We start from the raw sequence: 57,671 nt of genomic DNA on the forward strand, positions 1-57,671 counted from the left end.
GCTGGTTGCAATCTCTGCATTTCAGACTGTGACATTGCAGGAAAGTGCCATGGAACCCACGTATTCTGTAAGTGAAAAGTTTTTTGTAAACAGGGCTTTATATAAGGTCAGTTCACCAAAACGTGGAGATGTGATCGTTTTTAAAACAAGCGCCAGTGACTCGGCAGCCCTGCATATCCGACGTGTGATCGGCCTTCCCGGGGAGACTGTTCAGGTTAAAGACGGGAAGATCTATATCAACGGCAAGGTTTATGAAGAAAACGGAGCTTATCAGGATATGACAGATGGAGGACTTGCAAATAGTGCTATAACTCTGGAAAGCGGGGAATATTTTGTCCTTGGTGATAATCGCAATAACAGTGAGGACAGCCGCTTCAGCGATATCGGAAATATCAGTAAGAAGTACATTGTCGGGAAAGTTTGGTTTACAGTCTCTCCGAAAAATAAAATAGGTTTTATAAAATAGATCAAAGTAAACAGATTAAAGTATAGATAAATGAGGTGAATTATGAACGTACAGTGGTATCCAGGCCATATGACGAAGGCGAAGCGTCAGATGCAGGAAGATATCAAGCTGATCGATCTGATCATTGAGCTTGTAGATGCAAGAGTTCCTCTTTCCAGCCGAAATCCGGATATTGATGAGCTGGGAAAAAACAAGGCGCGTATGATCCTTCTCAACAAAGCAGATCTTGCCGATGAGAGACAGAACCGTGCCTGGATGGAATATTTCAAAGAAAAAGGAATCTATGCGGTAAGTATTGATTCCCGCAATAAGGGATCTATGAAGGCCGTTTCTGCGGCAATCACAGAGGCATGTAAGGAAAAGACAGAGAGAGACCGGAGACGAGGAATCAAAAACCGTCCGGTACGTGCGATGGTTGCAGGAATCCCTAATGTTGGAAAATCAACATTTATCAATACCTTTGCAGGAAAAGCCTGTGCCAAGACCGGTAATAAACCAGGAGTTACAAAAGGAAAACAGTGGATACGTCTGAATAAAAGTGTGGAGCTTCTGGATACCCCTGGAATTCTCTGGCCGAAATTTGAAGATCAGGAAGTTGGAATGCGTCTTGCCTATATCGGTTCGATCAAGGACGATATTCTGAACATCGAAGAACTTGCCCTGGGTCTGATCGGATATCTGCAGGAGTTTTATCCGGCAGCGATCAGAGAGAGATACAATGTAGAAGAAGAGCTGAAATCGCTGGATATCCTTACTGCAGTTGCGAAAGCAAGAGGATGTCTGAAAAAGGGCGAAGAGCTTGATTATGAGAAAGCATCCCGCCTTTTGCTGGAAGAATTTCGTTCCGGAAAACTGGGAAAAGTGACTCTGGAGTTTCCAAAAGGACCGGAGGAAGCGTAATGGAAACAATGAAAGATATCAAGGCGCGTTTTGCGTCAGCGAAGGAGGGCGAATATAACGCCCTTTTTCGTCATTATGAAAATGATGAGAGAAGCGGTGTACAGAAACTGATCCAGCAGTATCACAAAAAGCTTCAGGCTCTGGAGGATGAGCGTGTACGTACAGAGAGCATGAAGAAATATGAACATGAATATGAGCATCTTGGATATCTTTGCGGGATCGATGAGGTAGGAAGAGGCCCTCTTGCCGGACCGGTAGTCGCCTGTGCGGTGATCCTTCCGAAAGACTGCGATATTTTATGGCTGAATGATTCTAAGAAGCTTACAGCTAAGAAGAGAGAAGAATTGTACGATGTGATCCTGGAGGGGGCAGTTTCTGTTGGAATCGGAATGGCCAGCCCGGAGAGGATTGATGAGATCAATATCCTGCAGGCAACTTATGAGGCAATGCGTCAGGCAGTGAGCAGGCTTTCTGTACAGCCGCAGCTGCTTTTGAACGATGCGGTTACCATACCGGAAATCCAGATTCCGCAGGTACCCATCATCAAAGGTGATGCAAAAAGTGTATCCATTGCGGCAGCAAGTATTGTTGCCAAAGTGACCAGAGACCGGATGATGGAAGAATATGATAAGGTTCTTCCGGAATATGGATTTGCCTCCAATAAAGGATATGGTTCTGCAGCGCATATTGAAGCATTGAAGAAATATGGACCAAGTCCGATACATAGAAAAACGTTTATCACACATTTTGTATAAAAATACTTAAGATACCGACATCAAAAACAGAAAGGTTTTGTTTATCTGAAGGAAAATAGAAGACAGAAGGGCAGCTATTATGAAGGAATTGCTGCAGCGTTCCTGGAAGAAAAGGGGCTACAGATCAAGGAAAGAAATTTTCGCTGCCGAAGTGGTGAGATCGATCTTGTTGCACAGGATGGAAGATATCTGGTGTTTATTGAAGTGAAATACAGAAAGAACGGAAAGAGTGGAAGTCCTTTTTCAGCGGTAGGGAGAGAAAAACAGAGGATCATCAGCAAAGTGGCAATGTTTTATCTGATTGCACATGGATACCGGGAGTTGCCTCCCTGCCGTTTTGACGTAGTAGGAATTGATGGAGAGAACATCCACTGGATAAAAAATGCTTTTGATTTTTGCAGTTGAAAGGACTGGTCACATAAGATGAAAATAAAATGGTATAAAGATAAACAGCTAATGAATGTAAATCAGAAGAACAAGGTTACCTGGCTTACATATCCTGCTTTTGAGAAACTTCCCGGGATCGTACATGGCTTCAGTACCCGCCTGGGAGGAGTAAGCCAGGGGATTTATGAATCTATGAACTTAAGCTTCACAAGAGGGGATGAAGAGTCTGCGGTGCGGGAAAATTACCGCAGACTTTCTGCTGCTATGGGATTTTCCATGGAAGATATCGTAACCTCTGATCAGACACACACCACCAATGTACGTGTGGTCACGGAAGAAGACAGAGGAAATGGGATCACAAAACCAAGACCTTATACAGATGTGGATGGAATGATCACCAATGTGTCGGGACTGGTGCTGGCAACGTTTTATGCGGACTGTGTACCACTTTTCTTTATAGATCCGGTACATAGAGCTGTGGGATTATCTCATTCCGGCTGGAGAGGTACTGTAGGAAAGATCGGAAAAGTGACGGTGGAGAAGATGACTGAGGAATTTCAGACAGATCCTTCAGAGCTTTATGCAGCCATTGGTCCTTCTATCTGTCAGGATTGCTATGAAGTTAGTGAAGATGTGATCGATCAGTTTAGAGAGGCGTTTGAAGAAAAATACTGGGATGTGCTTTTTTACAGAAAACCAGATGGGAAATACCAGCTGAATCTGTGGGAGGCGAACCGAAGGATCTTTCTGGATGCAGGCATAAAAGAAGAGCGGATCTCAATGCCGGGCATCTGCACCTGCTGTAATCCGCTCTTTCTTTACTCACACAGGGCTTCTCACGGGAAACGTGGAAACCTGGGAGCATTTATTACTGTTCGTTGACTTTTTTCATGAGATCCATGATCTTTTCGTTGCTGGAACGAACCTTCTCGACAGATACATCATGATTGATGATATCGATGATACTTGCAAGATATTTGCTCATGTTTGCTTCGATATAGTATGGACGATCAAGAAGCTCAGGAATACGATAGTTAAGGTTGGTTGTGATGACTCTGTCCAGCCAGCCTTTTTCGTAATATTCATCAAATTTGGCTACGCCATCTGTAAACAGACCGTAGGTTGTGCAGACGAATACACGTCCGGCTTTACGCTCTTTGAGCTGACGGGCAACATCCAGCATACTTTCTCCAGAAGAGATCATATCGTCGATGATGACAACGTCTTTGCCCTCTACGGAATCTCCGAGGAATTCGTGAGCAACGATCGGGTTCTTTCCGTTGACAACGGTGGAGTAATCACGGCGTTTGTAGAACATACCCATATCGACTCCAAGGATATTGGAGAAGTATACAGCACGGGACATGGCACCTTCATCCGGGCTGATGATCATGAGATGATCATTATCAAGCTTGAAATCAGGGACATTTTTGACCAGTGCTTTCAGGAACTGGTATGTGGGGAAAAAGTTATCAAAGCCCTTCAGCGGAATAGAGTTCTGTACACGTGGGTCATGAGCATCAAAAGTAATGATGTTGGAAACACCCATGGCACTTAACTCGCGAAGTGCAAGTGCACAGTCAAGAGATTCTCTCTTGGTGCGTCTGTGCTGACGTCCCTCGTAAAGAAATGGCATGATAACGTTGATGCGGTGTGCTTTACCGGTGGCTGCGGAGATGATTCTCTTCAGATCCTGGTAATGGTCATCCGGAGACATGTGGTTCTCATGACCGCATACGCTGTAAGTAAGGCTGTAATTGGTCACATCTACCATGATATAAAGGTCTGTTCCGCGGACAGATTCCTTGATGTAACCCTTACCCTCACCGGTTCCGAAACGTGGGCATTCGCAATCTACAAGGAAAGATTTTTCTGCATATCCCTGTGGGATGATGGTAGATTTCTTGGCGGCTACAAGTTCTTTACGGAATTTAACCAGCTTTTTGTCAACCTCCTCGGCCAGTTCGCGACATCCGGCAAGTGCGGCGATTCGGATCGGGGCAACAGGCATAGACTTTTCCAGCAATTCTATGTTTGGCATAATATTCCTCCTAAGTGTATGTCATTAAAAATTCTCAGTCTATTTATAACATCAGACCCACGTGTCAGTCAAGGTGTTTTCTCAAAGTGTTGATTTTTAAGAGCAAAGTTGTTATTATATACGGGATAGAAAAGGGAGATAATGATGAAATTAAGAAAGCATATGATTTCCAGGGTGCTGCCCGACAGTATTGCCGAGGAGCTGGGGCTGGAGCCGGGAGACAGACTTGTGTCTGTAAACGGACAGCCTGTGGAAGATGTCTTCGATTACCGGTATCTCATGAATGAAGAGCTCGTGGTGCTTCTGGTAGAGAAGCCTGATGGTGAAGAGTGGGAGCTGGAGGTAGAGAAGGAATATGAGGAAGACCTTGGAATAGAATTTGAGAACGGAGGACTGATGGATGACTATCGCTCCTGTTCAAATAAGTGTATGTTCTGTTTTATTGACCAGATGCCTCCAGGTATGCGTGAGACGCTGTATTTTAAGGATGATGATTCCAGGCTTTCCTTTCTTCAGGGAAATTATGTTACGCTTACCAATATGAGCGAGAAGGATATTGAGCGTGTGATCCGCTATCATCTGGAACCGATCAACATTTCGTTCCAGGCAATGAATCCGGAACTCCGGTGTAAAATGCTGCATAACCGTTTTGCAGGAAAGGCTCTGGATAAGGTGGATATGCTGTACAATGCAGGAATCACCATGAATGGACAGATCGTACTGTGTAAGGGTGTCAATGACGGAGACGAGCTGGAATACAGCCTCGAAAAGCTTTCCGCTTATGCGCCGGTCCTTCAGAGCGTTTCTGTTGTACCGGTAGGACTTACCAAATACAGAGAAGGTCTCTATCCTCTGGAACCTTTTAATAAGGAAGATGCTGAAAAAGTCCTGGGGCAGATCGAACGCTGGCAGAAGATCATGATGGAGAAATATGGGATCCATTTTATCCATGCTTCAGACGAATGGTATATTCTGGCAGACAGGGAGCTTCCCTGTGAGGATGAATATGATGGATATCTGCAGCTTGAGAATGGCGTGGGAATGCTCAGACTTCTGGAAACGGAAGTAAAAGAAACGCTGGAGGGGCTTTCCGGTGACGACCGTAAGGTGACAGGCAGGATCGCCACAGGAAAACTGGCAGCGCCTTTTATCGCACGCTATATTAAAGAGATCCAGAAGAAATATCCCAATGTGCAGATTCCGGTCACAACCATCGAGAATCGTTTTTTCGGTGAAAAGATCACAGTGTCCGGCCTGATCACCGGGCAGGATCTGAAAGAGCAGCTTTCCGGTCTTGACCTTGGAGAGAAGATTCTGATCCCGTGCAGCATGCTGAAAGGTGATGAGGAGATTTTTCTGGATGACATGACACTGGAAGAGCTTTCGGAAGCGCTGAACACAGAAATTGTAATCGTAGACACAGGAGGACGTGATCTGGTGAAAGCTGTGATCAACCCTCCGGAACATAAACAAACAAGAAGGAGACAGATTTATGAGCAAACCAGTAGTAGCGATAGTGGGAAGGCCTAATGTAGGCAAATCCACTCTGTTTAACGCTCTGGCAGGTGACAATATTTCCATAGTAAAGGATACACCAGGAGTAACCCGTGACAGGATTTATGCAGATGTCACATGGCTTGACAGGACATTTACCCTGATCGATACAGGCGGAATCGAGCCGGACAGCAGCGATATCATCCTCTCAAGAATGAGAGAGCAGGCACAGATCGCCATTGATACGGCAGACGTGATCATTTTTATCACAGATGTCCGCCAGGGTCTTGTGGATTCCGATGCCAAGGTGGCAGATATGCTCCGCCGCAGCGGCAAGCCGGTACGTCTTGTAGTTAACAAGGTAGACAGCCACCAGAAATATATGATGGACGTATATGAGTTTTACAATCTTGGAATCGGAGAACCGATCCCGATTTCCGCAGCTAACAGACAAGGTCTTGGAGACATGCTGGATGAGGTGATCAAAGAGTTCCCGGATAAGAGTGAAGAGGAAGATCAGGATGATATTCCGAAGATCGCCATTGTAGGAAAGCCGAACGTGGGAAAATCTTCTCTGATCAACAAGCTTCTTGGAGAGGAGCGTGTGATCGTATCCAATATTGCAGGAACCACACGTGATGCTATTGACACAAAGGTTACCTGGAACAAAAAAGATTATATTTTTATCGATACTGCAGGACTTCGACGCAAGGGTAAGGTAAAAGAAGAGATTGAGCGCTACAGTGTTATCCGTACTGTGACAGCTGTAGAGCGTGCAGATGTGGTTGTAGTTGTGATCGATGCTTCCGAGGGTGTTACCGAGCAGGATGCTAAGATCGCGGGAATCGCTCATGACAGAGGAAAGGGTATCATCGTAGCGGTAAATAAATGGGATGCCATTGAGAAAAATGACAAGACCATCTACAAGCATACGGAAAAGATCCGTCAGATCCTTTCCTTTATGCCATATGCACAGATCATCTTTATCTCTGCAAAAACAGGTCAGAGACTTCCAAAGCTTTTCGAAAATATCGATACAGTTATCGAAAATCAGACACTTCGTATCCAGACAGGTGTTCTTAATGAGATCCTTTCTGAGGCAGTCGCTCTTCAGCAGCCGCCGTCTGACAGAGGAAGAAGACTGAAGATCTTCTATATGACACAGGTTGCGGTAAAACCGCCGACATTTGTTATCTTTGTCAATGACAAGGAACTGATGCATTTTTCCTATGTAAGATATCTGGAGAACAAGATCAGGGATGCATTTGGATTTTCCGGAACTTCCCTGAAATTTATCATCCGCGAGCGCGGGGAAAAGGAATAAAAGTATGGAACGTATTATTTGTCTTGTTATCGGTTATGTATGCGGGCTTTTTCAGACAGGCTATATTATTGGAAAAGTCCACAAGACAGATATCAGAGATCATGGCAGCGGGAATGCGGGTACTACGAATGCCTTCCGGACTTTTGGAAAGAAAGCGGGAGCGATCACCCTGCTGGGAGACTGCCTGAAGTGTGTACTGGCTATTGTGATCGTGAGAATGGTTTATGGAAATTCCATGAATGGTATCCTTCCGCTTCTTACCCTTTATGCAGCATTGGGATGTATCCTCGGCCACAATTTTCCGATTTCTATGGAATTTCGCGGTGGAAAGGGAATTGCTGCTTCTGTGGGTATGATCATTGCTTTTGACTGGCGGATATTTATTGTATGTGCAGTTGTCTTTTTTGCACTGTTCTTTACAACTCATTATGTATCGCTTTGCTCTCTCAGTGCATATGCGGTGGCTTTTATCCTGGTCCTGGTTTTTGGACATATGGGAAAATATGGGATGGATCAGGCGCATACTGTTGAGCTTTATATCGTGATGGCAGTTCTTACAGCAATGGCGTTCTACAGACACAGGGCAAACATTGTAAGACTGTTTCATGGAACAGAGAATAAGGTGTTTTTAAGCAGTAAGAATAAAAAATAAGAGGTAAGATTTATGGCAAAAATCAGCGTACTGGGTTCGGGGAGCTGGGGATTAGCCCTGGCACTCCTGTTGCATAATAATGGCCATGAAGTCCTTCTTTGGTCAGCAAGACCGGAGAATGCCCGGAAACTCCGGGAAAAAAGAGAAAATCCTGACAGGCTTCCGGGGGTGCGGCTTCCGGATGAAATCGATGTCCTGACAGATCTGGAGCGTGCGCTTAAGGATGTGGATGTAACAGTTCTGGCAGTAGCTTCCCCGTATATCCGGAGTACTGCACACAAGATGGCATCGTTTGTATGCAGGGACCAGAAGATCGTCAATGTTGCAAAAGGTATTGAGGAAAAGACACTGAAAACACTTAGCGAGGTGATTGAAGAAGAAATCCCGCAGGGTAATGTAGCTGTACTTTCCGGTCCAAGCCATGCGGAAGAAGTAGGACGCGGACTTCCTACAACCTGTGTGATCAGCGCACATACACAGGAAACTGCGGAATACCTTCAGAGCATTTTTATGAGCCCTGTGTTCCGCGTGTATACAACACCGGATATCCTTGGGGTGGAACTTGGCGGAGCACTGAAAAATGTGATCGCACTGGCAGCAGGTACTGCCGACGGCCTTGGATATGGAGATAATACCAAGGCGGCACTGATCACCAGGGGAATCACGGAAATAGGAAGACTTGGTAAAAAAATGGGGGCGCAGATGGAAACCTTTTACGGCCTGTCCGGGATCGGCGACCTGATCGTGACTTGTGCAAGTAAGCATAGCCGTAATCGAAAGGCCGGATATCTGATCGGCCAGGGATATACGATGGAAGAAGCTATGAAAGAAGTGCAGATGGTTGTGGAAGGTGTTTATTCTGCAAGAGCTGCAAGAGAGCTTGCGGAGAAATATGAGGTGGAGATGCCTATCATAACGGAAGTGAACCGCGTACTGTTTGAAGGAAAATCAGCAGCGGAAGCAGTAATGGACCTGATGCTGCGTGATAAAAAAGTGGAAACGCCCATGCTCCCGTGGGAAAATGCGTGAGCGGATCAGTTAAATATTTCCAGGTTTCCGATATGTGAAATGCTAAGCTGGGAATAATAGGATCGCCGTATCAACTGAAAAGAAAAAATAAAAAGATATCTGCCAGAAGATCACTTATACTCTGACAGATATCTTTTTTTGCATTATTATGGAAATTAAAACTGAATATCACGGAGATCTTCTGGAACATGAGAAGTATGCAGATCTTCGTTCAGTGTATCGATGATCGCCATATCTTCATCCTCGATATTGAAGTCAAAGATGTTTCCATTGCTGCGGATTCGTTCCGGGTTGATGGATTTCGGAATGACAGAAATTCCCTTCTGTATTGCCCAGCGAAGCCCGATCTGTGCAGGAGTCCTGGCATATTTGGTCCCCAGAACACACATTACATCATTATCAAAATATGCACCTCTTGCCAGAGGAGCATAAGCCTGTACCTGAATACCGAAAGCCTTGCAGTATTCGATCAGTTCAGCAGGGTAACACAAAGGATGGCACTCGATCTGGTTTACAGCAGGAATAACCCCGGATATCTTACGAAGCTCTTCCAGATGCCGGATATCAAAATTACTGACGCCGATACTTAAAGCACGTCCAGATTCCAGAATGGATTCCAGCTCTTTCCAGGTGCTCAAATAGCAGCCGGGAACCGGCCAGTGTATCAGATAGAGATCTACATAACTGACTTTCAGACGGTCGAGACTACGGGAAAAAGCTCCCTGGACATCGCCGAGACGCTGCGCATTGTTCCAGATCTTGCTGGTGATGAAAAGATCCTTTCTGGGAACTCCGCATTTGGCAATGGCACGTCCAACGCTTTCTTCATTTTTATAAACAGAAGCGGTATCGATCATGCGGTAGCCGGCGGAAATAGCAGAAGTGACTGCTGCTTCGGCCTGTACGTCATCGGGCAACTTGTATACGCCAAGCCCCAGAAGAGGCATTTCTCTGTCGTTGTTCAGAAAAACAGTTTCTTTCAAAATAATTCCTCCTTGTATGTTCTGCTTTCCATGCTTTTGCTATTATAGCACAAAAATATGAAAGAATCACATCAATTATATTACAAAAGTGATAAAGCTTAGAGTTGGACAGACGCGCAGACTGGGTAATAAGTTGTGGTTTGAAGAGACTAACTTCGTTAAAAATGAAACAATCGAGTTAATTTACTGTCAAAGTTTTTGGAAAAATAGGAAAAACAGCATATAATTTTGGCTATATTTTATAATTATTTTCTTGATAATAACAGTGAAAAGATGTATAATAAATTTAATTGATAAATTCTTGTCATGAGAGTGTCCGCCCGGCGGATACAGGAAAGGGGTATTTATGCATTTAATCAAAGATGAGAATGGCAATCTTGTTCAGCATGGACATGCAGACAGCCATGAACATACACATGAGCACACCCATGAGGACGGTGTGACTCACAGCCATACACACAGCCATGCGGAAGGAGATAACCATTGTCATACACACGGTGATGGACACTGCGGTTCCTGCGAGAGCGGTGACTGCAAGAATGAGACTGTAGCACTTCTTACCTACATGCTGCAGCATAACGAGCATCATGCCGCAGAACTTGATCAGATGGCTGACAATCTTAAGAAGCTTAACATGGATGCAGCTGCGAAGACGATCAAAGAGGCAGTTGCAGATTTTCAGAAAGGCAATATGAGACTTGGACTTGCCCTTACACTTGTTAAGGAAGAGTTGAAATAAAAACCGACAGAATAGTTTTGACAGCATAGTGGTTAAATGATGCCACTTATTTGGAGGAATGATTATGTGTCTTGCAACAGTATATAAGGAAGAAGATAATTCTGTGATCTTTAAGAATGTAAGCCGGATCGATGTGGACGGAAATAAATTGATCCTTCGAGATATCATGGGAGATGAGCGCGTGGTAGAAGGCAGTATCCTTATGGTGGATCTTGCAAACAGCATCGTGAAACTGCAGTGTGACTGATACAAATACGTGGAGGACGATCAATGAAATTATCTGAAGCAATGAGAGAAAAAATGCTGCTTTCCTTTGAACTTTTTCCGCCAAAGACAGAAAAAGGTATGGCAAACCTGCCGGGAACCATTGAACATCTCATGAAGTATAGACCGGAGTATATTTCCTGTACATACGGTGCCGGCGGCGGAAATGTCGGTGCCAACAGGGAAGTATGCCAGATGATCAGGAATGCAGGAACTGTTCCTGTAACACACTTCACAGTGATCAAGAACACAAAAGAAGGAATCAGACAGCAGTTGGAACAGTATCTGGCAGATGGCGTTGACCATATGCTGGCACTTCGCGGAGATATTCCACTTGGTGAGACAACAACCTGCGGAGACTTCAATTATGCGACAGACCTTGTTAAATTTGTCCGTGATGAATTTGGCGATAAGTTCGAGATCGCAGTAGCCGGTTCACCGGAAGGCCATATCGCATGCAGAAGCTTGGATGCTGATATTGCTGTTTTGAGACAGAAACAGGACAATGGTGCTGATTATATCATGACCCAGCTTTGCTGGGATATGGAACAGTTTAAATATTGGTTGGACGCTATCCGCGAGGCTGGAGTGACAATGCCTGTAGATGTTGGTGTAATGCCGATCCTGGATCAGGCAGCTACCATTAATATGGCTCTTTCACGTAACGGCTGTGTAATGGACAGTGAGCTTTGCAGGCTGATCTCCAGAAACTGGCTGTTCCCGAATCCGTTTAACGCTAAAGATGCTGATGGTAAACCATTTGACATGTTTTATGAGGACAAGGTTAAACGATTCAAAGAAGAAGGAATCGAATACACAATCAGACAGATTGATGAGTATCGCGCTCTTGGTGTTGACGGTATCCATCTTTATGCATTAAACAAATGGAAAGACGTATCCGAGATCATTGACAGATCCGGACTTCGTACACTTATCTAATCATCAACGAAATAAATAAGAATTCCGGCACGATGCGGAGGTGCCAGAACAGTATCAGGCACCTCCCTTATGCGCCGGCATAACAGATATAAAATCAGGAGGTGCCCGTTTTATGGCACATGTTATTGCAGTCGCCGGAAAAGGCGGCGTTGGAAAAACTACATTATGCGGAATGCTGATCCAGTATCTCTGCGAAAAGAAAAAAGGACCTGTACTGGCGGTAGATGCAGATGCCAATTCAAATCTGAACGAGGTTCTTGGCGTAGAAGTAGATACAACTCTTGGCGATGTACGTGAGGAGATCGCACATGCTGAGATGACAGAGAAAAGCCCGATCCCCAAAGGAATGTCCAAGGCAGATTATGCAGAGGTACGTTTCGAGGATGCTCTTGCTGAGGAAGATGATTACGATCTTCTTGTAATGGGAAGAACCCAGGGAAAAGGATGCTATTGCTTTGTAAACGGTCTGCTTCAGGCACAGCTTGCCAAATACCAGAAGAATTATCCATATATTGTTGTGGACAATGAAGCAGGAATGGAACATATCAGCAGAGGAATCCTTCCAAGTATGGAGACAGCAATCCTTGTAAGTGACTGTTCCAGAAGAGGAGTACAGGCAGTTGGAAGAATAGCAGAGCTTATTAAGGAATGTGATATGAAGCCTTCCAGAGTGGGTCTTATTATCAATCGCGCACCAAAAGCAGAACTGAATTCCGGAATTCTTGAGGAGATCCGGAATCAGGGACTCGATCTGATCGGTGTGGTACCACAGGATGAAGCAGTTTATGAATATGACTGCGATGGTAAACCAACCGTTACTCTTCCTGAGGATAATCCGATGAGAAAAGCAGCTTTTGAAATTTTTGATAAATTAGGTTTATAATTAATATAAACCTTTTTTTAAAAAAGAGAATAACCCATGGGTGGGGATGGGTTCCTGCTCTGGGCTTATTATAAAAATAAAAATAGATGTGCTATTAAAGGAGGTCTATAATGAGTGAATTCAAATTAACTACAGTGGAGGAATTTGAAGCCGCTACAGCCCGTCTTCTCGAGACAGGTGCAAAGGTAGGAGCAGATGCATGGCAGATCCGTGCAAAGAACCAGACTCCGCACTGTAAATTCGGTGAGCAGGGTATTTGCTGCCGTATCTGTGCAATGGGACCGTGTCGTATTACACCGAAGGCTCCAAGAGGAATCTGCGGATGTGATGCCCATGGTATCGTAGGAAGAAACTTCCTTAAATTTACAGCCGGTGGTGCAGCTACTCACTCCGATCATGGTCGTGAGATCTGCCATACACTGTACTGCGCAAAAGAGGGCGGAAATTATCAGGTAAAAGATCCTGAGAAACTGCTTCGCATCGCTAAAGAGTGGGGCGTGGAAACAGAAGGCAAGGATATCTATGATCTGGCTCATGAGATGGCTGAGATCGGTCTTATGGAATATGGTAAACCGTTCGGATATCAGAGATTCCTTGACAGAATGCCTGCAGGACAGAAAGAAAAACTGATCGAGAACGAAATCGCACCACGTGCTATCGACCGTGAGGTTGCAAGTTCCCTGCATATGACTCATATGGGATGTTCTTCTCTTCCGGAAGCACTTGTAAAACAGTCTATTCGCTGCGGTATGGCTGATGGATGGGGCGGTTCCATGATGGGAACAGAGTTCTCTGATGTATTATTCGGAACTCCGAAGCCGCTTGATACAGAGGCTAACCTTGGAGTAATGGTTGAAGAGAACGTAAACATTGTTGTACATGGACATGATCCGAGTCTTTCTGAGATGATCTGTGAGTATGCAGACAGCAAAGAAATGATCGATTATGCAAAATCTGTAGGAGCAAAAGGAATCACCGTTTCCGGTGTATGCTGTACTTCTAACGAGGTAGCTATGCGTCGTGGTGTTCCGATGGCTGGTAACTTCCTGCAGCAGGAGAACGTAGTACTGACAGGTGCCTGCGAGGCGATCGTAGTTGATGTTCAGTGTATCTTCCCTGCATTAGGACCTCTGAGCAAATGCTTCCATACTAAATTTGTTACAACTTCTCCGATCGCTCAGATGCCGGATTCTGAATTTATCAGATTCAACGCTGAGACAGCAGGAGAAAATGCAAAAGCAATCGTTAAGATGGCTATCGATAACTTCAAGAACAGAAAACCTGAGCTTGTACATATCCCACAGCTGAAACAGAAAGCTACTGTTGGTTATTCAGTAGAAGCGATCGTTAAAGTTCTTGATGGTGTTACAAACTCTCAGGTTGATGTAACAGGAACAACCAAACCATTACTTGAGTGCATCACTTCCGGTGTTATCCGTGGTGCTGTTGCTATGGTTGGATGTAACAATCCTAAGATCCGTCCTGACTATGCACATATCGAACTGATGAAGAAGTGTATCGCAAACGATATCATTATCATCGCTTCCGGATGTTCCGCACAGGCAGCTGCTAAAGCTGGTCTGATGGACAAATCCGCAAGAGATCTCTGCGGTGCAGGTCTGAAACGTGTCTGTGAGCTGGCTGATATCCCACCAGTACTTCATATGGGATCCTGCGTAGATATCTCCCGTATGATGATCCTGGCTGCTGAACTTGCAAAAGATGCAGGGCTTCAGATCAATCAGCTTCCTGTAGTAGGATGTGCTCCTGAGTGGATGTCTGAAAAAGCTGTATCCATCGGTAACTACGTAGTTGGTACTGGTATTGATACATTCCTTGGCGTTGATCCATATGTTTCCGGTTCTTCAGAAATGTGCGAACTTCTTACAGAGGGAACAAGAAAATGGACAGGTGCTGCTTACACAGTAGAGACAGACATCGAGAAATTAGTTGATCTTATGATTGAGAGAATTGAAGAGAAGAGAACAGCATTAGGAATCTAATCCGTTGCGATCTTTAAAATGTTATAAAAGGTGGAAGACGTAAAATGAAAATAGCAGTAACCGGTAAAGGCGGAGTAGGAAAGACAACTTTCGCAGCAACACTTGCAAGACTATACGCAGATGAGGGAAAAAAAGTCCTTGCGGCGGATGTGGATCCGGATGCGAACCTGGGTCTTGCCCTTGGATTTGACGAGGAAACCTTGGACTCTATTGTTCCAATCTCAAAAATGCGTAAGCTCATAGAAGAACGCACCGGAGCCAACAGCCAGAATCAGTTTTATAAACTGAACCCAAAGGTAGACGATATTCCGGATACTTATGGAAAAACCTGTAATGGCGTAAAGCTGCTTGTCCTTGGAACTGTGGAAACAGGTGGAGGCGGATGCGTCTGTCCTGAACATGTGATGCTTAAAAGAGTGATCAATAACCTTGTGATCCACAGAGATGATGTGGTGATCATGGATATGGAGGCCGGCCTGGAACATCTGGGCCGGGGCACCACGGAGAGCATGGATGAATTTATTGTAGTGATCGAACCAGGGGCAAGAAGTGTACAGACATATAAGAATGTTAAACGTCTTGCAAAGGATCTGGGAGTTTCTCAGGTTAAGGTCGTGGCCAATAAGGTAAGAAATCCGGAGGATGAGGAATTTATTCGGAGTAAGATCCCGGCAGAGGATCTGCTTGGAATGATCCACTACAATACAGAAGTTATAGATGCTGATCGTCAGGGAAAATCTCCCTACGATTTCAGTGAAACTGTAACAGCTGAAATCAGAAAAATCAAAGACAAAATTGATCAGAATTCAATTCTGTAAAAATAGGAGGTATTACAGTGACTTTATTTGATAGAGTATTCGGCGGAAACGATGCTGTATATGGTTTAACAGAGGGTGCTATTGACGGCGCGATCGCTCAGTATGGCGAAGACAAAGCTGTCAGCTTCCCGAATACCGCTTACAGCCTTCCTTGCTACTATGCTGTAACAGGAACAAAAGTTACAACATTAAAAGAATTAAAAGAAGCTCTTGGCGTTGTAAAAACACTTATGACAAGAGAGAAAAGACTGAACGATGCATTCATGTCCGGTGTTGCTACAGCACTCTGCGCAGAGTTCATCGAGGTTCTGAAATATATCGACGGAGCAACTCCTTACGAAGAGCCATGCTATGGACATCTTGGTGATGCTGTTATCCGTGAGCTCGGTGTACCGCTCGTAACAGGCGATATCCCAGGCGTTGCTGTTATCCTTGGTGCTGCTCCTACTACAGAAGAGGGTGTTGCTCTTGTAAAGAGCTATCAGGCACAGGGTATCCTGGTAACACTTGTTGGCGGAATCATTGATCAGGTCGCAGAAGCCGGAATGAAGACAGGTGCCAACGTTCGTGTTATTCCTCTTGGAAAAGATGTTACATCTGTTGTTCATGTAGTTTCCGTTGCAATCCGTGCAGCGCTGATCTTCGGTAACGTAACACCTGGAGATGCAGGAACACTTATGAAATACACAATGGATCGTGTACCGGCATTTGTTAACGCATTCAAACCTCTGGATGATGTGATCGTAGCATGCGGTGCAGGCGCTATCGCACTTGGATTCCCGGTTGTTACAAATGAGACAGAGAATATCTTCCGTGTACCGAAGAGCCTTATCGTTCAGGAGGACGTAAGCAAATTTAACGCTACTTCTCTTGAGGCGCGTGATATTAAGATCAAGATCACAAATATCGATATTCCGGTTGCTTTTGCATCTGCATTCGAGGGTGAGATCATCCGTCGTAAAGATATGCAGGTTGAGTTCGATGGCTCCCGTGTAGACTGTGCAGAGCTTGTACAGACCTGCGATGCTTCTGAGATCGAGGATCACAAGATCACAGTAATCGGACCTGAAGTAGATGAGATGGAATTCGGCAGCAAGAACAGCATTGCATATGTTGTTAAAGTTGCAGGTAAGAATATGCAGTCTGACTTTGAGCCGGTTATCGAGCGTAAATTCCACAACTACATCAACTGTATCGAGGGTGTATACCATACAGGACAGCGTGATATGCAGCGTATCCGTATCAGCATTGACGCATTTAATGCAGGATTCAGAATCAAACATATCGGTGAAGTTCTTTATGCATCTGTTAAGAATGAGTTCGATGCAGTTGTTGATAAATGTGAGGTTGTTATCTATACAGATCCTGCTGAGTGTACAAGAATCCGTCATGAGGTTGCAATTCCGATCTTTGACAAACGTGATGAGCGTCTTGATACTCTGACAGATGAGTCTGTTGACGTATATTACAGCTGTATCCTTTGCCAGGCATTCGCACCAAGCCACGTATGTGTAGTAACACCTGAGAGACTTGGTCTTTGCGGTGCGGTTTCATGGCTGGATGCAAAAGCTACACATCAGCTTGACCCGGCTGGTCCTTGCCAGATCATCACAAAAGAGCGTCCGATCGATGAGAATCTTGGTTCTTATGAGGACGTTGATGAGGCAGTTCAGAAATTCTCCCAGGGTGCTCTGGAGCACGTTACACTGTACTCCATCATGCAGGATCCGATGACTTCCTGCGGATGCTTCGAGTGTATCTGTGGTATCGAGCCATTCTCCAACGGTGTTGTTATTGCTAACCGTGAGTATGCAGGCATGACACCACTTGGAATGACATTCCCTGAGATGGCATCCATGACAGGTGGTGGAGTTCAGACACCTGGATTCATGGGACATGGTAAACATTTCATTTCCTCCAAGAAGTTCATGAAGGCTGAGGGCGGTATCGAGCGTATCGTATGGATGCCGAAAGAGCTGAAAGAATTCGTAGCTGACAGACTTAATAAGACTGCAAAAGAGCTTTACGGAATCGATAACTTTACAGACATGATCGGTGATGAGACGATCGCAGAAGATCCGGAGACACTGGTTGCATTCCTTACAGAAAAAGGACATCCGGCTCTCGGACTTGATCCGATGATGTAATTTATCCGGGAGAAAGGATGTGCGGACATCCTTTCTCCTGTAAACTGTTAAAAAGTTTGTTGATTTTTTAACAGAAATATAGTGCTGCATCTTGCCAATAACTGGTGCTATGTAGTATAATATAAGAAGCTCTGTAGTTTTTAATTATTATTTTTAAGGAGGCTAACGAAAAATGCCGTTTAATCAGAAACCACAAAAGTTCAATGCAAAGATTAATGCTGTCACAATCGGAAGCGGAGATAAGACTGTGACAATTGGTGGGGATTGTACATTCCCATTTTATTCCTTTGACGCAGAGTCAGAGAACTGCCCGAAGATCGGTGTAGAGATCTCTGATATGGGTCTTGAGGGCGTATCTGAAGGTATCAAAGCTTACTATGAAGGCGCTACTACAATGGCTGACATTGCTAAGAAAGCTGCAGCTATGGAGGGTGCTGACTTTGTTGCACTTATTCTTGAGGGCGGCGACCCGAACGGTGTTAACAAATCTATCGATGAGCTGATCGCAGTTGTTAAAGAAGTTGCAGATGCAGTTGACTGTCCACTGGTTGTAGAGGGCTGCAAGAATGTTGAGAAGGATGCAGAGCTCCTTCCGAAGGTTGCAGAGGCTCTTCAGGGCAGAAATGCACTGATCCTTTCCGAGAAAGAGGAGAACTACAAAGCAATCGGTGCAGCAGCAGGTCTTGCTTACAATCAGATCGTAGGCGCTGAGTCTGCCGTTGATATCAACCTTGCTAAACAGCTTAACGTTGTTACTACACAGCTTGGTGTAGATGCAAAGAAGATCGTTATGAATATCGGTAGTGCAGCAGTTGGTTATGGATATGAGTACGTAGTATCTACTATGGACCGTATCAAAGGTGCCGCTTTAGGCCAGAATGATAACATGCTGCAGATGCCTATTATTACACCTGTATCCGCTGAGACATGGAATGTTAAAGAGGCAATGGCTTCTGAAGCAGACATGCCGGCATGGGGACCACAGGACGAGCGTGGAATCGACATGGAAGTTGAGACAGCAGCAGCTGATCTTGCAGCTGGTTCTGATGCAGTTATCTTAAGACATCCGGAATCTGTTAAGACAATTTCCAAGCTGATCAAAGCACTTGCGTAATAAATAGGAGGATAAAGAGCTATGGCACTGAATGGTATTCAGATCTTTAAATTAACACCAAAGAAAAACTGTAAGGAATGTGGATGCCCTACATGTATGGCTTTCTCTATGAAAGTTGCACAGGGCGCTATGAAAATTGAGCAGTGTCCTCATATGTCCGAGGATGCATTAGCATCTCTTTCTGAGGCAACTGCACCGCCAATGAAAACTATCAAGATCGGAACAGGCGATGGAGAGTTTACACTTGGTGGAGAGACTGTTCTTTTCAGACATGAGAAGACATTTGTAAGCAAAACAAGATATGCCGTATCACTTTGCACATGCATGAGTGATGAAGAAGTAGAAGCAAAACTTGCAGAGATCCCACACGTTGACTATGATCGTATCGGTGAGAGAATGCATGTAGAGCTTGTGTATGTAAACTGCGATGAGAATGCAGATGCTGCAAAATTTACAGCACTTGTAGAGAAGGCTAAAGGTCTTGGAAGAACACTGATCCTTGGCTGTACAGATCCTGAGATCGCAAAAGCTGCCCTTGAAGTATGTAAGGACGGCAAACCGGTTCTTAACGGAGCAAACGCTTCCAACTACGAGGCAATGAGCAAGGTTGCTACAGATGCAGGCGTAGTTCTCGGTGTATCCGGTAAGGACATCAATGAATTATATGATACTACAGCAGCTATTGAGAAACTTGGCAACAAGAATCTCGTACTTGATACAACAGGAGCTGACATCAAAGAGACCTTTGCAAATACTGTACAGGTTCGTCGTGCAGCTCTTAAGAATCAGGATAGAACATTTGGTTATCCTTCTATCGTTAACCTTGTTAAACTTGCGAAGGGTGACAAACATTTACAGGCAGCACTTGCTTCCATGTTTACTATGAAATATGGTTCTATCATCGTTATGGAGCAGATGACATATGCAGAGGCACTTCCGCTGTTCGGTCTTCGTCAGAACGTATTTACAGACCCGCAGAAGCCAATGAAGGTAGAACCGGGCATTTATCCTCTGAACGGAGCAGACGAGAATTCTCTCGTTGTAACAACAGTAGACTTTGCTCTTACATATTTCGTAGTATCTGGCGAGCTGGAGCGTTCCGGTGTTCCGCTTAACCTGGTGATCAATGATGCAGGCGGACTTTCCGTACTTACATCCTGGGCAGCAGGTAAATTCTCCGGAAACAGCATCTCCGAGTATATCAAAGAGAATGTTGAGCCGAAGGTTAAATGCAGAAGACTGGTTATTCCTGGTAAAGTAGCAGTTCTTAAGGGCGATCTTGAGGCTAAGCTTCCTGGATGGGAGATCATCGTAGGACCAAGAGAAGCAGTACAGCTTGTGAAATTCTTAAAAGACCTTGATGCATAAACTTAAGGTTTAAGAAATCAGCTGTCCGGCAATATCGCCGGCAGTTATAAACGGCTGTGCAGGTTTGCTGCACAGCCATATCCTACTAATATGTAAAGGAGAACACGAGTATGGCAAAATTTGTAACAATTGGGGAGAGACTTTCAACAACAGCACCGGCAGTAAATAAAGCATTTACTGAGAGAGATCCTGAGCCGATCATCAAAAGAGCAAAACAGCAGCTTGATGCGGGCGCTACATATCTTGATGTAAACATCGGACCGGCTGAGAACGATGGAGAGGACCTTATGAAATGGGCAGTACAGCTCCTTCAGTCTGAGTTTGACAATGTTCCGCTTGCTCTGGATACTACAAATCAGAAAGCTATTGAGGCTGGTATTTCCGTATACAACAGAAGCAAAGGTAAACCGATCGTAAACTCTGCAGATGCTGGAGACAGAATTTCCAATATCGACCTTGCAGCAGCTAACGATGCGATCTGTATCGCACTTTGCTCTTCCGGTATGGTTGCATCAGACAATGACGAGCGTATGATGCACTGCCAGAACATGCTTGAGAGAGGCCTTGGCCTTGGTATGGAAGCAGAGGATCTCTGGTTTGATCCGCTTTTCCTGGTTGTAAAAGGAATGCAGGACAAACAGATGGAAGTTCTTGAGGCAATCAAGATGTTCTCCGAGATGGGTCTGAACTCCACTGGCGGTCTTTCCAACAACAGTAACGGTATGCCAAAACATATCCGTCCGATCATGGACTCTGCTCTTGTAGCTATGGCTATGATGAATGGTCTTACATCTGCAATCGTTAACCCTAACGACCTTCGTCTTATGGAGACAATCAAATCCTGTGACGTATTCAAGGGTAACACACTTTACGCAGATTCTTACCTTGAGATCTAATTTGGCGTGTGAACAAAACAGGAGCGCTGTTTCAGAGGCTGGGGGCTTCGGCCTTCAGCCTCTTTTTTACTAATATAGTTTAGTCTAACTCCCAACGCCACAGGTGGAAGACGAATAACTTTTACGAGGCGAGAAAGGTGGTTGCCGAATGTTTAAGGTGACTTTTGCTTTTGAAAATGGCAGTACGGTAGAAGCATTTGCCAATGCGGGGGATAATTTACTGGAGGTTGCTCGTAGTGCCAATGTGGCTATCGATGCACCATGTTCCGGAAACGGAGCCTGTGGAAAATGTCGGGTACAGTTAAAAAGCGGAGAACTGGACTCAAAGAAAACTCTTCATATTTCGGATGAAGAATATGGCGCAGGCTGGCGTCTGGCCTGTATGAGCAAGATCAGTGCAGATGTGGAGGTTCTTGTTCCGGATATTGCATCCGCGTATAAGAGCCGAATGAAAGTGGCTGATTTGAGCTCAAAAGAAGAAATCGCTATTTTTGAAAATGCCAAGCATGAAGTTGAGATGGCTGGCATAGAACTTACAAACAGTCTTGATGTTGTGGAACTTCAGATGGATATTCCATCACTGGATGATACCATGCCGGATAATGAAAGACTGACCCGTGCACTTCAGAAGTTTATGAACCTGAAGCGTGTCAGAATTCCGTATGCGGTGCTTAAGAAGCTTCCGGATGTACTTCGTGAGAGTAAATTTTCTGTGAAGTGCGTGGTTCGTACAGCACCAAATGACATGTATGTTTATGATATTTTTGACAGTAAGAAAGATGTTGTGATCGGTGGTCTTGCTGTAGATATCGGTACCACAACCGTTTCTGCAGTCCTGATCAATATGGAAACAGGAGAGATCCTGGCCAAGAGTTCTTCCGGAAACGGACAGATCCGTTTTGGTGCGGATGTTATCAACCGTATCATCGAATCTCAGAAACCTGGCGGAAAGAAGAAACTTCAGGATGCAGTGATCAAAGAGACCATTAACCCGATGATCCATGAGATGTGCAGAAGCATTCATTTCCCGGAGGAACAGATCTACCGGATGTGTGTTGCTTCCAATACGACCATGAATCATCTGTTTGCAGGGATCAATGCGGATCCGCTTCGTATGGAACCGTATATTCCTACGTTTTTCAAAACAAATTCCTTGTTTGCATCGGATGTGGGAATTGAGATCAATCCGGATGCACATATTATCATGGCTCCGAATATCGGAAGCTATGTAGGTGGAGATATCACTGCCGGTACACTGGTAAGTATGATCTGGAACAGACCGGAATTTTCTCTGTTTATCGACCTTGGTACTAACGGAGAGCTTGTATTCGGTAATTCCGATTTTATGATGAGCTGTGCATGTTCCGCAGGTCCTGCCTTTGAGGGTGGAGATATCAGCTGCGGTATGCGTGCTACAGACGGTGCTATTGAGGCATGTACCATTGATAAAGAAACTATGGAGCCGACATATAAGGTTGTAGGCGAACCTGGAACCAAACCGGTAGGACTTTGCGGTTCCGGTATCATTGATGTGATCAGTGAACTTTTTATGACAGGAATCATCAATCCGAAGGGAAAATTTGTCCGTGAGGGCAAAAGAATCCGTCACGATCACTATGGCATGGGAAGCTATGTGATCGCGTTTGAAGAGGAAGCCGGTTCTGCCAAGGATGTTGAGATCACAGAAGTAGATATTGATAACTTTATCCGTGCCAAAGGCGCTATTTTCTCTGCAATCCGTACTATGCTGAATTCTCTTGATTTCGATGTTTCCATGATCGATGACGTATATGTTGCCGGTGGAATCGGAAGCGGGATCAATATGGCTAATGCAGTACATATCGGAATGTTCCCGGATATCCCTCTTGAGAAGTTCCATTATATTGGTAACTCTTCTCTGACGGGTGCTTATCTGATGCTTCATTCCACATCAGCAGAGAAGAAAACCTATGAACTGGCTTCAAATATGACTTACCTGGAGCTTTCTACAGTTCCTACCTATATGGATGAGTTTGTAGGTGCATGCTTTATTCCGCATACGGACACAAATCTGTTTCCGTCTGTTATGGAAGAACAGCAGAAGAGATAAAGCAGACTAAAACAGCAGAGGTAAAACATGGCTTTTAGTATAAATGACTTGAATTATGAAAAAGACAGCAAGGAAAGAATGCCCTGGGAGCATTATACAGAGGAGTTCGCTAAGGCAGACCCGGCAGAAATTGCCGGACGTCTTTCACTTCCTTATGACGAAGAGAAGAAAGAACTGACTCTGAAATTCCTGGGAAGCGTTTATCATATTTCCTGGCCGGATTTTCAGGTAACTCATGAAGAAGATGATGCGGGATATTATCCTCTTGAGGAAATGCATTATGCAAAGATCCTTGCTATCCGTTTTCTGCTGAACGGGAATGTATCTCAGGGAAGCGGAAGGTTTAAAACATACAGGGAAATGCCCTGGGGAGAGGTTTATCTCCGTCAGTTTGATGGCAGGTGCATCAAACGCCTGGCATTCACATATGGAAACAGACTTAAGGATTTCAAGGAGATCATGGAACACATCCATGCGGTTCCCGTGGATCATGGAGATATTGCATATCAGGTGGAGATCTTTCCGGGATATGTAGTTCAGATGATCCTCTGGGAGGGGGATGATGAATTTCCGCCGTCCTCACAGATCTTGTTTTCTGATAATTTTCCGGTTTCCTTTGCAGCCGAGGACATGGCTGTTATGGGAGACGTTATCATTGGGTCTTTAAAGGCATTTCTGAAATGTCTTTAAAAATGAAAAATAGTTAAGAACAGGATGGGACCTGTTTTTATAGAGATGCAGTTTTAAGGGATTAAAAACTGTAAAAATACCTAAAGGGAGGTAACATTATGGGATTTAAAAGTGACATCGAGATTGCACAGGAGTGTGAAATGCTTCCAATCACACAGATTGCAGAGAAGGCAGGTATTGACGACAAATATCTGGAGCAGTACGGTAAGTACAAAGCAAAAATTGATTACAATCTGTTAAAAGAGAGTGACAAGAAAGATGGTAAGCTGATCCTCGTAACAGCTATCAACCCGACACCTGCAGGAGAGGGAAAAACAACAACAACCGTTGGTCTTGCAGATGCAATGCAGAAAATGGGCAAAAAAGTAATGGTAGCTCTTCGTGAGCCATCCCTCGGACCGGTATTCGGTGTAAAAGGTGGTGCAGCAGGCGGCGGTTATGCACAGGTAGTTCCGATGGAGGATATCAACCTTCACTTTACCGGTGACTTCCATGCGATCGGTGCGGCAAACAACCTTCTTGCAGCAATGATCGACAACCATATCTTCCAGGGTAATGACCTGAACATTGACCCGAGAAAGATCACATGGAGACGTTGCGTGGACATGAACGACCGTCAGCTTCGTAATGTAGTAGATGGTCTTGGCGGAAGAACAAACGGTATGCCTCGTGAAGACGGATACGACATCACAGTTGCATCTGAGATCATGGCAGTTCTTTGCCTCGCAAGTGACATCAAAGACCTGAAAGAGAGACTTTCCAGAATCATCATCGGATATACCTATGGTAAAGTTTCCGAGCAGAAACCGGTAACAGCTGGTGATCTTCATGCAGAGGGTGCTATGACAGCACTTCTGAAAGATGCCCTGAAACCAAACCTTGTACAGACACTGGAGCATGTTCCTGCAATCGTACACGGCGGACCATTCGCAAACATCGCTCATGGATGTAACTCCGTAACAGCTACAAAGATGGCTATGAAACTTGCAGATTATGCTATCACAGAGGCTGGATTCGGTGCTGACCTTGGTGCAGAGAAATTCCTTGACATCAAGTGTCGTATGGCAGGCCTTCATCCAAGCGCAGTTGTTATCGTAGCTACTGTTCGTGCGCTGAAATACAACGGTGGTGTTCCGAAGGCAGATCTGAACAACGAGAACCTTGAGGCTCTTGAGAAAGGTCTTCCAAACCTTCTGAAACATGTAAGCAATATCAAGAATGTATACAAACTTCCATGTGTAGTTGCTATCAATGCATTCCCGACCGATACCAAGGCAGAGCTTGACCTGGTTGAGGCAAAATGTAAAGAGCTTGGCGTTAACGTTGCACTTTCCGAGGTATGGGCAAAAGGCGGCGAAGGCGGCATGAAGCTTGCTGAGGAAGTAATCCGTCTTGTTGAGGAGCCGAATGACTTCACATATGCTTATGAGCTTGAGGGATCCATCGAGGATAAACTGAATAACATCGTACAGAAAGTTTACGGTGGTAAGAAAGTTGTTCTTACAGCAAATGCTCAGAAACAGGCAAAACAGCTAGAAGCACTTGGATTTGGCAACTGCCCGATCTGTGTTGCTAAGACACAGTACAGTCTGACTGATGATCAGACAAAACTTGGTGCACCGACAGACTTTGAGGTAACAGTACGTAACCTGAAGATTTCCGCAGGTGCAGGATTCATCGTTGCTCTGACAGGTGAGATCATGACTATGCCAGGTCTCCCGAAAGTACCGGCTGCAACCAAGATCGATGTAGATGAGACAGGTAAGATCACAGGTCTCTTCTAATCGGAACATAAGATCAAAAACAACCGGAGGGGGCTTTTTATAAAGCCCCCAATGGGCTCTAAAGAGTGCTAAAATAAGAATATAAGGAGGAGAGTCCTATGGGATTTTCTACAAGTACATGTACTGAATTTGTTGAGGTATTAAGCTCCAAGGCACCGGTTCCTGGCGGCGGCGGCGCTTCTGCTCTTGTAGGTGCGGTTGGTACAGCTCTTGGAAACATGGTTGGAAGCCTTACTGTCGGTAAGAAAAAATATGCAGATGTAGAAGATGAAATGTGGGAGCTGAAAAAGAAATGTGATCAGCTTCAGAAAGATTTCCTTCATCTGATCGAGAGAGATGCGGAAGTTTTTGAGCCTCTTTCCAAGGCTTACGGAATGCCGAGAGAGACAGAAGAAGAGAAGGCTGAGAAGGCTCGAGTAATGGAAGCTGCCCTCAAGGAAGCATGCTCTGTTCCTATGGAGATCATGGAGAAATGCTGCGAGGCTATTGAACTTATCGTTGAGTTCGGAGCAAAAGGTTCCAAGCTTGCAATCAGTGATGCTGGTGTAGGTGCTGCATTCTGCAAAGCAGCTCTTAAGGGAGCAAGCCTGAATGTGTACATTAACACAAAATCTATGGCTGACCGTGCGTATGCAGAGGAATTAAACAAAAAAGCAGACGCTATGCTTGAGAAATATACAAAGATTGCAGACGAGACATTTGACAGTGTTCTCGGAAGACTGAAATAGGAGGAACCAGACAAATGGCAAAGCAGTTATTAGGTAAAGAAGTAACAGCAGCTCTTAACGAGAAGATCAAAGCTAACGTTGCAGAGCTTCAGGCAAAAGGTGTAGATCCTACACTTTGCATTATCCGTGTTGGTGAGAATCCAAGCGATATTTCCTATGAGAGAGGTGCTACAAAGCGCTGTGAGACTCTTGGTGTTGCATGTGAGAAAATCCTTCTTCCGGAGGATGTTTCCCAGGATGAGCTTCTTGCAACCATCGATAAAGTAAACAAAGATGACAAGATCCATGGAGTTCTTCTGTTCCGTCCGCTGCCAAAACATCTGGATCAGGCAGTGATCGAGAATGCACTTGCAGCAGAGAAGGATGTTGACTGTATGACAGATCTTTCCATGTCTGGTGTATTTACAGGCAAGAAGATCGGATTCCCGCCATGTACACCGCAGGCATGCATGGAGATCCTTGATCACTATGGAATCGACTGCACAGGCAAAAAAGCGGTTGTTATCGGAAGAAGTCTTGTAGTTGGTAAACCGGCTGCCATGATGCTTGTTAAGAAAAATGCGACAGTAACGATCTGCCATACAAGAACCGTTGATATGCCATCTGTTGCAAAAGAGGCGGATATCGTCATCGTTGCAGCTGGTCGTGCTGGTGTTGTTGGCGCTGATTATGTCAGAGAGGGACAGACTATTATCGATGTTGGTATCAATGTCAATGCAGAGGGCAAGCTTTGTGGTGATGTTGATTATGCGGCAGTTGAGCCAATCGTTGATGCGATCACACCGGTTCCTGGCGGAGTAGGAAGTGTTACAACTTCTGTTCTTGTAGGTCATGTGGTTGAAGCTGCAATGAGAAAAGCGCAGTAATAACAGTAATAAAGGATTGATCATTTATATATGTACAGATTCCGAAATAGTTTTTGTTTACGGATGATGGTACTTGCAGGCGTTCTGGTGTTCGGAACGCCTGCAAGTGTTTTGGCAGAGGAAGCGGATCATTCTATGGAGGGTCAGATTTCGAAGCCTCAGTCATCTGGAGAGAGTGATACAGAGGGTTTTGTGGATGATTCCACAGATAATACTTATGGATATTATACGATCATGGGGTGTACCACAGTGGATGCGGAGGATATGGTAGTGCAGTATGAGGCGCAGAATGTGGAGTATCCTTCCGGCATCCTGACGGAGGGTGGTGCACCGGATATTGATACGTTTTGCACGATTGTGATAGAGGAAGCGGATGCGGAGGGCGTCCGTGGAGAGGTTGTTTTTGAGCAGGCGATGCTTGAGACCGGATGGCTTCAGTTTGGTGGGGATGCCAGTGCAGGGCAGTTTAATTTTTCGGGGCTGGGGACTACCGGTGGTGGTGTTGCCGGTAATTCTTTTCCTGATGTAAGGACGGGAATTCGGGCGCAGGTGCAGCATTTGAAGGCTTATGCTTCTTCGGAGGAGCTGAACCAGGCTTGCGTGGATAATCGGTTCCAGTATGTTTCCCGTGAGAGTGCGCCTTATGTGGAGTGGCTTGGGATCCAGGAGAATCCTTATGGGGGCGGATGGGCCGCCGGGAGGAATTATGGATATAAGCTTAGGAGTCTTCTGGCGGAGTTGAAGGGGGAGGAGTATACCTGGCCGGAGAGTACGGAGACGGTGGAGAAGTAGTGGTGGTGGCGAACGGGACGGCCCGGAAGGGAGTGCGGTTCTGTCCGCGGCCGGGCTTCGTCGGCGGCTGGATCTAAGGCGCCGGGATTCTGCTAAAACCATTTTCCAAAAGCCAGAACTCGCGGCTTTTTGCCGCTCAGACAGCTGGCTTTTGAAAAATAACGCAGAAGTCCCGCCGCCTAAGATCCAGCACACCTCCTGCAGAGTCGTCCGCAGACAGAACCGCACTCCCTTCCGGGCCTGTGCGTTGGCGGTGTTAGGTTGTCTGGCTATGGGGAAGGATGTGGATGAGGGATGGAGGCGGGCTTTGCCCTGTCCTGGTTGATAAAAAATGGAGATGTAACCTGGATTTTTAATCATCTAGGTTGCATCTCCGTTTTTTATTTAATAATGCTTAAAAAGTATTTCGATATATTGGGGGTATTTAGTTCAACTCCAGGTTTTCCAGTTCCTGTGAGGGGAGTTTTGGTTCTGAGCTGTCTACGTATTTTTTGAGGGCCTTGGAGGTTTTTGCGAAGCCGGCGTTGGTTCCGGCGCCTCCGATGCAGCCTCCGGGGCAGGCCATTCCTTCGATCATGCAGTTTTTGATCTTGCCGGCTTTTGCCAGAGTGAGGACTTTTTTGCATTCGGCAAGGCTTTCTGCGTGTTCGATGTGGACTGGTACATCGGGATAGTATTCCTTCAGACAGTTTTCGATGGCTCCGGCTACGCCGCCTGCAATGGCGTAGCCTCGTCCTGCTGCGGTTGCGGCCTGGGTTTCTTCCGGGAGCTCTTCGCAGGTGGATGGGGTGATGCTTTTGGCGTCGAACAGGCCCCAGAGTTCCTCGAAGGTGATCACGAAGTCTACATCACTTCTTACGGAATGTCGCATGGCTTCCAGTTTTTTGGAGGCGCATGGTCCGATGAAGACTACTTTCGCATGGGGGTGCTCTTTTTTTACGATCCGGGCAGTTGCCACCATCGGGGTCAGCTCCTGGGAGATGTTGTCGATCATAGCCGGGAAGTATTTCTTTGCCATGACGGACCAGGACGGGCAGCAGGAAGTGAGGAGGAACGGGAGGTTGCCGGTGGCTACTTCTTTGGCGTAGTGGTGTGCCTCAGAGATGCAGCCGATGTCTGCGCCCAGTGCTACCTCGTAAATGTTTGAGAAGCCCAGCTGTTTAAGGGCGGAGCGGAATTTGCCCGGGGTGACGTCTTCGCCGAACTGGTTGATGTAGGCGGGGGCGATTTCTGCAATGATCTCAGTTCCTTCTCGAAGGGCGTGGGACAGCTGGAAGATCTGGGATTTGTCGGAGATAGCTCCGAATGGACAGCTGACCATGCACATGCCGCAGGATACGCATTTATCCTGGTTGATGGAGGCGCGTCCCTGTTCATCGCTCTCGATGGCTTTTACACCGCAGGCACGTTCGCAGGGGCGTTCTTTATGGGCGATGGCATCGTAAGGACAGACAGCTTTGCATCTTCCGCAATGGATACATTTGTCCTGGTCGATGAAGGATTTTCCGTTTACCATGGAAATGGCGCCTTTGGGGCAGGTGAGTAAACAGGGATGTGCGACACAGCCGCGGCACATGTTGCTGACTTCGTATTTGTTGGATTCGCATGCGGAACATGCGGAAGGGATCACCTGCATAAGAGGTGGTTCATAATATTTCTCGTCAATGTTGCTGGCCTTCACGCCATCGGTAAGGTGGACGGAACGATTTTCCGGGCGGAGGGAAAGTCCCATGGCCAGACGGACACGTTCGCTTGCAACAGCTCTTTCACGATAGATGCTTTCGCGGTATTTCGCGCGTTCCTCTACAATATTGTAGGGAATGGATTCGATATCATGGATCATTGATTCGTCCGTGGATTCAAATCCGATCTTAGCAATTTCGGTAAAAATCTTTCGCCGGATCTGTTTTACTGGTGTGTCAAGATTTCGCATAGATGTTCTCCTTTACAAAATAAATTAATTAAATGTTTTCCACGCACTTTTTATCTATCTTAAAGTAATTGAGAAATAAAATCAATAACCGGCTTTAATGTTTTGGGGCAGAAACAAAGAGCAGATTTGTATCTTTATTATCAAGGCTGTTAAAAATTGAACATATTTTATGGAAAATAGATACAAAATCAGTAAGCCACTGTAAACATTTCAATATATTCTGAAAAAAGCAAAAAAACCGCTTGTGAAAAATGACCATATAAGTTATAATTAAAGGCATGAAATAGTGCAAAATAATGATTTGCATAAATGCGCGGCACTGACAGAGTGTTAAAGCATTAACCTGTAGTGGAACAGGTTGATCAAGTGGAAAATCTATGAGAAACAAGGAGGGAACCGAATGTTAGACCAGACGTATTACAGAAAAACGGACGAGATCATCGAGCACTACGGCCGGAAAGCTGCATCACTGATTCCGATCATGCAGGATATTCAGGCTGAGTACCGTTATCTTCCGGGAGAGCTTCTTACTTATGTTGCGGAACAGATTGGTGTAAAAGAAGCGAAGGCGTACAGTGTAGCTACTTTCTATGAAAACTTTTCCTTTGAGCCGAAGGGCAAGTACATCATCAAGGTATGTGACGGTACTGCCTGTCATGTACGTAAGTCCATGCCTGTAAAGGAAGCAATGCTGAAGGAACTTGGACTGAGTCATAAGAAGCATACTACAGATGATATGATGTTTACCGTTGAGACAGTTTCCTGTCTTGGTGCCTGCGGACTTGCACCGACACTGACTGTAAATGATGAAGTTCACCCGAAGATGACTCCTGAGAAGGCTGTTGAGCTTTTAAATGAATTGAGAGGTGAGAGCGTATGAGTATAACCAGTATGGAAGATCTGAAAAACAAACAGGCTGAGGTTAAGAAGAATCTTGATGGCTATACCTGCCGTGTTCTCGTCTGTTCCGGTACCGGATGTATTGCTTCCGGTGCTCAGAAGATTTATGAAGAAATGTCAAGACTCTGTGAGGGAATCGAGGGTGTTGCGGTTGAGATGCAGAAGGATGTTCCTCATGTAGGAATCGTTAAGACCGGATGCCAGGGCTTATGTGAACTTGGTCCTCTTATGAGAATTGAGCCCTATGATTATCAGTATGTACATGTTCAGGTAGACGACTGTCGCGAGATCGTAGAGAAGACCGTGATCTGCGGACTGCCTGTTGAGCGTCTGTTTTATCGTCATAATGATGAGGCCTGTCCACATCCCAGTGACATTCCGTTCCTGAACCAGCAGACAAGGATCGTTCTTGAGAACTGTGGCAAGATCGATGCAGAGTCCATTGATGAATATATTTCCGTAGGCGGATTTTCCGCTATGGCGAAGGCTTTCTTTGAGATGACCCCACAGGGTGTTATCGACGAGATCTCGAAGTCTGGTCTCCGCGGCCGTGGCGGTGCAGGCTTCCCTGCAGGCAAGAAATGGTCACAGGTTGCACGCCAGCCGGAAAAAGTCCGTTATGTAGTATGTAACGGTGATGAGGGTGACCCGGGAGCATTTATGGATGGTTCCGTAATGGAAGGTGATCCTTACAAGATGATCGAGGGTATGGTGATCGCTGCCTATGCAGTAGGTGCAGAAGATGGTTATATTTATGTGCGTGCCGAGTATCCTCTTTCTGTACAGAGACTTCGAATGGCTATTGAGCAGGCAGAGTCCTATGGCCTTCTTGGTGATAATATCCTTGGTTCCGGTATTAATTTCCACTTACATATCAATCGCGGTGCCGGAGCGTTCGTATGTGGTGAAGGTTCTGCCCTGACTGCTTCTATCGAAGGCAACAGAGGTATGCCTCGAGTAAAACCTCCGAGAACGGTTGAGCAGGGCCTGTGGGGTAAACCTACGGTTCTGAATAACGTAGAGACTTATGCCAACGTACCGAAGATTATCCTTCAGGGAGCAGACTGGTTCCACACCATCGGTACAGAGGGAAGCCCTGGAACCAAGACTTTCTCACTTACCGGTTCCATTGAGAACACCGGTCTTATCGAGGTTCCAATGGGAACAAGCCTCCGTCATATCATTTATGACATCGGTGGTGGTCTTAAGAGTGGTGCTGCATTTAAGGGTGTACAGATCGGTGGTCCTTCCGGTGGATGTCTGATCGACGATCAGATCGATCATCCGCTTGATTTTGATTCTGTTAAGAAGCTGGATGCCATCATGGGTTCCGGTGGACTGGTTGTTATGGATGAGAATACCTGTATGGTAGAGGTTGCGCGTTTCTTCATGAGCTTTACACAGCGTGAGAGCTGTGGTAAATGTGTTCCCTGCCGTGAGGGTACCAAACGTATGCTTGAGATCCTGGAGAGAATCGTCGCAGGTAAGGGTGAGCTTTCCGATCTGGATGAGCTGGAAGAGCTTGCAAACATGGTTCAGAGCATGGCCCTGTGCGGACTCGGTAAGAGTGCACCGCTTCCGGTCATCAGTACTCTGAAGCGTTTCCGTGACGAATATGTAGAGCATATCGTAGATAAAAAATGTCGTGCGAAGGTCTGCACGGCGCTCCGTCAATTCCATATCAATCCTGAGTTCTGTATCGGCTGCGGCAAGTGTGCAAAGAACTGTCCGACTGGTGCGATTTCAGGAAAGATCAAGCATCCACATGTAATCAACAATGACGTATGTATCAAATGCGGATCCTGTAAGGATAACTGTAACTTTGATGCGATTTATGTGGAAGCATAGAAGGGAGGATATCTTATGGGTACAATGACAATTGACGGAAGAAAAGTAGAATTTACTGACGAAAAAAATGTCCTGACAGTCATCAGGAATGCCGGTATCAATATCCCCACACTGTGCTATCATTCAGAGGTTTCCACCTTTGGTGCCTGTCGTCTCTGTACAGTTGAGGATGACAGAGGCAAAACATTTGCCTCCTGTTCCGAGCAGCCGAGAGACGGAATGGTTATCTATACCAACTCCGGTCGTATTAAGAAATATCGTAAACTGATCGTGGAGCTGCTTCTTGCAGCACATTGCCGTGACTGTACAACCTGTGTAAAGAGCGGCGAATGTATCCTGCAGGAGCTGGCACATCGCCTTGGCGTGCGGGATATCCGTTTTGAAAATACAAGAGAACAGCACGAGATCGATGACAGTTCACCGTCCATCATCCGTGATCCGAACAAATGTATCCTCTGCGGCAACTGTGTACGTGCCTGCGAGGAACTTCAGGGAATCGGAGCTCTTGGATTCGCATTCCGTGGAACAGAGGCCATGGTTATGCCTGCATTCAATAAAAAGATTGCTGAGACACAGTGTGTAAACTGTGGTCAGTGCCGTGTTTACTGTCCGACAGGAGCCATCTCCATTCGTACACATATGGATGAGGTTTGGGATGCACTTGCGGACAAGGATACCCGTGTGGTTGCCCAGATCGCGCCGGCAGTCCGTGTAGCAGTTGGTGATCACTACGGCCTCACAAAGGGCAGGAGCGTTATGGGCAAGATCGTCAACGCACTCCACAGAATGGGCTTTGATGAAGTATACGATACCACATTCAGTGCCGATCTTACTATTATGGAAGAGACCAAGGAGTTCTTAAACAGAGTAGAGAAGGGTGAGAACCTTCCGCTTCTGACCTCCTGCTGTCCTGCATGGGTGAAGTTCATCACAGATCAGTATAAGGAATATGTTCCGAACATTTCTACCTGCCGTTCCCCACAGGGAATGATGTCTGCGGTTATCAAGGAATACTTCCGTGATCCGGAGCATGCAGCAGGCAAGAAGACCGTTATGGTTTCCATTATGCCATGTACAGCCAAGAAGGCAGAGGCAATCCGCCCCAACAGCTTTACCGATGGCGAGCAGGATACCGATATCGTTATCACAACCACAGAGCTTCTCCGCATGATCGATAACTTTGGTCTTGATTTTGCAACACTGGATCCGGAAGCATGCGATATGCCGTTTGGATTTGGTTCCGGCGGTGGCGTTATCTTCGGTGTTACCGGTGGTGTTACCGAGGCAGTTCTTCGAAGACTGAGCCCGGATCACAGCAAGGAAGCCATGCATGAGATTGCAGAGTGCGGTGTTCGTGGTGAAGAGGGAATCAAGGAATTTACCGTACCGTACAAGGGAATGGATATCAATGTATGCGTAGCCAGTGGCCTTGCAAATGCAAGAACCGTTATGGAACGTGTAAAGAACGGCGAGGCAAACTATCATCTGATCGAGGTTATGGCATGCCGCCGTGGATGTATCATGGGTGGAGGTCAGCCGACCAGATCCGGTGACAGAACCAAGGCAGCCAGAGCAAGAGGTTTGTACAATGCAGACAATACCATGATCATCAAGAAATCCGATGAGAACCCACTGGTTCTGGAGCTTTATGAGGGACTCCTCAAAGGCAAAGAGCATCATCTGCTTCACAATGAGTTCTATATCAAAGACTGATATGAGGAATACAAAGAGCTGCTGTTCCCGGTGAACAGCAGCATATAAGAAGCCTTCCGGGCATATACTGTGGTATGCGGGAACTGTCTTTTTTAAGACGTTTCCCGGAACTTACAGGCCAGTATATGCAGGGAGGCTTTTTTATATGGAAAACTTTCAGGTTTACCGTGATATCCAGGCGCGGACGGGCGGGGATATCTACATAGGGGTTGTGGGACCGGTCCGTACAGGAAAATCCACATTCATCCGGAGATTTATGGAGCTGATAGCACTGCCATCGATCAGCGAGGGAAAAAGAGCAGAACTTCAGGATGAACTGCCATTAAGCGGTGCCGGAAAAATGATCACCACCGTAGAACCCAAATTTATTCCAAAAGAAGCAGTGGAAGTATCCATAGGGGAAAACCAGAAAATCCGGGTAAAACTCATTGACTGTGTAGGCTTTCTGGTAAAGGATGCATCCGGAAATGTGGAAGAAGGCAGGGAGCGGATGGTCAAAACTCCCTGGCAGGAAAAAGCAATCCCGTTCCATGATGCAGCCCGCATTGGAACGGAAAAAGTGATCAGCCAGCATTCCACCATTGGGATTGTAGTCACAACAGACGGAAGTTTTGGGGAGATTCCCAGAGAAAATTTTATTCCGGCAGAGGAACAGACCATAAAAGAACTGAAAGTCCAGGGAAAACCCTTTCTGATCCTGGTAAACTCCCAGACTCCCTACAGTGAGGAAACCGGAAAAACTGTAAAACATCTGGAAGAGAAATTTGGAGTATCCGTTCTGGCAGTCAACTGTGAACAGCTTCGAAAAGAGGATGTGACCAGAATCCTGGAGAAGATCCTTTATGAATTCCCGGTCAGTGAGATAGAGCTTTTTGTTCCCAGATGGGTGGAGATGCTTTCTCCGGAACATGAGGTAAAGGCGGCTCTGTTAAATGAGATTCGGGAAAAGATGACCAGACTTACTCATGTGCGTGATGTAAGCAGAGAATCAGTATATCTGGAAAGTCCATATGTGGAAGATACATTGCTTGAGCAGGTCAGTCTTTCCGATGGAAAAGTCCGTATCCGGATCGCAGTAAAAGACATTTATTATTATCAGATGCTCAGTGAAATGAGCGGGATATCTATGGAAAGCGAATATGAACTGATCCAGACCATAAAAGAGCTTGCCGGTATGAAGGAACAATTTGTAAAAGTCCAGGCTGCCCTGGAAGCGGTAAAAGGAACAGGGTATGGGGTTGTGGTGCCTGAGCTTTCCGAGATCACTATTGAGGAACCTGAGGTGATCCGTCAGGGAAATAAATTCGGAGTAAAGATCCGGTCAAAAAGTCCGTCCATTCATATGATCCGGGCGGGAATCGAAACGGAGATCGCTCCGATTGTTGGTACAGAACAGCAGGCGGAGGACCTGATAAAGTATATCAGAGAAAGCCCGGAGCGAGGGGAAAGTATCTGGGAGACCAATATTTTCGGAAAATCCATCCAGCAGCTGGTGGAAGACGGAATCCGGAACAAGCTTGCCATGATCAGCGAAGAAAGTCAGGTGAAGCTTCAGGATACTATGAAGAAGATCGTAAATGACAGCAAAGGCGGACTGGTGTGTATCATCATATGAATGGAGAATAGAATTGCAAAGCAAAAAGGACGTTCTTCAGCAGACGTCCTTTTTTTGATGTTGTTTTTTCCATTCTGCGATAAACTGAAGCTGTTCCTGGTCAGATAGTTCCTGGGAAGCGGCGTCATTTCCTGCAGCGGCACAGCAGAAAAGAACAAAGATCTGGAGTCCGAAGAATACAAGAAAAAAGAGAAGCATAGAAAAACCTCCTTTATTTTTCAGATATGTTAAGTATTGGAGGAGATAATGTATTTTATACATTATATTGCAAGAAAATATAATTATCACCGGGTATGGAGATTTTTAAAACAGGAGGAAAAGAAACCATGAAAAAGAGAAGATTCGCACAGCTTGTTCTCATGATCACAATGCTGTTTTGCCTGACATTTGGCACAGTGTGTGCGCAGGCAGCAACAACAGCAACCACAACAACCGCAAAAGCAGCTGTTAAAAATGGCTGGAAAAAAGAGGGCGGACAATACTACTATTATGTGAAGGGAAAAAAAGTAAAGAATACATGGAAAACCGTGACTGTCGCTAATAAGACTACCGGCAAAAAAATGACATACAGATACTATTTTTCCAACACCGGAAAGGCTTATAAAGGTGGAACATTCTTCGGGGAGAACTATCTCCTTGTAAAAAAGATCGGCGGGAAATACTATGGATTTAACCGGTATGCACAGATGGTAAAAGGCGTTTATTATTCCGCATATGGACAGTCCAGAGCCGGATTTTATGCTTTTAATACAAAAACTGGTGTATACGATGCTAGAACATCTTCAAGAATAAGGAAAGCATTTGTAAGAGAAAAGAGTTCTGCAGCACTGCGGAAAGTCCTTGGCAGACCTCTTCGTACCAGAAAGACAGATGGCTGTTATGGTGACGGACAGGAATATCTGTTGGAATACACAAGATTCTGGGTCAATACATACAAAGACAAAAAAGGGAAGGAAATTGTACTGGACGTGATCAGCAAATAAGGTTCCTGCCGGTGCCAGAGCAGTTCAGTGCGAGATCCAGGGAAATCTGGAAAAGATCACAGGCTGTATTGAAGAAAAATATCTGGATACAGACAGCAGGATTTATATAAGATTGAACCATGATAAGATTTATGAAGCATTTCCGATGGATGTTTCCACAGAAGATGGAAAAACGGACAGCAGCGGTTTTTGCTTATATCTGGACTGTTCACTTCTTGCAGCAGACGGAAATCAGATCGAAATTCTTACAGGCAACAAAGATTCAGCCCGTATAATAGGCGGACTGACGCTATAAAGGAGGACATAAGAAATGAGAAAAATAACAGTACAGGTGCTTTTAGGGGCAGCATTGATCGCAGCGATGTGTCTGGGGGCACCGACAGCTGCTTTTGTAGGCGAGATAACGACAAAGGAGGAAACCGCAGAGCTTCAGGATGCAAAAGAGGATGACAGCAAAAAGAAAGACTCCAAGGATGCGGCAGGTCAGGATCTAGTGATCACCATAATGGACAATCAGATCCAGAAAACAGTTAATTTTCGTACAGGAAGAGGAAACTAAATAAAATATACAGCAAAGATCCCGGGGATTCAGATGTAAGATCCCGGGGTCTTTTTATATAAAACGAGTAGCGGGAAAGATGTCCGCAGAATAAGCTAAAGAAAGGTCAGCTGTCCGACGGGAGAGCTTTGGAAAGGTATAAAAGGATGTATACAGGAAAAGGGATAGGCGTGGCGGTTCTGGACACCGGTATTTTTCCTCATATAGATTTTGGCAGCCGTATTTCCGTGTTTCGTGATTTTACAGGAGTCAGACGCAGCCCATATGATGATAACGGACATGGGACTCATGTCAGCGGGATCCTTGCAGGGGACGGAACTGCATCAGGTGGAAAATATAAAGGGGCTGCACCTGGCTGCAGTATCGCTGCTCTGAAGGTTCTGGATCGTTTCGGGAACGGAAGCAGGGAGGATGTGATGCGGGCATTTCGGTGGATCATGGAGTTTGGAAGCATTTATCATATCCGTATCGTTAATATTTCAGTGGGAACAACATCCCGGGATCATAAGGAACAGACAGATCTTCTTGAAGGAGTGGAAAAACTTTGGGATTTGGGATTTGTGGTGGTAGCTGCAGCAGGAAATCAGGGACCGGGGGCCGGCACGGTAACAGCACCGGGAAGCAGCCGGAAGATCATTACCGTAGGCTCCAGTGATATGCTGAATGGCAGAAAGGCAGTTTCCGGAAGAGGCCCTACTTTTGACTGTGTGTGCAAACCGGATCTGGTAGCGCCGGGAAGCCAGGTCATTGCCTGTGCACCGGGACTGCCGTACTCATATGGGCTCAAAAGCGGAACCTCCATGTCGACGCCTCTGGTGTCAGGAGGGATCGCCTGCCTTCTGGAAAAAGATCCCCGGCTTTCTAATGTGGAGGTAAAGATGTTGTTAAGAGAAAATGCAGAAGATATGGGACTTCCCAGAAATCAGCAGGGATGGGGAAAATTTAACTGTGAAAAACTGTTGGCAGGCTGAATTATTATACAATTCTTATAAACATAGTGTGGTAAAGCACAAAAGCGTTGACGGAACCGGAAAATATGAGTACAATGTACAGTAAAAGTGCTGAAGAAAGATTCTAAAGGAAAGAGCACCTGGAATCCGAACAGGAGAATAAACCTCAAAAGGAGAAAATAATATGGAAAAAATCAAAATGCAGACACCTTTAGTTGAGATGGACGGAGACGAGATGACACGTATCCTGTGGCAGATCATCAAGGATGAACTTCTCACACCGTATCTGGAACTGAATACAGAATATTATGATCTTGGTCTTGAGCACAGAAATGAGACAGATGATCAGGTTACCATTGATGCAGCAGAAGCAACCAAGAAATACGGAGTAGCCGTAAAATGTGCCACGATCACGCCAAACGCAGCCAGAATGGAAGAGTATGACCTGAAAAAAATGTACAAGAGTCCAAACGGAACGATCCGTGCCATTCTTGATGGAACTGTATTCCGTGCGCCGATCGTTGTAAAGGGAATCGAGCCATGTGTAAAGAATTGGGTGAAACCGATCACACTTGCACGTCATGCATATGGAGATATCTATAAGAATACAGAATTTTATATTGACAAGCCGGGAGATGCATATCTTGTATTTGAGGGCGAAGACGGAGAAGAGCGTAAGGAGCTGATCCAGCATTTTGATGGAGCAGGTGTTCTCCGTGGCATGCATAATCTTGATGATTCCGTAAAGAGCTTTGCGAGAAGCTGCTTTAATTATGCACTGGACACAAAGCAGGATGTATGGTTCGGAAGCAAGGATACCATTTCCAAAACATACGATGGAAGATTTAAAGAGATTTTCCAGCAGATCTTTGATGCAGAGTTTAAGGATAAATTTGAGGAAGCCGGCCTGACCTATTTCTACAGTCTGATCGATGATATCGTAGCCCGTGTTATGAAGGCAGATGGCGGTTTTATCTGGGCATGCAAGAACTATGACGGAGATGTTATGAGCGACATGGTATCTTCCGCATTTGGCTCTCTTGCCATGATGACCTCTGTACTGGTATCCCCGAAGGGATATTTTGAGTATGAGGCTGCCCATGGAACAGTTCAGAGACACTATTATCGTCATCTTGAGGGAAAAGAAACATCCACAAACTCCGTTGCAACGATCTTTGCATGGACAGGAGCTCTCCGCAAGAGAGGCGAGCTGGACGGAAATGAAGCACTTGCTGATTTTGCAGGAAAACTGGAAAAAGCAACACTGGATACCATTGAAAGCGGAAAGATGACCAAGGATCTTGCACTGATCACTTCCCTGAAAGAGGTACAGGTATTGAACAGCAAAGAGTTTATCCTTGCTGTAAAGACAAAACTGGATGAACTGATGGCATAAATAACAGGAATTTCAGAATTTCAAGTAATTTCATAAAAAATAAAAAACTGCACCGGAAGATCCAGGGATGGATCACGGTGCATTTTTTTATGAGGGATATATATGGATCATCTGATCTCTGTCAGACCGAAACGTTCATGGCTTGCTGTACATGTTCCACAAGGATCTGCCGGACCTGGGGATATTCTCCAAGTCCCTTCAGTACAGGGGTGACTTCATATCCTTCGGAAGAAAGACGGTTCATCCAGGAGTCCGGATCTGCACCGGCCAGATCGTTCTGTGCATGGTCGCCGGCTACGATCATGAAAGGCGCTAGCACGATCTTTTTCGGATGAAAGCTGTCGGCAGCCCGGAGAAGGGAGTCCAGGGCCGGATAGGCTTCTACAGTTCCAAGAAAAATATTTTTATGTCCGGTATCTTTAAAACGGTAATCCAAAGCAGCATAAACCGTGTTTGCGTAGTGTTCTGTTCCATGTCCCATCAGTACAAGTGCAGTGTCCGGATCCATGTCCCGGAATTCATCTGCAACTACCCGGACGATCGCCTGGTTATCTTCTTCTGTTGTGAGAAGAGGATTTCCGAAAACAATACTGGAAAAACGGTCACGAAAAGAAAGCGCATCGGCTTTCATCTGATCATTTTCGATACCGTTGATCACATGAGTCGGCTGTACGATCACATCGGTGATACCATCCAGAAGCATCTGTTCCAGAGCTTCCTTTACCGTGTGGATCGTAAGACCGTCCCGCTTTTTCAGTTTGGCAATGATCATTTTGCTTGTCCATGCACGGTAGGTGGGACAGGCCGGGAATGCATCGGCAATATCGTGCTCGATTGCCTCGATGGTAAGCTTACGGGTGTTTTCATAGCTTGTGCCGAAACTTACTACTAGGATCGCTTTTTTTGAAGCTGAGTTCATACGGGGATTTCCTCCATCCTGATAATTATGGTGATTATGATAAATTCTTTATATTTCTCCGCTGGAATATAAAGATGATCCGCAATTTCTACCATAAGATATTATAAAAGGGAGGGCTGACATTGTCAATCGTAGTTGACTTTCCTTACGGAAATGTTTATCATTATAAAAGATTGTGGAAACAAAGGAGAAATGTAGGACATGAGTATATTCATGCTTGGAATCGATCATAATATGGCACCTGTAGATGTCAGAGCGCAGTTTGCTTTTACCCGTAAAAATACCGGAGAGGCGCTGCGCAGGCTGAAAGAAGAAGCTGGGATCTGCGGGTGTATTATTCTGTCGACCTGTAACCGGCTGGAACTGTGGGTAAGTACTGCAGATGAGGAGAAGCCGGACCTGTATCAGTGGCTCTGCTCGTTGAAAGGTGTGCAGGGAGAACAATACCAGAAGTATTTTACCAGCAGAGAAAACGAAGAGGCGGTGGAGCACCTTTTTTATCTTACCAGCGGACTGAAATCCCAGATCCTGGGGGAAGATCAGATCCTGACCCAGGTAAAAGAGGCGTTGAGTATGTCAAGGGATGAGTTTACCACAGACAGTGTTCTGGAGGTGCTTTTCCGTATGGCGGTAACTGCAGGCAAGAAGATCAAAACGGAAGTGCCGTTTTCTCATGGAAATCCTTCTGTGATCCATCAGGCCATCCGTTTTCTGGAAGAGGGCGGTTATCATGTTCGCAATAAAGTCTGTATGGTGATCGGAAACGGTGAGATGGGGAAGATGGCTGCCCAGACACTGCGTGAAGCAGGAGCGGATGTGACGGTTACGATCCGTCAGTACAGAAGTGGTGTTGTGAGCATTCCTGTTGGATGCAGCAGGATCAATTATGGTGAGAGAATGGATTATCTGCCGGAGTGTGACCTGGTGGTCAGCGCAACAGCAAGCCCCAATTATACACTGACGGAAGAATTGTTTGAGGATGTACGTGTGGAACGACCTATGATCCTTATCGATCTGGCAGTTCCAAGAGATATTGATCCGGAGATCCGAAAAAAAGATAACATCACACTTTATGATATGGACAGCTTCCGAACCGGCGAGACACCGAAGGAACTTGCAGATAACCTGGAAGCAGCAGGAGCCATTGTGAAGGCCCAGATGAACGAATTTTTCCAGTGGCTGGAAGGTCGTGATATCATCCCGCGCATCCAGGAGATCAAAGCGGATGCTGTGGAAGATCTGAACCTGAGGATCGAAAAAATCTTCCGGAAAACTCCTATGGAGGATTCAGACAGAGAAAACCTGAAAAAAGCAGTGGATACTGCAGCCGGAAAGGTTGTGAACAAGCTGATCTTCGGGCTTCGGGACAGTCTGAACCAGGATGCTTTTCTGGAATGTGTGGAAGGACTGGAGAAACTTTATGAAGAATAAACCTTATTTCCCCATGTTTATAGACCTGTCCGATAAAAATATCGTTGTGGCAGGTGGTGGTAATATTGCTACCAGAAGAATAAAGACTCTTCTGAAATTTACAAGAAATATCACGGTAGTGGCTACAAAAGTGACCCAGGAGCTTATGGATCTTGGGAAAGCAGGAACCGTGACTCTGTATATCCGTCCCGTGAAACGTTCTGATTTTGCCAACGCATATATGGTGATCGCAGCCACCAATGACTGGAAGCTGAATGATGAGATCCACCGTGTCTGTAAGGAGGAGGGCATTTATGTTAATGTAGCCTCCGACCGGGAAGCCTGTGATTTTTATTTCCCGGGCGTATATATGCGGGATGAAATGGTAGTTGGAGTTACAGCCAGCGGACTGGATCACAAAAAAGCAAAGCGTGTAAGGGAAGAGATCCAGAATGCGCTGGAAAAAGTATTGGGAGAGCAGGATGAAGATGAAGAGAGATAAGATCGTGATCGGCAGCAGAGAGAGTAAGCTTGCAGTGCTGCAGAGCGAAATGGTCCGTGACTACATAAAAGAAAAAAATCCGGATCTGGAAGTGGAAATCCTCACTATGAAAACTACCGGGGATATCATTCTGGACCGTACACTGGATAAGGTTGGCGGAAAAGGGCTTTTTGTAAAGGAGCTGGATAAAGCACTGATAGATGGAAGAAGTATTCTTTCTGTACACAGCCTGAAAGATATGCCTATGGAGGTTCCGGAGGAGCTGCCGCTTCTGGCTTTTTCCAAAAGAGAAGATCCGAGAGACGTACTGGTTCTTCCTGAGGGAGCTTCTGAACTTGATAAAAGCAAGCCCCTTGGATGCTCCAGCTTAAGGAGAACCTTACAGCTTAAAAAACTGTATCCGGATATGGATGTCAGAAGTATCCGCGGAAATCTTCAGACAAGACTCCGGAAGCTGGATGAAGGACAGTACAGTGCATTGATCCTGGCTGCTGCCGGCCTTAAGAGACTTGGACTGGAATCCAGGATCAACCGGTATTTTACAGCAGATGAGATCATTCCGGCTGCTGGTCAGGGAATCCTTGCTGTACAGGGAAGAAAAGGGGAAGCTTATGATTTCCTGGAGGGCTACTGTGATAAGGATGCCTGGACCGCGGGAAGTGCGGAGCGTGCTTTTGTAAAGCTCCTGGATGGAGGGTGCTCTTCTCCGGTGGCTGCCCATGCGGAAATTCTCGGGGATGAGATCTATCTCAGAGGGCTTTATTATAATGAAAAAGACGGTTCCTATGTAACAGGAACACTGCGTGGCAATAAGGCAGATGCGGAAAGCTTAGGCAGGGAACTGGCAGAAACTCTTCGGAAAAAAGGAGAAAACAGATGAAAACAGGAAAAGTATGGCTGGTAGGAGCGGGTCCTGGCGATATCGGCCTTTTTACATTAAAAGGCCTCAAAGTGCTGGAACAGGCAGATGTGGTCGTCTATGACAGTCTGGTAGGTCAGGGAGTTCTGTCAAGAATCCCGGAAAATGCCAGGCTGATCAATGTAGGCAAACGTGCCAGTCACCATATCATGCGTCAGGAAAATATCAATCAGGTACTTCTTGAGGAGGCACAGCGGGGTCTTCGTGTGGTGCGCCTGAAAGGCGGAGATCCATTCCTCTTTGGAAGAGGAGGAGAGGAGCTGGAGCTTCTTCGGGAGAATGGGATCCCTTATGAGGTTGTTCCGGGTGTTACTTCCTCCATTGCAGTACCGGCATATAACGGGGTTCCGGTAACACACAGAGATTTCTGTTCTTCAGTCCACATCATTACAGGACATAAGAGGGCCGGAGAAGAATATGATATAGACTTCCGGGCACTTGTTGATACAAAGGGAACGCTTGTATTTCTGATGGGCGTGTCCGCACTTCCGGATATCTGCGAGGGTCTGATAGGTGCAGGAATGGAAAAGGACATGCCTGCGGCGATCCTGCAGAAGGGAACTACAGCAGGTCAGAAACGGATCGTAGCAACAGTTTCTACCCTGGAAGAAGAGGTGAAACGCCAGGGGATCGAGACACCGGCGATCATTGTGGTGGGTAAGGTATGTACACTGGCAGAGAAGTTTGGCTGGTATGAAGAACTGCCGCTTTCAGGATGGAAGGTCCTTGTCACAAGACCGAAGGAGCTTGTTTCCAGAACTGCGGACATGCTTCGTGAAAAAGGCGCGGAGGTTCTGGAGCTTCCGGCGATCCGTACTGTCCCCATGGAAGACCAGAGCCGTCTCTATAAAGCGCTGGATCACCTGGAGGAATATCAGTGGCTTGTATTTACCAGCCCTACAGGTGTAAAGGTATTTTTTGAAGAACTGATCCGCCATGGAAAAGATATCCGTGCCATGGGAAATGCCCGTCTGGCCGTGATCGGGGAAGGAACAAAAAAGGCCCTGAAGGAAAGAGGTCTGCTGGCAGATTTTGTGCCGTCGGTATATGACGGGGATACTCTTGGAAAGGAACTTTCAGAGCTTCTTTCCGGTGGAGAAAAGATACTTATCCCGCGGGCAGAAAAGGGTAATGAAAAGCTCACCGCATTTCTTGCACAGGCAGGCGCTGTGGTCGAGGATGTTCCGACTTATCAGACTCTTTACGAAAAGAGCCAGCTCATCGATGAGAAGAAGGAATTTGAAACAGGACAGATCAGCTGTGCGGTGTTTACAAGTGCCTCCACTGTGAAGGGATTTGTAGAGGGAACAAAAGGACTGGATTATTCAAAGGTTAAGGCGGCCTGCATCGGCAGACAGACGAAGGCGGCTGCTGAGAGCTTTGGAATGAAAGCATATATGTCAGAAAAAGCCACCATTGACAGTCTTGTCAAGCTGGTGGAGGATATGAAAAGGAGCGAATGATCATGGAACTGACAAAAAGACCAAGAAGATTAAGAGGTAGCGAAAACCTTCGTAAGATGGTACGTGAGACAAGAATGGATAAATCTTCTCTTATGTATCCTATGTTCGTAATGGAAGGAGAAAATAAGGAAGAAGAAATTCCGTCCATGACCGGGCAGTACCGTTACAGCCTGGACCGTCTTCCGTATAAACTGGAACAGCTTTCCAAAGCCGGTGTAGGCAGTGTGATGTTTTTTGGTATTCCTGACCATAAGGATGAAGTGGGCAGCGGTGCCTATGATCCGGAGGGGATCGTTCAGAGAGCTCTTCGCATTGCAAAAGAGAAATTTCCGGAGCTTTATTATGTAACAGATGTATGTATGTGTGAGTACACTTCCCATGGCCATTGCGGCGTTCTCTGCGGTCATGATGTGGACAATGACAAGACGCTGGAGCTTCTTGCAAAAACAGCACTTTCCCACGTGGAGGCAGGTGCAGATATGGTTGCTCCGTCTGATATGATGGATGGTCGTGTTGCAGCGATCCGTCAGTGTCTGGACAAGGCCGGACATTATACAACACCGATCATGTCCTATGCAGTAAAATATGCTTCTGCATTTTATGGCCCGTTCCGTGAGGCAGCAGATTCTGCTCCGTCTTTTGGGGACAGAAAAAGCTACCAGATGGATCCTCACAACAGCAGAGAAGGGCTGAAAGAGGCACTTGCAGATGTGGAAGAGGGTGCAGATATCATCATGGTAAAACCGGCTCTTGCATACCAGGACATGATCTGGCAGGTAAAGGAGATCACAAACGTTCCGGTTGCCGCATACAGTGTCAGTGGTGAGTATGCAATGGTAAAAGCAGCAGCTGCAAACGGCTGGATCGACGAAGAAAGGATCGTGGGTGAGATGGCTACAGGAGCATTCCGTTCCGGTGCGCAGATCTATCTTACCTATTATGCGGAGCTTCTGGCAAGACTTATGGATGAAGGGAGGATCGGCTGATGACAAGATCAGAACAGTTATTTGAGCGTGCGGTAAAAAGAATCCCGGGAGGCGTAAACAGCCCGGTAAGATCTTACGGAGCCATCGGTGAGGCACCTCGTTTTATTGAAAAAGCAGATAAATGCTACATCTATGATGTAGATGGAAACCGTTATGTGGATTACATTGATTCCTGGGGCCCGATGATCCTGGGACATAATTTCCCGGAGATCCGCGAGAGTGTGATCAAGGCCTGCGAAAATGGCCTGAGCTTTGGCTGTGCTACAGGAATCGAAGTAGAGATCGCAGAATTTATCTGTGAACATATTCCACATGTAGATATGATCCGTATGGTAAACTCAGGAACAGAAGCTGTTATGAGTGCCATCCGTGCAGCAAGAGGTTTTACCGGAAAAGACAAGATCATCAAATTTGCAGGTTGCTATCACGGACACAGTGACTGCCTTCTGGTAAGTGCCGGCTCCGGTGTCATGGCAAGTGGTATTCCGGACAGCGCCGGTGTTCCGAAGGGCTGTACACAGGATACCATGACGGCTACCTACAATGATGCCGCCAGTGTGGAAGCACTTCTCAAACAGGAAGAGGGAAATGTGGCAGCCGTGATCGTGGAGGCAGTAGGAGCAAACATGGGTGTGGTTCCTCCGAAACCAGGTTTCTTAAAGCGGCTTCGTGAGCTTTGCGATGAGCACAATTGTCTGCTGATCTTTGATGAAGTGATCACAGGCTTCCGACTTGCCTTTGGCGGAGCAGCAGAGTATTTTGGTATCCGTCCGGATCTTGTCACCTACGGGAAAATAATCGGCGCAGGAATGCCGGTAGGCGCTTATGGCGGACGTAAGGAGATCATGGATCTGATCTCACCGTGTGGTCCTGTATACCAGGCAGGTACCTTAAGCGGAAACCCGGTTGCCATGGCTGCAGGTTTCACACAGCTGAAATATCTCTATGAGCATCAGGAAATCTATAAAGATCTGGCTGCCAAAGGTGAGAAGCTTTACGGCGGCTTGAAGAAGATCGTGGAGGAAAAAGGTCTTCCATATCAGGTAAACTATGATTCTTCTCTGGCAAGTATTTTCTTTACAGACCAGGAGGTAAAAGACTATGTTTCTGCAAAAACATCCAACCTGGAGCTTTTTGCAAAATATTTCAAGGGAATGCTGAAACGAGGCATTCATCTTGCACCTTCCCAGTTTGAGGCGATGTTCCTTTCCACAGCGCATACAGATGAAGTAATTGATGAAACTCTGGAAGCAATGAGAGGCGCTTTGGGAGATCTGTAAAGAGGCGTAATGGATGCGCAGGAGCCGATCCATTTGCGTGGATCATGTGTGAACGCCATAGTGAACGGCAGCTTTGCATAAAAAATTGCACAAAAGATAACAGGATGGTAACTTGTTCTTGCAGAAGCTTTGTGATAAAATAAACACAAAAATACGTAACCAATGTAAAAAGCAGGAGGCCAGAACTTATGGGAAAAAAGAAGTACGTGGCTTACGTGGGAACATATACCCATGGAACCAGTAAGGGAATTCAGGTATACGATGTAGATGTAGAAAAAGGAACACTCACAGAACGAAGCGAAGTGGAAGTTAGCAATGCTTCTCATCTGGCAGTATCAAAAAACGGTAAATATCTGTATTCCATTGAGGATGAGGGTGTAGCTGTATTTGAAAGAGACAAGAACGGTGATCTTACCCGCCTCAACAGTGTGGATATCAACGGAATGCGAGGCTGCTATCTTGCAACAGATGTGGACGGAAGATATCTTTATGTGGCAGGGTACCATGATGGTAAGGTAACGGTTGTACATACACATAAAGACGGCCGTCTGGGAAGTGTTATGGACGGCGTTTTCCACAAGGGACTTGGAAGCGTGGCAGAGCGTAACTTCCGTCCGCATGTTAATTGTGTACGTCCGACACCGGATAATAAGTATCTCTGTGCGGTAGATAATGGTATCGATCAGGTTAAGATCTATCGTATCAATAAGAAGAAAGACAAACTGGAGCTGGTTGACATTCTTCGCTGCCCGAGAGAGAGCGGCCCTCGTATCATCCGTTTCAGTGATGACGGAAGATTTGCATATCTTCTTTTTGAGCTCAGCAATGAGGTGAAGGTATACAGCTATGACGGAAGCGGTAAGAATCCGGAGTTTCAGCTGCTTCAGAGCATTACCACTCTTGGAAAAGAGGATTCCAATGATGCGCTCCATAACGCAGCTTCCGGTATGTCTCTTTCTGCGGACGGTAAATATCTTTTCTGTACAACAGCAGGGGAAAATACTGTGACTATGTATGTAGTAGACCAGGAAACAGGCCTTCTGACCAAGAAATTTACACTTCCGATCAGTGGTGATTACCCGAAGGATCTTATGATCTTCCCGGATAACAAGCATATTGCTGTTGCCAATCATGCCAGCAACAGTATTACCGTTTTCACTGTGGATTATGAAAAGAATATCATCATGATGAATGAAAAACCAAGAAAGATCGAGACACCGAACTGTATCCATATCTGGCAGGTACCGGATACATGGGAGCAGTTGGATTAAGAACAGGATTGATCAAAGTAAGTCTTGCACAGGCAGACAAAAACAGGCTCAGGGACGAGTAGGAACTTTCCCTGAGTCTGTTTTTTTGTGCATTTATATTTTTTTATCTGACAGGTCAAAATGTGAAATTACCGCTGATAAAATTCGTGGATACGATCCATCCGTGCACTCATATTGTTAAAAAGTGCATCTGTAATGGTAAGTGCTGCCATAGCTTCCACAACGACTACTGCACGCGGTACGATCACCGGATCATGCCGGCCCTTGATCTCAAGCTCCAGGTTTTCTCCGGTGTTGGTCACAGTAGACTGAGACTGACTGATGGAAGGAGTAGGTTTGATATGTGCACGGAGAATGATATCGCTGCCGTCACTCATACCGCCCATAATACCACCTGCGTGGTTGGAAGTTTTGGAAATAATGCCGTCTTTTTGTACAAAACCGTCGTTGTCTTCGGAACCGGTAAGACGTGTCACGTTGATGCCGTCACCGATCTCAACAGCTTTTACAGCACCAATGGACATGATCGCATGAGCGAGGGTAGCATCCAGCTTGTCAAAAACCGTATCGCCCAGACCGGCAGGAACGTTTTTGATGCGGCATTCGATCACACCGCCGGCACTGTCCTGACTGTTCAGACATTGTTCGAGATAGGCAGATGCCTTTGCGGCTGCGTCGGCATCTGGCATGCAGAGTGCATTATTTCGGATCTCTTCTTCTGAGAAGGACCGGATCTCTACAGGACCGATGGATCTTGCGTAGGTAGTAAATGTAATGCCAAGTTCGTTTAACAGCTTGATGGCAATGGCACCGGCTGCCACACGTCCGGCGGTTTCTCTTCCGGAGGAGCGTCCACCTCCACGGTAATCACGGAATCCGTATTTCTGGTCAAAGGTAAAGTCTGCGTGACCGGGACGATAGGAGTATGCGATATTTCCGTAATCTCTGGAACGCTGATCTGTATTGCGGATCAGAAGAGAAATTGGAGTACCGGTAGTCTTTCCTTCAAAAACTCCGGAAAGGATTTCCACCAGATCTCCTTCCTTACGGGCAGTTGTATAACGGCTCTGACCGGGCTTTCTCCGGTCAAGAAAAACCTGGATATCTTCTTCGCAGAGAGAAAGACCTGCGGGACAGCCGTCGAGAACGGCACCGATAGCCTTGCCGTGAGATTCTCCCCAGGTGGTAACCACGAATTTTTTTCCGAATGATGACTGACTCATTTGTATAACTTCCTTTCGTTGGAATTCTGGAATCATTATATAGGAAGCCGGAAAAAATGTAAAGAACGTGGAAGGCAGAATGAATTTTTATGTAAAGATCATGTGAAATTATTTAAAAGCTCTTTTAAAAAGAAAAGGTATGAATTGACAAAGCTATTTTGACTATTTATAATAAAAAAGAATTTTGCCCTGGCAAAAGAAAAGCAAGAGAAGGGAAGTGGGAATCGTGGTAAGGATTTACAAGACAATAGACGGAGCCATCCACCAGATACAGGAACCGGAGGAAGGCTGCTGGATTGCGCTGACGAATCCGACGGCAACAGAGATTTTTGAATTTTCCGAGAAGTTTGATATAGAGGTTGACGATTTACGATCCCCTTTGGATGAGGAAGAACGGTCACGTATCGAAGTTGAGGATAATTATACACTGATCCTGGTTGATGTTCCTATGATCGAGGAACGTAATGACAAGGACTGGTATGGGACAATACCGCTTGGCATCATTGTGACGGGGTCTATGATCTTTACCATCTGTCTGGAGGACACACCGGTTCTTACCAGATTTATGGAGGGAAGAGTCCGGAGCTTTTTTACCTATATGAAGACCCGTTTTATCTTTCAGATCCTTTACAGAAATGCGAGCATGTACCTGCGTTATCTGCGTATCATTGACAAAAAAAGTGAGCAGGTGGAAGAAAAACTGCATCTTTCCACAAGAAATGAAGAGCTGATCGAGCTTCTGGAGCTGCAGAAATCCCTGACTTATTTTATCACATCACTCCGGTCCAATGAGGTTGTGCTGGAGAAGCTTCTGAAGATAGACAGCATCAAGAAATATCCGGAGGACACCGATCTTCTGGAGGATGTCATCACTGAGAATAAGCAGGCGATCGAAATGGCCAATGTGTACAGCGGTATCCTGAACGGAACTATGGATGCTTTTGCATCGATCATCTCCAATAATATGAATATCGTTATGAAGGTACTGGCAATCATTACTATTGTCATGAGTATTCCGACTATTGTGTTCAGTGCTTACGGAATGAATGTGGCTGGTTCCGGTATGCCCTTATCAAGGAGTCCATTGGGATTTCTGATCATTATCCTGATTTCTGTGGCAATCAGTGTTGTGGCAGCGATCATTCTTTCCAAGAAGCGATTTTTCTGATTTTCAAAAGTTTTCTGAAAGGAGATTTTAATGAAATTTATTGACAAACTGGAACGTAAATTCGGAAGATTCGGGGTTCCGAATCTGACTGTTTACATCATCGGATGTTATGTGTTGGGGTATTTTCTGGCTATGTTTGCTCCGGGAGTTTTGAACATGCTGAGTCTTGATATGTCCATGGTCATGAAGGGACAGATCTGGAGACTGGTGACATGGGTGATCTATCCGCCGTCCAGTGTGGGAGGAACTGGCAATCTTGTGATGTTCCTTCTCGCAATCTTTTTTTTCTATTATCCGATCGGTACTTCACTGGAACATACCTGGGGAACTTTTCGGTACACATTGTATATTTTTTCAGGTGTTTTGTTTACTGTGATCGCAGCAGTGCTTTTACATGTATTTACAGGTGGTTATGTGGTTATGAACGGGATCGCCTATTCTCTTGGCGGAAATATTTTTACCACATATTATATCAGTCTTTCTATTTTCCTTGCCTATGCAGTCACATATCCGGATCTTCAGCTGCTTCTTATGTTTGTGATCCCGATCAGGATGAAATGGATGGCCTTTGTATACGGACTGTTCATTGCGTGGGATATCGTATCTTATCTTCGAGTCGGGCTTTGGGTAGGTGTAGTACCGATCGTAGCATCACTTTTAAATTTTGTGATCTTTTATTTCAGTACCCGTGATATGAACCGATACAATCCGAAGGAGATCCACAGGAGGCAGCAGTTTAAGAAGGCTGTGGCTCCTTCCAGAACAGGGTCCGGTCCGGATGGGATCGCCAAGCATAAATGTGCGATCTGCGGACGTACCGAAAAGGATGACCCAAACCTGGAGTTTCGTTTCTGCTCAAAGTGCAACGGAAATTATGAATATTGTCAGGATCATTTATTTACACATAAACACGTACAGTAAAACGCACAAACGAAGGAGAACATTATTATGAAAAAAACTAAGATTATCTGTACACTTGGACCTGCCAGTAATAACAGGGAAACTCTGAAGGCTCTTATGGAGAATGGAATGGATATTGCCAGATTCAACTTTTCTCACGGAGACCACGAGGAGCAGAAGGGCCGTGTGGATATGATCAAGGAGCTTCGTGAGGAGCTTGATATGCCTATTGCCATGCTTCTTGACACAAAGGGACCGGAGATCCGTACCAGACTTTTAAAGGACGGACAGAAGGTTAAGCTGGAAGCGGGAAAACAGTTTGTACTTGGAATTGGCGATTTTGAAGGCGACAGCACAAAGGTTGCTATCACATATGAGACACTTTACAAGGATGTAAAACCGGGAAACAGGATCCTCATTGATGATGGTCTGATCGAGTTGGAGGTTAAGGCGATCAAGGAAACCGATATTGTCTGTGATATCTTAAACGGTGGTGAGCTGGGAGAGAAGAAGGGTGTAAATGTTCCCTATGTAAAAGTAAATCTTCCGGGAATCACAGAGCAGGATAAGAAGGACATTATCTTTGGTATCGAGCAGAAATTTGATTTCATCGCGGCATCTTTTGTCCGTTCCGCAGAGGTGATCCGTGAGATCCGTAAGCTTCTGAATGATAATGGTGGAAAGGATATCGGTATTATCGCGAAGATCGAGAATGCAGAGGGTGTTGAGAATATTGATTCCATCATTGAAGCATCTGACGGTATCATGGTTGCCAGAGGAGATCTCGGTGTGGAAATTCCTGCAAGCCAGGTACCTCACATCCAGAAGGAAATCATCCGTAAGTGTAACGAACATTATACACCGGTTATCACAGCAACACAGATGCTTGATTCCATGATCCGTAATCCGCGTCCTACACGTGCAGAGGTAGCTGATGTTGCCAATGCGATCTACGACGGAACCGATGCGATCATGCTTTCCGGAGAGACAGCAGCTGGTAAATATCCGGTTGATGCTCTTAAGATGATGGCAGATATCGCAGAGATGACAGAGCCGCATCTGGATTATAAAGTGTTTATTGAACATCGTTCCATGGATGGAAGAGAGAAGATCTCCAGTGCAGTGGCACTTGCAACGGTGCGTACTGCAAAGAACCTGAAGGCGAACGCTATCGTAACACCGACAATGAGTGGAAATACAGCCAGACTGATCTCCAATTTCCGCCCGAAGGTTCCAATCTATGCGATTACACCAAACTCAACCATCCAGCATAAACTTCAGCTGATTTGGGGTGTAACACCTCTGAAAGGATATCAGAGAGATACCACGGACCATATCATGTCTCAGGCCATGAATGTTGTCCGCAGCCGTCATCTGATACATAAAGGAGACCTTGTTGTATTTACAGCAGGAGACCCTGCGACCAACATGACAAACGGTCGTGGTGCAGTGACAAATATGATGCACGTGATTGAGGCAGAATAAGACTGAGTTTTCTTCGGGAACAGCAGTCGGAAAAACAGGAGATGCAGTTATTATGAAAAAAGAACCATTTGTGACACTTGAGAAACTTAACGAAATTACTGAAAAGTTTCCGACACCCTTCCATCTCTATGATGAGAAGGGGATCCGTGAGAATGCAAAAGCCCTGAAAGAGGCCTTTGCATGGAACAAAGGATTCAAGGAATTTTTTGCGGTAAAGGCAACACCGAATCCATATCTGATCAATATTCTGCAGGAGTATGGCTGTGGCTGCGACTGCTCCTCAGAAACAGAGCTTATGATGGCCAAGGCAGTAGGCTGCAAAAAGGGCGATATCATGTTTTCTTCCAATGACACACCGGAGAAAGAGTTCAGATATGCAGATGAGATCGGTGGGATCATCAACCTTGATGACATCACACATATTGAGAGCGTAGAGAAAGCTCTCGGAAAAATCCCGGAAGTGATCAGCTGCCGTTACAATCCAGGTGGAGTATTTAAGATCAGTAACGGTATCATGGATAATCCCGGAGATGCAAAATACGGAATGACTACCGAGCAGATCTTTGACGCATTCCGTATCCTGAAATCCAAAGGTGCCAAAGAGTTCGGAATCCATGCATTCCTTGCAAGCAACACAGTGACCAATGATTATTATCCAATGCTTGCAAAGGTTATGTTTGAGCTTGCCGTGAAGCTTCAGAAGGAGACAGGTGCACACATTAAATTCATCAACCTTTCCGGTGGTATCGGAATTCCTTATAAACCGGATCAGGAGCCAAATGATATCCGTGTGATCGGTGAGGGTGTCCGCAAGGTTTATGAAGAAGTACTTGTTCCGGAAGGAATGGGTGATGTTGCGATCTATACAGAGCTTGGCCGTTTCATGATGGGACCGTATGGCTGCCTTGTCACAAAAGCAATCCATGAGAAGCATACACATAAAGAGTATATCGGCGTAGATGCCTGTGCAGTAAATCTGATGCGTCCGGCTATGTATGGTGCTTATCATCACATTACGGTTATGGGTAAGGAGAACGAGCCGTGCGATCATAAATATGATGTGACAGGTTCCCTCTGTGAGAATAATGATAAATTTGCCATTGACCGTATGCTTCCGAAAATCGATAAGGGAGATCTTCTTGTGATCCATGATACAGGTGCTCATGGTTTTGCAATGGGTTATAACTACAATGGTAAACTGAAATCTGCAGAGATCCTTCTTCATGAGGACGGCAGCTTTGAGATGATCCGTCGTGCCGAGACACCGAGAGATTATTTTGCAACCTTTGACTGCTTCCCTGTTTTTGAGAAACTTCTTCAGGATGAAGACGAACTGAAATAAAATAGCGGAAATATATAAAAACAGCCCTCTATGCATCTTGGTAATGATGCATAGAGGGCTGTTTTATGTTTAAGTATCTGGTAGGCATAAGATCGCGAGCAGGGCGGAAGGTGGTCAAATGCAGGGTTACAGCTTCCGGCTGCCGGAGATTTCTGCCAGGGCTTTTCTAAACTCAAAGAAAAACAGGATGGCAGTAAATGTAACGGCCAAGATATCCGCAACCGGCTCGGCCATATAAACTGCATTTGTCCGGTCAGCACGGAAAATATTGGGCAGGATATAGATCAGCGGGATGACCAGAATAAATTTCCGGACAATAGCCACAATGATGGAATCTTTGGCTCTGCCAAGGGAGATAAAGGTCATCTGGCAGGCAATCTGGATACCAAAGATAAACACAACTGCCATATAGATCCGGAGCGCTGTTTTTGTGAAAGCAAGTAATGTACTGTCCGAAGTAAACATTCCGGCAAAGATCTGCGGGAAGATCATAATGATCAGCCACAGGATCACGGAATAAGAAACACTTGTTTTTATAAGAAGCTTAAATGTAGAACGTACACGTTTTTCGTTACGTGCACCATAGTTGTAGCTGATGATAGGCTGTGCACCCTGACCAAGTCCCTGAAGAGGAAGCATGGCAAACTGCATGACGCTGGTAAGGATAGTCATGGCTCCTACTGCAACATCCCCGCCGTATTTTAAGAGTGAGGAGTTGTAGCAGACAGAGATAACGCTTTCACTGAGCTGCATGACAAAGAGAGAAGAGCCAAGAGCCATACAGGGCAGAATGATATCGGCTTTCAGTTTCATGGTGCTTTTCCGAAGCTTCAGGAAGGTCTTTTTTCCAAAGAGGAAGGAGAGGACCCAGATGCAGGAAAATGCCTGGGAGATCACTGTTGCCAGAGCAGCGCCCCGGACACCCATGTGGAATCCGAAAATAAAAACCGGATCCAGAATAATGTTGGAGATCGCACCGATCAGTACAGAGAGCATTCCGGTTTTTGCGAATCCCTGGGCTGTGATGAAATTATTCATGCCAAGAGTCAGCTGTACAAAGATAGTTCCTACTGCATAGATATTCATGTAACCCACCGCATAGTCGATGGTGTTTGCACTGGCGCCGAATGCAAGGAGAAGGCTGCGGTTTCCGAGAAACAGGATAACAGTCAGGATCAGGGAGATGATGATCTGCATGGTGAAGCAGTTTCCGAGAGTCTGTTCGGCTTTCGACGTGTCATTTTTACCCATAAAGATGCTGGCTCTGGGAGCGCCTCCGTTTCCGACAAGAGCAGCGAAGGCAGATACGACCATAATAAGCGGCATACATACACCTACACCGGTAAGGGCAAGAGCACCCTCTCCGGGAATATGACCAATATAGATACGATCGACGATATTGTAGAGCATATTGATGAGCTGTGCGGCAACGGTAGGAAGTGCAAGCTGCAGAAGAAGCTTTCCGACGGACTCGGTTCCTAAAAAGTTTTTGTCTTTTTCCATTTTTTTATTCCTTTCGTGTTTTTGGGTAGTATATAATAAAGACCTGACAGATTTCTCCGTCAGGTCTTTTATGCGAATGCCGCTGGCCGGACTCGAACCGGCACGGATTGCTCCGCTTGATTTTGAGTCAAGTGCGTCTGCCAATTCCGCCACAGCGGCATAACCATTTATTATAATAGCACAGTATCAGGTGGCTTGCAAGGATTTTTTCAGAATAAAGATATTATTTGGAAAGATTTTCAATTCTAAAAAGTTTATGAAATCGGATGAGGCATCCTTGAAATTGACTGAAAAAAGTGGTAGAGTGTACTACAAGGCTGTACCACCTGATATAGCACTGTGGATATAGCAATATACTATAAGATAACGGAGGAGACTGCATGAATCTGAATTCAAAAAAACCAGAGAAGCGGCCGCTGTATGTATATTACATTATTGCGGTCGTAATTATTGTTCTGCTGAATGTTTTTGCTCTTCCTGCTCTTTCTGAGAGAAGTGTAAAAGAGACCGATTACACCACCTTCCTGAAAGCTGTAGACAGAGGAAAAGTATATGAAGCAACCCTTAATTCCGATTACATTTATTATACTATGAAAGTGGATGGAAATGATGTCTATTGTAAGACGGTGTCTGTAGAGGATCAGGATCTTGTATCCCATCTTTACGATGCGGGTGTAAGTATAGAGGGTACTGCACCGCAGAGACAGTCCCTGCTTTTATCTCTGATCCTGGGATATGTACTCCCGATCGCAATCTTTATTCTCCTGGGACGTTGGCTCAGCAAGAAGATGATGAGTTCCATGGGAAACGGAGGACCGGGAGGAATGATGTCCTTTGGCAAAAGCAATGCCAAGGTTTATGTGAAATCCTCTACGGGAATCAAATTTTCAGATGTTGCCGGTGAGGATGAAGCCAAGGAGCTTTTGACGGAAATTGTAGATTTCCTTCATAATCCGGAGAAATACAGAGAGATCGGTGCTTCCATGCCGAAGGGTGCCCTTCTTGTAGGCCCTCCCGGAACCGGTAAAACTCTTCTTGCCAAGGCAGTTGCCGGTGAGGCGGAGGTTCCGTTTTTCTCAATTTCCGGTTCGGAATTTGTAGAGATGTTTGTGGGTATGGGTGCTGCCAAGGTCCGTGATCTTTTTAAACAGGCCAATGAGAAGGCACCATGTATCGTATTTATTGATGAGATCGATACCATCGGCAAGAAACGTGACGGCTCCGGAATGGGCGGCGGAAACGATGAGCGTGA

The 57,671-nt window shown here is 45.7% G+C and carries 53 protein-coding genes and 1 tRNA gene (1 of these 54 running past the window's edge); 46 read left to right on the top strand and 8 right to left on the bottom strand.

Going from position 1 to position 57,671, the window contains the following annotated elements:
* From lepB to pgeF, 5 genes are all read left to right on the top strand, one after another.
* A partial coding sequence (lepB, locus tag GPK58_RS05415; RefSeq protein WP_215638336.1) for a signal peptidase I occupies positions 1-466 on the top strand: 466 nt, incomplete at its 5' end.
* A gap of 42 nt (positions 467-508) precedes the next feature.
* Positions 509-1,366 carry a ribosome biogenesis GTPase YlqF gene (ylqF, locus tag GPK58_RS05420; protein ID WP_022426626.1) on the top strand — a complete coding sequence of 286 codons (858 nt, stop codon included), beginning with the start codon at positions 509-511 and terminating at the stop codon, positions 1,364-1,366.
* A complete protein-coding gene (locus GPK58_RS05425) occupies positions 1,366-2,121 on the top strand; it encodes a ribonuclease HII (RefSeq protein WP_015525313.1) in 756 nt (251 codons plus the stop codon). Before ylqF ends, GPK58_RS05425 begins: the two co-directional genes overlap by 1 nt.
* Before the next feature lie 45 nt (positions 2,122-2,166).
* Positions 2,167-2,526, top strand: coding sequence for a YraN family protein (locus GPK58_RS05430; RefSeq protein ID WP_092072031.1), 360 nt, complete (start codon positions 2,167-2,169; stop codon positions 2,524-2,526).
* A gap of 18 nt (positions 2,527-2,544) precedes the next feature.
* Positions 2,545-3,390 carry a peptidoglycan editing factor PgeF gene (gene pgeF, locus GPK58_RS05435; RefSeq protein WP_215638337.1) on the top strand — a complete coding sequence of 282 codons (846 nt, stop codon included), beginning with the start codon at positions 2,545-2,547 and terminating at the stop codon, positions 3,388-3,390.
* Here the strand turns inward: pgeF and GPK58_RS05440 are convergent.
* Positions 3,377-4,549, bottom strand: coding sequence for a ribose-phosphate pyrophosphokinase (locus tag GPK58_RS05440; protein ID WP_015525311.1), 1,173 nt, complete (start codon positions 4,547-4,549; stop codon positions 3,377-3,379). The genes pgeF and GPK58_RS05440 overlap by 14 nt on opposite strands.
* A gap of 144 nt (positions 4,550-4,693) precedes the next feature.
* Between GPK58_RS05440 and GPK58_RS05445 the strand changes: the two genes are divergently transcribed.
* The 4 genes from GPK58_RS05445 to GPK58_RS05460 are packed head-to-tail and all read left to right on the top strand — an operon-like array spanning position 4,694 to position 9,048.
* Positions 4,694-6,079 (top strand): DUF512 domain-containing protein, encoded by a 1,386-nt coding sequence (locus tag GPK58_RS05445; RefSeq protein ID WP_059085935.1) that lies wholly within the window; start codon positions 4,694-4,696, stop codon positions 6,077-6,079.
* The gene (gene der / locus GPK58_RS05450) at positions 6,042-7,367 is read left to right on the top strand and encodes a ribosome biogenesis GTPase Der (RefSeq protein WP_015525309.1); all 1,326 of its coding nucleotides are present in this window, start codon (positions 6,042-6,044) and stop codon (positions 7,365-7,367) included. The genes GPK58_RS05445 and der overlap by 38 nt, the downstream gene beginning before the upstream one ends.
* 4 nt (positions 7,368-7,371) lie before the next feature.
* On the top strand, positions 7,372-8,019 hold the full coding sequence (gene plsY / locus GPK58_RS05455) for a glycerol-3-phosphate 1-O-acyltransferase PlsY (protein ID WP_015525308.1): 648 nt from the start codon (positions 7,372-7,374) through the stop codon (positions 8,017-8,019).
* A 12-nt stretch (positions 8,020-8,031) separates the two neighbouring features.
* Positions 8,032-9,048 carry an NAD(P)H-dependent glycerol-3-phosphate dehydrogenase gene (locus tag GPK58_RS05460; protein ID WP_059085933.1) on the top strand — a complete coding sequence of 339 codons (1,017 nt, stop codon included), beginning with the start codon at positions 8,032-8,034 and terminating at the stop codon, positions 9,046-9,048.
* A gap of 155 nt (positions 9,049-9,203) precedes the next feature.
* Here GPK58_RS05460 and GPK58_RS05465 read toward each other — a convergent pair whose 3' ends face one another.
* Complete coding sequence (locus GPK58_RS05465) at positions 9,204-10,031, bottom strand: aldo/keto reductase (RefSeq protein ID WP_022426672.1); 828 nt, start codon at positions 10,029-10,031, stop codon at positions 9,204-9,206.
* Positions 10,032-10,377: 346 nt separating this feature from the next.
* Here GPK58_RS05465 and GPK58_RS05470 point away from each other — a divergent pair, with 346 nt between their 5' ends.
* The 16 genes from GPK58_RS05470 to GPK58_RS05545 all read left to right on the top strand — a co-directional run bounded on the left by GPK58_RS05470 (position 10,378) and on the right by GPK58_RS05545 (position 28,151).
* The gene (locus GPK58_RS05470) at positions 10,378-10,770 is read left to right on the top strand and encodes a hypothetical protein (protein ID WP_015525305.1); all 393 of its coding nucleotides are present in this window, start codon (positions 10,378-10,380) and stop codon (positions 10,768-10,770) included.
* 64 nt (positions 10,771-10,834) lie between these two features.
* On the top strand, positions 10,835-11,017 hold the full coding sequence (locus GPK58_RS05475) for a CooT family nickel-binding protein (RefSeq protein WP_021975843.1): 183 nt from the start codon (positions 10,835-10,837) through the stop codon (positions 11,015-11,017).
* Positions 11,018-11,040: 23 nt separating this feature from the next.
* A complete protein-coding gene (locus GPK58_RS05480) occupies positions 11,041-11,973 on the top strand; it encodes a methylenetetrahydrofolate reductase (RefSeq protein ID WP_059085931.1) in 933 nt (310 codons plus the stop codon).
* Positions 11,974-12,085: 112 nt separating this feature from the next.
* On the top strand, positions 12,086-12,856 hold the full coding sequence (locus GPK58_RS05485) for an ATP-binding protein (RefSeq protein WP_021975845.1): 771 nt from the start codon (positions 12,086-12,088) through the stop codon (positions 12,854-12,856).
* A gap of 110 nt (positions 12,857-12,966) precedes the next feature.
* A complete protein-coding gene (cooS, locus tag GPK58_RS05490; RefSeq protein WP_173745752.1) occupies positions 12,967-14,859 on the top strand; it encodes an anaerobic carbon-monoxide dehydrogenase catalytic subunit in 1,893 nt (630 codons plus the stop codon).
* Between the two features lie 44 nt (positions 14,860-14,903).
* Positions 14,904-15,677: an ATP-binding protein gene (locus GPK58_RS05495; protein WP_015525298.1), complete on the top strand. Its 774-nt coding sequence runs from the start codon at positions 14,904-14,906 to the stop codon at positions 15,675-15,677.
* Positions 15,678-15,694: 17 nt separating this feature from the next.
* On the top strand, positions 15,695-17,824 hold the full coding sequence (acsB, locus tag GPK58_RS05500; protein WP_092072021.1) for an acetyl-CoA decarbonylase/synthase complex subunit alpha/beta: 2,130 nt from the start codon (positions 15,695-15,697) through the stop codon (positions 17,822-17,824).
* 172 nt (positions 17,825-17,996) lie between these two features.
* On the top strand, positions 17,997-18,938 hold the full coding sequence (gene acsD / locus GPK58_RS05505; RefSeq protein ID WP_015525297.1) for an acetyl-CoA decarbonylase/synthase complex subunit delta: 942 nt from the start codon (positions 17,997-17,999) through the stop codon (positions 18,936-18,938).
* Positions 18,939-18,959: 21 nt separating this feature from the next.
* Complete coding sequence (acsC, locus tag GPK58_RS05510; RefSeq protein WP_015525296.1) at positions 18,960-20,306, top strand: acetyl-CoA decarbonylase/synthase complex subunit gamma; 1,347 nt, start codon at positions 18,960-18,962, stop codon at positions 20,304-20,306.
* 110 nt (positions 20,307-20,416) lie between these two features.
* Positions 20,417-21,202 carry a carbon monoxide dehydrogenase/acetyl-CoA synthase methytransferase subunit gene (acsE, locus tag GPK58_RS05515; protein ID WP_015525295.1) on the top strand — a complete coding sequence of 262 codons (786 nt, stop codon included), beginning with the start codon at positions 20,417-20,419 and terminating at the stop codon, positions 21,200-21,202.
* Positions 21,203-21,350: 148 nt separating this feature from the next.
* The gene (acsV, locus tag GPK58_RS05520; RefSeq protein ID WP_092072018.1) at positions 21,351-23,291 is read left to right on the top strand and encodes a corrinoid activation/regeneration protein AcsV; all 1,941 of its coding nucleotides are present in this window, start codon (positions 21,351-21,353) and stop codon (positions 23,289-23,291) included.
* Positions 23,292-23,318: 27 nt separating this feature from the next.
* Entirely contained in the window at positions 23,319-23,981 is a 663-nt protein-coding gene (locus tag GPK58_RS05525; protein WP_118608064.1) for a DUF3786 domain-containing protein, read from the top strand.
* 98 nt (positions 23,982-24,079) lie between these two features.
* Positions 24,080-25,765: a formate--tetrahydrofolate ligase gene (locus tag GPK58_RS05530; protein ID WP_015525292.1), complete on the top strand. Its 1,686-nt coding sequence runs from the start codon at positions 24,080-24,082 to the stop codon at positions 25,763-25,765.
* Between the two features lie 98 nt (positions 25,766-25,863).
* Positions 25,864-26,493 carry a cyclodeaminase/cyclohydrolase family protein gene (locus tag GPK58_RS05535; RefSeq protein ID WP_021977714.1) on the top strand — a complete coding sequence of 210 codons (630 nt, stop codon included), beginning with the start codon at positions 25,864-25,866 and terminating at the stop codon, positions 26,491-26,493.
* 14 nt (positions 26,494-26,507) lie between these two features.
* Positions 26,508-27,359, top strand: a complete 852-nt coding sequence (locus GPK58_RS05540) for a bifunctional 5,10-methylenetetrahydrofolate dehydrogenase/5,10-methenyltetrahydrofolate cyclohydrolase (protein ID WP_015525289.1) — start codon at positions 26,508-26,510, stop codon at positions 27,357-27,359.
* 30 nt (positions 27,360-27,389) lie between these two features.
* Positions 27,390-28,151, top strand: a complete 762-nt coding sequence (locus GPK58_RS05545) for a glucosaminidase domain-containing protein (protein ID WP_330627208.1) — start codon at positions 27,390-27,392, stop codon at positions 28,149-28,151.
* 424 nt (positions 28,152-28,575) lie between these two features.
* Here GPK58_RS05545 and GPK58_RS05550 read toward each other — a convergent pair whose 3' ends face one another.
* Positions 28,576-30,084 (bottom strand): 4Fe-4S dicluster domain-containing protein, encoded by a 1,509-nt coding sequence (locus GPK58_RS05550; protein WP_092072010.1) that lies wholly within the window; start codon positions 30,082-30,084, stop codon positions 28,576-28,578.
* 400 nt (positions 30,085-30,484) lie between these two features.
* Here GPK58_RS05550 and GPK58_RS05555 point away from each other — a divergent pair, with 400 nt between their 5' ends.
* The 4 genes from GPK58_RS05555 (at position 30,485) to spoIVA (ending at position 36,160) form a co-directional block, all read left to right on the top strand.
* A complete protein-coding gene (locus GPK58_RS05555) occupies positions 30,485-30,964 on the top strand; it encodes a complex I 24 kDa subunit family protein (RefSeq protein WP_015525285.1) in 480 nt (159 codons plus the stop codon).
* Positions 30,961-32,832, top strand: coding sequence for an NADH-quinone oxidoreductase subunit NuoF (locus tag GPK58_RS05560; protein WP_021653014.1), 1,872 nt, complete (start codon positions 30,961-30,963; stop codon positions 32,830-32,832). The genes GPK58_RS05555 and GPK58_RS05560 overlap by 4 nt, the downstream gene beginning before the upstream one ends.
* Positions 32,833-32,847: 15 nt before the next feature.
* Positions 32,848-34,545, top strand: coding sequence for a [FeFe] hydrogenase, group A (locus tag GPK58_RS05565; RefSeq protein ID WP_015525283.1), 1,698 nt, complete (start codon positions 32,848-32,850; stop codon positions 34,543-34,545).
* A 145-nt stretch (positions 34,546-34,690) separates the two neighbouring features.
* Positions 34,691-36,160 (top strand): stage IV sporulation protein A, encoded by a 1,470-nt coding sequence (gene spoIVA, locus GPK58_RS05570; RefSeq protein WP_022426914.1) that lies wholly within the window; start codon positions 34,691-34,693, stop codon positions 36,158-36,160.
* Between the two features lie 36 nt (positions 36,161-36,196).
* Here the strand turns inward: spoIVA and GPK58_RS05575 are convergent, their stop codons facing one another.
* A complete protein-coding gene (locus GPK58_RS05575) occupies positions 36,197-36,358 on the bottom strand; it encodes a hypothetical protein (protein ID WP_015525281.1) in 162 nt (53 codons plus the stop codon).
* Positions 36,359-36,486: 128 nt separating this feature from the next.
* On the opposite strand from GPK58_RS05575, the gene GPK58_RS05580 reads away from it, so the two are divergent.
* From GPK58_RS05580 to GPK58_RS05600, 5 genes are all read left to right on the top strand, one after another.
* Positions 36,487-37,143: a hypothetical protein gene (locus GPK58_RS05580; RefSeq protein WP_092072007.1), complete on the top strand. Its 657-nt coding sequence runs from the start codon at positions 36,487-36,489 to the stop codon at positions 37,141-37,143.
* 112 nt (positions 37,144-37,255) lie between these two features.
* Complete coding sequence (locus tag GPK58_RS05585; RefSeq protein ID WP_092072004.1) at positions 37,256-37,438, top strand: hypothetical protein; 183 nt, start codon at positions 37,256-37,258, stop codon at positions 37,436-37,438.
* 15 nt (positions 37,439-37,453) lie between these two features.
* Positions 37,454-37,702: a hypothetical protein gene (locus GPK58_RS05590; protein WP_092072001.1), complete on the top strand. Its 249-nt coding sequence runs from the start codon at positions 37,454-37,456 to the stop codon at positions 37,700-37,702.
* Positions 37,703-37,848: 146 nt separating this feature from the next.
* A complete protein-coding gene (locus GPK58_RS05595) occupies positions 37,849-38,673 on the top strand; it encodes a S8 family peptidase (RefSeq protein WP_015525272.1) in 825 nt (274 codons plus the stop codon).
* Between the two features lie 163 nt (positions 38,674-38,836).
* Positions 38,837-40,048, top strand: a complete 1,212-nt coding sequence (locus GPK58_RS05600; protein ID WP_059085918.1) for an NADP-dependent isocitrate dehydrogenase — start codon at positions 38,837-38,839, stop codon at positions 40,046-40,048.
* A 121-nt stretch (positions 40,049-40,169) separates the two neighbouring features.
* Here GPK58_RS05600 and GPK58_RS05605 read toward each other — a convergent pair whose 3' ends face one another.
* The gene (locus GPK58_RS05605; protein ID WP_021653025.1) at positions 40,170-40,967 is read right to left on the bottom strand and encodes a sirohydrochlorin cobaltochelatase; all 798 of its coding nucleotides are present in this window, start codon (positions 40,965-40,967) and stop codon (positions 40,170-40,172) included.
* Positions 40,968-41,168: 201 nt separating this feature from the next.
* Between GPK58_RS05605 and hemA the strand changes: the two genes are divergently transcribed.
* The 7 genes from hemA (at position 41,169) to GPK58_RS05640 (ending at position 48,798) form a co-directional block, all read left to right on the top strand.
* Positions 41,169-42,398, top strand: coding sequence for a glutamyl-tRNA reductase (gene hemA, locus GPK58_RS05610; RefSeq protein WP_215638338.1), 1,230 nt, complete (start codon positions 41,169-41,171; stop codon positions 42,396-42,398).
* Entirely contained in the window at positions 42,388-42,879 is a 492-nt protein-coding gene (locus GPK58_RS05615) for a precorrin-2 dehydrogenase/sirohydrochlorin ferrochelatase family protein (protein WP_015525267.1), read from the top strand. The genes hemA and GPK58_RS05615 overlap by 11 nt, the downstream gene beginning before the upstream one ends.
* Positions 42,866-43,759: a hydroxymethylbilane synthase gene (gene hemC, locus GPK58_RS05620; protein ID WP_022426910.1), complete on the top strand. Its 894-nt coding sequence runs from the start codon at positions 42,866-42,868 to the stop codon at positions 43,757-43,759. Before GPK58_RS05615 ends, hemC begins: the two co-directional genes overlap by 14 nt.
* Positions 43,756-45,261: a uroporphyrinogen-III C-methyltransferase gene (gene cobA, locus GPK58_RS05625; RefSeq protein ID WP_021653029.1), complete on the top strand. Its 1,506-nt coding sequence runs from the start codon at positions 43,756-43,758 to the stop codon at positions 45,259-45,261. The genes hemC and cobA overlap by 4 nt, the downstream gene beginning before the upstream one ends.
* Before the next feature lie 2 nt (positions 45,262-45,263).
* The gene (gene hemB / locus GPK58_RS05630; protein WP_022426908.1) at positions 45,264-46,247 is read left to right on the top strand and encodes a porphobilinogen synthase; all 984 of its coding nucleotides are present in this window, start codon (positions 45,264-45,266) and stop codon (positions 46,245-46,247) included.
* Positions 46,247-47,527, top strand: coding sequence for a glutamate-1-semialdehyde 2,1-aminomutase (gene hemL, locus GPK58_RS05635; protein ID WP_015525262.1), 1,281 nt, complete (start codon positions 46,247-46,249; stop codon positions 47,525-47,527). The genes hemB and hemL overlap by 1 nt, the downstream gene beginning before the upstream one ends.
* 188 nt (positions 47,528-47,715) lie before the next feature.
* Entirely contained in the window at positions 47,716-48,798 is a 1,083-nt protein-coding gene (locus GPK58_RS05640; protein ID WP_215638339.1) for a lactonase family protein, read from the top strand.
* Positions 48,799-48,926: 128 nt separating this feature from the next.
* On the opposite strand, the gene aroC is transcribed toward GPK58_RS05640, so the two are convergent.
* Positions 48,927-50,021 (bottom strand): chorismate synthase, encoded by a 1,095-nt coding sequence (aroC, locus tag GPK58_RS05645; RefSeq protein WP_022426905.1) that lies wholly within the window; start codon positions 50,019-50,021, stop codon positions 48,927-48,929.
* A 226-nt stretch (positions 50,022-50,247) separates the two neighbouring features.
* Between aroC and GPK58_RS05650 the strand changes: the two genes are divergently transcribed.
* From GPK58_RS05650 to GPK58_RS05665, 4 genes are read left to right on the top strand one after another with little or no spacing between them, the layout of a single operon-like run.
* Complete coding sequence (locus tag GPK58_RS05650; RefSeq protein WP_022426904.1) at positions 50,248-51,189, top strand: magnesium transporter CorA family protein; 942 nt, start codon at positions 50,248-50,250, stop codon at positions 51,187-51,189.
* A gap of 30 nt (positions 51,190-51,219) precedes the next feature.
* On the top strand, positions 51,220-52,110 hold the full coding sequence (locus tag GPK58_RS05655; protein ID WP_015525259.1) for a hypothetical protein: 891 nt from the start codon (positions 51,220-51,222) through the stop codon (positions 52,108-52,110).
* A gap of 27 nt (positions 52,111-52,137) precedes the next feature.
* Positions 52,138-53,574: a pyruvate kinase gene (pyk, locus tag GPK58_RS05660; RefSeq protein WP_114002556.1), complete on the top strand. Its 1,437-nt coding sequence runs from the start codon at positions 52,138-52,140 to the stop codon at positions 53,572-53,574.
* 52 nt (positions 53,575-53,626) lie between these two features.
* Entirely contained in the window at positions 53,627-54,916 is a 1,290-nt protein-coding gene (locus tag GPK58_RS05665; protein ID WP_059085911.1) for a diaminopimelate decarboxylase, read from the top strand.
* A gap of 126 nt (positions 54,917-55,042) precedes the next feature.
* On the opposite strand, the gene GPK58_RS05670 is transcribed toward GPK58_RS05665, so the two are convergent.
* Positions 55,043-56,419, bottom strand: a complete 1,377-nt coding sequence (locus tag GPK58_RS05670; RefSeq protein ID WP_173740310.1) for an MATE family efflux transporter — start codon at positions 56,417-56,419, stop codon at positions 55,043-55,045.
* Positions 56,420-56,496: 77 nt separating this feature from the next.
* Positions 56,497-56,578 (bottom strand) — tRNA-Leu (locus GPK58_RS05675).
* A 221-nt stretch (positions 56,579-56,799) separates the two neighbouring features.
* Here GPK58_RS05675 and ftsH point away from each other — a divergent pair.
* Positions 56,800-57,671 carry the start of an ATP-dependent zinc metalloprotease FtsH gene (gene ftsH, locus GPK58_RS05680; protein ID WP_118369181.1) on the top strand. The gene runs 994 nt beyond the window's last position, so the window shows 872 of its 1,866 coding nt (coding positions 1-872); it begins with the start codon at positions 56,800-56,802; the stop codon falls past the right edge of the window.

Origin of the sequence: Blautia sp. MCC270, assembly GCF_018785605.1 — a bacterium.
Classification (GTDB): domain Bacteria; phylum Bacillota; class Clostridia; order Lachnospirales; family Lachnospiraceae; genus Blautia_A; species Blautia_A fusiformis.

What these genes read in the sequence shown, in the direction of transcription:
- ylqF (WP_022426626.1), top strand. Translation starts at nt 509, where the DNA reads ATGAACGTACAGTGGTATCCAGGCCATATGACGAAGGCGAAGCGTCAG.
- GPK58_RS05425 (WP_015525313.1), top strand. Translation starts at nt 1,366, where the DNA reads ATGGAAACAATGAAAGATATCAAGGCGCGTTTTGCGTCAGCGAAGGAG.
- pgeF (WP_215638337.1), top strand. Translation starts at nt 2,545, where the DNA reads ATGAAAATAAAATGGTATAAAGATAAACAGCTAATGAATGTAAATCAG.
- GPK58_RS05440 (WP_015525311.1), bottom strand. Translation starts at nt 4,549, where the DNA reads ATGCCAAACATAGAATTGCTGGAAAAGTCTATGCCTGTTGCCCCGATC.
- GPK58_RS05445 (WP_059085935.1), top strand. Translation starts at nt 4,694, where the DNA reads ATGAAATTAAGAAAGCATATGATTTCCAGGGTGCTGCCCGACAGTATT.
- der (WP_015525309.1), top strand. Translation starts at nt 6,042, where the DNA reads ATGAGCAAACCAGTAGTAGCGATAGTGGGAAGGCCTAATGTAGGCAAA.
- plsY (WP_015525308.1), top strand. Translation starts at nt 7,372, where the DNA reads ATGGAACGTATTATTTGTCTTGTTATCGGTTATGTATGCGGGCTTTTT.
- GPK58_RS05460 (WP_059085933.1), top strand. Translation starts at nt 8,032, where the DNA reads ATGGCAAAAATCAGCGTACTGGGTTCGGGGAGCTGGGGATTAGCCCTG.
- GPK58_RS05470 (WP_015525305.1), top strand. Translation starts at nt 10,378, where the DNA reads ATGCATTTAATCAAAGATGAGAATGGCAATCTTGTTCAGCATGGACAT.
- GPK58_RS05475 (WP_021975843.1), top strand. Translation starts at nt 10,835, where the DNA reads ATGTGTCTTGCAACAGTATATAAGGAAGAAGATAATTCTGTGATCTTT.
- GPK58_RS05480 (WP_059085931.1), top strand. Translation starts at nt 11,041, where the DNA reads ATGAAATTATCTGAAGCAATGAGAGAAAAAATGCTGCTTTCCTTTGAA.
- GPK58_RS05485 (WP_021975845.1), top strand. Translation starts at nt 12,086, where the DNA reads ATGGCACATGTTATTGCAGTCGCCGGAAAAGGCGGCGTTGGAAAAACT.
- cooS (WP_173745752.1), top strand. Translation starts at nt 12,967, where the DNA reads ATGAGTGAATTCAAATTAACTACAGTGGAGGAATTTGAAGCCGCTACA.
- GPK58_RS05495 (WP_015525298.1), top strand. Translation starts at nt 14,904, where the DNA reads ATGAAAATAGCAGTAACCGGTAAAGGCGGAGTAGGAAAGACAACTTTC.
- acsD (WP_015525297.1), top strand. Translation starts at nt 17,997, where the DNA reads ATGCCGTTTAATCAGAAACCACAAAAGTTCAATGCAAAGATTAATGCT.
- acsC (WP_015525296.1), top strand. Translation starts at nt 18,960, where the DNA reads ATGGCACTGAATGGTATTCAGATCTTTAAATTAACACCAAAGAAAAAC.
- acsE (WP_015525295.1), top strand. Translation starts at nt 20,417, where the DNA reads ATGGCAAAATTTGTAACAATTGGGGAGAGACTTTCAACAACAGCACCG.
- acsV (WP_092072018.1), top strand. Translation starts at nt 21,351, where the DNA reads ATGTTTAAGGTGACTTTTGCTTTTGAAAATGGCAGTACGGTAGAAGCA.
- GPK58_RS05525 (WP_118608064.1), top strand. Translation starts at nt 23,319, where the DNA reads ATGGCTTTTAGTATAAATGACTTGAATTATGAAAAAGACAGCAAGGAA.
- GPK58_RS05530 (WP_015525292.1), top strand. Translation starts at nt 24,080, where the DNA reads ATGGGATTTAAAAGTGACATCGAGATTGCACAGGAGTGTGAAATGCTT.
- GPK58_RS05535 (WP_021977714.1), top strand. Translation starts at nt 25,864, where the DNA reads ATGGGATTTTCTACAAGTACATGTACTGAATTTGTTGAGGTATTAAGC.
- GPK58_RS05540 (WP_015525289.1), top strand. Translation starts at nt 26,508, where the DNA reads ATGGCAAAGCAGTTATTAGGTAAAGAAGTAACAGCAGCTCTTAACGAG.
- GPK58_RS05545 (WP_330627208.1), top strand. Translation starts at nt 27,390, where the DNA reads ATGTACAGATTCCGAAATAGTTTTTGTTTACGGATGATGGTACTTGCA.
- GPK58_RS05550 (WP_092072010.1), bottom strand. Translation starts at nt 30,084, where the DNA reads ATGCGAAATCTTGACACACCAGTAAAACAGATCCGGCGAAAGATTTTT.
- GPK58_RS05555 (WP_015525285.1), top strand. Translation starts at nt 30,485, where the DNA reads ATGTTAGACCAGACGTATTACAGAAAAACGGACGAGATCATCGAGCAC.
- GPK58_RS05560 (WP_021653014.1), top strand. Translation starts at nt 30,961, where the DNA reads ATGAGTATAACCAGTATGGAAGATCTGAAAAACAAACAGGCTGAGGTT.
- GPK58_RS05565 (WP_015525283.1), top strand. Translation starts at nt 32,848, where the DNA reads ATGGGTACAATGACAATTGACGGAAGAAAAGTAGAATTTACTGACGAA.
- spoIVA (WP_022426914.1), top strand. Translation starts at nt 34,691, where the DNA reads ATGGAAAACTTTCAGGTTTACCGTGATATCCAGGCGCGGACGGGCGGG.
- GPK58_RS05575 (WP_015525281.1), bottom strand. Translation starts at nt 36,358, where the DNA reads ATGCTTCTCTTTTTTCTTGTATTCTTCGGACTCCAGATCTTTGTTCTT.
- GPK58_RS05580 (WP_092072007.1), top strand. Translation starts at nt 36,487, where the DNA reads ATGAAAAAGAGAAGATTCGCACAGCTTGTTCTCATGATCACAATGCTG.
- GPK58_RS05590 (WP_092072001.1), top strand. Translation starts at nt 37,454, where the DNA reads ATGAGAAAAATAACAGTACAGGTGCTTTTAGGGGCAGCATTGATCGCA.
- GPK58_RS05595 (WP_015525272.1), top strand. Translation starts at nt 37,849, where the DNA reads ATGTATACAGGAAAAGGGATAGGCGTGGCGGTTCTGGACACCGGTATT.
- GPK58_RS05600 (WP_059085918.1), top strand. Translation starts at nt 38,837, where the DNA reads ATGGAAAAAATCAAAATGCAGACACCTTTAGTTGAGATGGACGGAGAC.
- GPK58_RS05605 (WP_021653025.1), bottom strand. Translation starts at nt 40,967, where the DNA reads ATGAACTCAGCTTCAAAAAAAGCGATCCTAGTAGTAAGTTTCGGCACA.
- hemA (WP_215638338.1), top strand. Translation starts at nt 41,169, where the DNA reads ATGAGTATATTCATGCTTGGAATCGATCATAATATGGCACCTGTAGAT.
- GPK58_RS05615 (WP_015525267.1), top strand. Translation starts at nt 42,388, where the DNA reads ATGAAGAATAAACCTTATTTCCCCATGTTTATAGACCTGTCCGATAAA.
- hemC (WP_022426910.1), top strand. Translation starts at nt 42,866, where the DNA reads ATGAAGAGAGATAAGATCGTGATCGGCAGCAGAGAGAGTAAGCTTGCA.
- cobA (WP_021653029.1), top strand. Translation starts at nt 43,756, where the DNA reads ATGAAAACAGGAAAAGTATGGCTGGTAGGAGCGGGTCCTGGCGATATC.
- hemB (WP_022426908.1), top strand. Translation starts at nt 45,264, where the DNA reads ATGGAACTGACAAAAAGACCAAGAAGATTAAGAGGTAGCGAAAACCTT.
- hemL (WP_015525262.1), top strand. Translation starts at nt 46,247, where the DNA reads ATGACAAGATCAGAACAGTTATTTGAGCGTGCGGTAAAAAGAATCCCG.
- GPK58_RS05640 (WP_215638339.1), top strand. Translation starts at nt 47,716, where the DNA reads ATGGGAAAAAAGAAGTACGTGGCTTACGTGGGAACATATACCCATGGA.
- aroC (WP_022426905.1), bottom strand. Translation starts at nt 50,021, where the DNA reads ATGAGTCAGTCATCATTCGGAAAAAAATTCGTGGTTACCACCTGGGGA.
- GPK58_RS05655 (WP_015525259.1), top strand. Translation starts at nt 51,220, where the DNA reads ATGAAATTTATTGACAAACTGGAACGTAAATTCGGAAGATTCGGGGTT.
- pyk (WP_114002556.1), top strand. Translation starts at nt 52,138, where the DNA reads ATGAAAAAAACTAAGATTATCTGTACACTTGGACCTGCCAGTAATAAC.
- GPK58_RS05665 (WP_059085911.1), top strand. Translation starts at nt 53,627, where the DNA reads ATGAAAAAAGAACCATTTGTGACACTTGAGAAACTTAACGAAATTACT.
- GPK58_RS05670 (WP_173740310.1), bottom strand. Translation starts at nt 56,419, where the DNA reads ATGGAAAAAGACAAAAACTTTTTAGGAACCGAGTCCGTCGGAAAGCTT.